Origin of the sequence: Bradyrhizobium sp. Rc3b (genome assembly GCF_900114915.1) — a bacterium.
GTDB lineage: Bacteria > Pseudomonadota > Alphaproteobacteria > Rhizobiales > Xanthobacteraceae > Bradyrhizobium.
Window position 1 is genome coordinate 1 of record NZ_FOUS01000020.1, and the last position, 53,948, is coordinate 53,948.

Here is a 53,948-nt window from a genome sequence, read left to right on the forward strand (position 1 = left end):
ACGGTCGTTCGCTGGCACCGAGGGCTTCGAGGCGTCGCGACGTCAGCGCAAGAAGGTCGAGATGCAGTTTGCACACTTGAAGCGCATCCTGAGGCTTGGTCGACTTCGGCTTCGTGGCCCACGGGGCGCCCAGGACGAGTTTGTTCTGGCCGCCATCGCTCAAAATCTGAGGCGCCTCGCGTCGTTCGTTGCGCGACCACCACCCTCTCATACTTTGCGCATTGCGTAGCGTAGGAGTTGCGTGAGAGCATTAGGGTCGGCGGATCAAAGCCGGTCGGCCATACCGAATGGCCGAAAGGCATCCGTCGGTTACAGCCGACTTTTGCAACAAAATCGGCCCTCAGCGGACCAATCGCAGCATGGCGCGCCACGGCAGCTTTTGACCCGAAGGCGACATCGACCAGACGTATAATCGATCCCCTCAGCTCGCGCGTGTGTCCTTATGCTATTGTATCCACTTCGAGATGAGGGAGGGAAGGATGGACATTCGATCGAAATTAACGTTGCTGTGCGAAGCGTTCAACGCGCACGACCTGGATTCCATCATGGACTTCTTTGCTAACGATTGTGTCTTGGAGATGCCGAGGGGAGCCGAGCCATGGGGCTCGCGCTTTGAGGGGAAACGCAAAGTACGAGACGGGCTCGCGACGCGCTTTGAAGGCCTGCCGGACGTTCACTACGGCGACGTCGAACACTTTGTGGATGCGATGGCAAACACGGGCATTTCAAAATGGACACTAACGGGCACTACACGCGAAGGAAAAGCGATCGAGGTCCGAGGATGTGACTTTTACACGTTTCGCGCGGGCGAGGTGATCCGCAAGGACTCCTATTGGAAGATTGTTGAGGGCCCTTCGTCAGCCTAGCGATGCAAGAGTCCAAGTATGACCCATACAGACGAAATTCGGCATTCGTTCATCGGTCAGTTCGCGGGGGTAAACCGAACCTGATCACGCAAGGGCAAGATCGACGCGAATGACCCACCCCGGACATCGGGGACTGCGCCGCCTCTACTCAAGAGGCTCGCCGTTCAACGAAATCCGCCCCCAACGTGAATGTCAGTTCCATGCGGGACTCGTCGCCGAGATCTGCCTTTTTCCAAGTTGCGGGCGCATATTGTAGCGATAGCGCACCGCGAGATGGCTCAATGAAACGCCGCGATTTTATCACGCTTCTCGGCGCTGCGATGGTAGCCTTGCCCCTCGCAGCCCAAGCGCAGCAACCTGTGGTGCCGCGGGTCGGCTACGTCTGGAGCGGCGTTCGCGGGACGGACGTGTACTACCAGACCGGATTCCGTCAGGGACTTGCGGACCTGGGATATGTAGTGGGGCGCAACCTGCTGCTCGAAGAACGCTATGCCGAGGGCAAGCCGGAGCGCGTTCCTGTGCTGATCGCTGAACTACTCTCGCTCAACGTTGATGTACTCGTGACTCCAGGCACACCCGCTTCGCAGGCCGCGCAACGTGCAACATCCACGGTGCCGATCGTCTGCATGAGCGGAGATCCCGTCAGAGCCGGTCTTGTGGCAAGCCTCGCCCGGCCAGGCGGCAACATCACCGGGCTGTCGCAGCTCTCCGGCGATTACGGCGTCAAGTGGCTGGAGCTGCTGAAGGAGGCGGCACCGAAAGTGCATCGTGTCGCCGTGTTGTGGAATCCTGACAATCCGACGACTGCCAACCAAGTCGAACTCATGCAAAGAGCGGCACCCGGGCTCGGTCTCGAGTTGACTGCCCTCTCGGTGCGGCTCGCGGAAATCGATAACAGCTTCGCCGCTCTGGGAGAGAACGGCCTCGACGGCCTCGTCGTCACCGACGATCCATCGCTGATACCCCTCGTTCCCCGGCTGATCGCGCTCACCGCAGAGCGGCGAATGCCGGCGATCTATCCATTCCGCGACTCGACTCAGAGAGGAGGACTGATGTCGTACTCGGCCAACCTTTTCAAACTATGGCAACGCGCCGCAGGCTATGTTGATCGCATTCTGAAAGGGGCACGTCCGGCGGAGCTTCCCGTCCAGCAGACGACGGACGTGACCCTGAATATCAACCTCAAGACCGCTAAGGCGCTCGGTCTCGACATTCCAATCACGCTGCTCGCCGGTGCCGACGAGGTGATCGAATAGATAATTGCGGCGGTGCATGAGTCCGTTCCTGGCCCTTGGCTGACTTCAGCCCTGAGAGCGGCGATGTCCGCTTCCCAGATATGACCTGCCCAAGGTCATGCTGACTGCCGAGGGCAGCTTTTGACCCGGACCGGAAGCTGACCGAGTTCGTGGATGAACCATTTGAATTGTGTCCCCGACCAAGGGTCGGAAGGGGGGTCGGGAAAATAGCGATAGACTATCCCCGGCCGCTCCCGACGCCCCAGAAGCGATCGGGCGAGTGAAGAACGCTTTGAGCCCAAAATGATGAGCAATCGAGCCAGGCAGAAGCGCTCAGCCTTCAATGTAAGGCAATTCGGAGTTGATGGTCGAAAGACGCTCTTCTTGCTGCTTCTCCTTTTCGCGATCCCCGCGGACGATTGCTCCGCGCAGACACCGCCGCCGCGAGTCGACGAACATGCGTTCGAGCGCGTGTCGCCGACGGTCGTGAAGAGATTGGCGACCCGCTTTTCGCTGGGCGCATTCGCCGGCCGCTTCGAGGAGACGCCGCTCGGCGCGGTCCGCGAAGCCGTGGGCGAAGGGACCATCCAACACCAGGGCCACGCTGGAGATAGCATCTATTGGCTGTGTTATAGACGCGCGCAGCATCGATTGTGGGTCGTGTCCAGCGGAGAGATGGGCGGCCCGGACCATCTCGTCACAGAGATCGTTGAAGAGCTCACCGAGAAAGACGCCGAAACCTCGACCGATTGCGCCATCATTCCGGAAAAGTTCGCGCCCCTCGTCTTCGACGGCAAGCTGCATTTAGGTATGTCGCGTTCGGAGGTAGTCACGGCGCTGGGACCGCCGTCGAAGTCGAAAGCTGCTCAGATGGTGTATTCTCACGAAGGAAAGCTCGCAGACGGTTTCGATGAGACCGCATGGCTCATTCTCCGATTTCGTGAGGAAAAGCTCGTGTCCATGCGCGGCGGCAAGACCACGACGAATTGAAGTGGCTGCTAGCAGCGTTCATGCTTCACAGCGTGATGCGAGCGAGCCAGGCCCGCTCGCGCAGGATCCCCATCACATAACCCAGCTTCACCACCACCTTTCGGCGAAAGCAAGCCAAGGGCACTTGGTCATCCACTTTGGCTACGATGCCCTCGAAGCTGTGCCCGAACTGACCCAAGGTGATGAGCAGCCGGGGCCAATAGTTCGACGTTTGCGGATGCGACTGAATCCGCCTGTCGCCTCATGTCGCCTTTGAAGGGTAGATCGGACCTGCCTAGAGCGGTCCAAAACGACGTGATTGGCCCGTGGGCGACCTCAGCCCAGAGCGCGGCGATGTCCGCTTCCCAGAGATGACCTGACCAAGGTCATGCTGACTGCCGAGCGCAGCTTTTGACCCGTTGCGGACTCGGGGAGTTAAGGAGCGGATTTGATCGGCAGCGTTGAAAGGAGCCGATGAACTACCGGCCATGGAAGCCGACAGGAACCCATTCAATCCGTATTTTGTTGAACAGATAGATCTCGACGCTTTTTGTAAGTCGCTGGAATCCGACAAAATGAGCTCCGTAGACGTCGTTGTTCCCTGCTTCCGGTACGGGCACTTCCTGCGAGAGTGCGTCGAGAGCGTTTTGACGCAATCCGGTCCCGAATTGCGCGTGCTCATCATCGATGATGCGTCGCCCGACAATACTGCGGAAGTTGCGAAAGAGTTGGTTGGCTCCGATCTCCGCGTCAATTACCGCAGGCACACCTCGAATCAAGGTCTCATCGCTACCGCCAACGAAGGCATCGCCTGGGTGAAGGCCAACTACATGCTTTTGTTGTCTGCGGACGATTACCTGCTGCCCGGTGCCCTCAACAGATCGGCGGATCTGATGGACGATCATCCTTCTGTCGCTTTCACCTTCGGAGGCGCGGTTGTCGTGGATCAACGGGGGGAGCGTTCGCGCCATAGAACAGGAGTGGGATCCAGAACCCACGTTTTGTCCGGACTTGATTTCATTGCGCTTAGCGGCGCAAGAAATATCGTGCTGTCACCCACCGTAGTGGTCCGCACGAGCCTGCAGAAAAGAGTAGGCGGGTATTTGGCTGACTTGCCCTACGCCTCTGACATGGAGATGTGGTTACGGCTCGCCGCACATGGCGACGTGGGGGTCATTGCTGCTGATCAAGCTGTGTATCGATCGCACTCGGCCAATATGTCAAGCGAGCCTTCGCGGGAGCAAGACCTGCTCCAACGCAAGGCGGCGATAGATCACTTCCTGAATAGTTGCGCCGCCAGGTTGACGAACGCTGATGATCTTCGTGCCTGGTTGATCCACATGTCTGCTCTTGAAGCGATCGGCTGCGCAAGCGCCGCCTTCAATGAAGGAGCGATGGAAAGCTCAGTACGCCTTTCTAAGCTTGCGGTGAGTATCGATCCGAGCGTTCAACGAACGCGGCGGTGGTGGTTTCTCGCCTGCAAGAAGGCTCTTGGGTTGCGAGGATGGCTGCTGGTGCGGCCTTCAGTTGAGTGGTTTAGGTCAATCTTCCAGATTCAGCGCCGCTGAGGCTGCTATAGCGACTGGGCCGTCATATTCGCTTTTGACCCCAAAGCTGACCTGTCGAGACATCCGCCGATTTGCCCGCTTGTGACCCGAAGCGGGCATGCGCCATCTCGCCGCATTTGCGACGCGGCAGTTGCATTCGCAGCAAGTGCGACGACCATTGACACCTGATACTCTGCACCTTTCCCCCAGCTGCGATGAGGATCGAATGAAGCGGCGGGAGTTCATGGCGACTGCTGCGGCGCTGGTCGTTTCGCCACGGCGGTTGCGGGCGCAAGGAATGCCTCGCCGAATCGGTTTCTTCGGTTTCTTAGATCCGATAGCTCGCGAAGCGTGGCGCGCCGGCTTACGCGAAAGGGGTTGGATCGAGGGCAAGAACCTGCTCATCGAATATCGTAATTATGCAGACCCCTCGGATCGCTTGCAAACCTTTGCTGCGGAGTTGGTAGCCCTAGCTCCCGATCTGATAGTCGCCGCCGGGCCGCAAGCAGCCTCCGCCCTGAAATCGGCCACCATTCCGATTGTCTTCGTGGTCGTTGCCGATCCCGTTGGACTTGGCCTGGTTCAAAGCCTCTCGCGCCCAGGCGGCAACATGACCGGTCTTACCTCGTGGGTTCCGGGAGATTGGTTTGGAAAACAAATCGAAATCCTCCGCGAACTGATACCCCATGCCGCAAAAATTGCGCTCTTAGTCAATCGCGACAACCCAATGCACAGGCTGCTGTTAGCTGAGGAGGTACCAAGCACAGCCCGGAAGCGCGGGGTCGCTCTGTCTATAGTCGAGGCGACTAAGACCGAGGAACTCGACACCGCCTTTGCTTCAGCAGCTGCCCAGCGCGCCGATGCAATGATTGTTTTTGGCGACATTCTGACCATTCGCCAAGCCCCACGAGTTGTCGGGCTCGCGGCGGAGTACCATTTGCCCGCGATTTACTTCTTCCGACAATTCGCCGATGGCGGATTGGTCGTCTATGGCCCCGATATAGCCGATCTATTCCGCCGTGCAGGCGGCTACGTCGATAAGATCCTCAAGGGCACCAAGCCTGCCGATCTGCCGGTAGAGCAGCCGACCAAGTTCGAGCTAGTCATCAACATGAAAACGGCCAAAGCGCTCGACCTCACTGTGCCGCCCTCGTTACTCGTTCGTGCCGATGAGGTGATCGAATAGAGATGGTATTTGCTGCGATGCATGAGTCCGATTTTGGCCCTTGGCTGACTTCAGCCCTGAGAGCGGCGATGTCAGCTTCCCAGAGATGACCTGACCAAGGTCATGCTGACTGCCGAGGGCAGCTTTTGACCCATATCGGACTTACTGCCGTTCTCAATTTGTATATCCGATGGACTAGGCTTACCCGGTAGGGGAACCGATCTTACCTTTTCCAGTTTGGAGTGGTCGGAAACTTTTCGAGGAGCCGCGCCATGGGAGATCGCCGCAAAAGAGTGAAGCAAACCCGCTCCCTTGAAGAACGAATGGCCGAACAGGCCATTACGCTCAAGAGCGGGCCCAGCCACTTGCCCGCTGGTGCGGAACGTGAGGGCTTGCTTAAGCGAGCCAGGATTGCTGAGACCGGCGCGCATCTAAGCGATTGGTTGACCTCGCCGGGCTTGCAGCCACCCAAGTAAGGGTTTCGGGAAAACCGTCCAATTTGATACTTAGCGGCATTGACAGAGCACGCGGTGTTTCGATGCTCCAAATGATTTTGATAATGTTCGGGGTCGGGACCGTGCTGGTCGGCAGCATAGTCCTCATATTCGAGTGGCGCGCGCTGGTAGGTTATTGGCGCTAACCCGCAAATCTCCCAATGGACGTGAAGTAAGACCGGACAGAGGCCGCCGAGCTAAGCTTGACCTGTGCGCGCGAGGGCGGCAGAGCGCGCAGGCAGAACGCTTTCATACATTTCCTTTCCAGATCAGCCATCGGTAGACGCCGAACACGTTGATAAGTGTCACCACGACGTTTTGCACCATCAGCGCATATTCCGCCGTTAGATAGCCGACGACGATCCAGATCACCGATGCACCGCTCAGTACGACGAAGGCCCAGCCGGTAATGAGTGGCCGCGCCCGGGCAGCTAGGATCAGCCCGGCGCCGATCGTGCCGACTGTCGCCACCCAACGCAGGATTTCATCCATGACGCGTGTGCTCCCCGAAAGCCGACGTCGGAGCGTCGCTCCGCGATTTGCCTATACGGACGCAGTCACAGGCAGGCCGCCGGAGTGGAACTTTCCGTCTCGTGCGCCGACCACCATGCGACCCCCGCCCGAGCGACTTGGTCCCACAGTGGCGGCGGAAGGTCAGGGTACCACTGTGGTGATCCCGTGCGGTATCAACTCCGCTGCGCCGAGTTTCCATCAACCGGCGTGCTGGCACATTGCCCCGGGCTGCCGAACTGAAATCTGAGCCAAGGACTTATCTGCGCAACGAGATGATCGAATGAGCGCGGCTTCCGCTGTTGGCCCTTAGCTGACCAATCTCGGCATGTTGCGTGATGGCAGCTTCTGACCCTAAACGGGCATTAGTTTGCGCTAGCCACCCGCCTGCAAGTCTTTGGTTGCGCTTCGGCTGAACATCCAGTGTAGTTTGCACACCAAGGCCCTAAGGATAGGCCTGCGGGCCGAAACGCCCAAAGGAGCAGCGATGACGAAGATCAACAGAAGATCAGCGCTATCACTGGGTTTTGCAACCGCTGCGGTGCTCGCGGCGGGAACATCAGCCTCCGCACAAACTAAGCCACCACAAGGCGTAAGCATCCAACCTTGGGGTAAACGCGAGTCGATGATCCCGGGCTACAAAACAGTCTCAATGCGCGATGTCGTTTATCAGCCAGGTGCGAAGACTTCCAACCCGTCCATGCCCAATGACATGGTTTGCCACGTGCCCGAGGGCGAACTCCGGGTGAAACAAACCGACGGCATGGAATTTGTTGCGAAGAAGGGTGATGTTTGGACTTGCAAGAAAGGCATCGGCGAAGATCTCGAGAATGTCGGTTCAACTGTCGCGATCATGCGCATTATCGACCTGCTACCGGCATGATCATCCGCGCTTCCAGGGTCGGGGATTGATATTCGCCGATACGGAGGATTGCGGAAATTTGGGCTGCCCGAAAGATCGTCGCAGCCAGCGCTCGCGGGGCTGCGACGACCGACCAGTGGCGACTTCCGCTTTGACCCTCAGCGGACCAATCGCAACATGGTGCGCCACGGCAGCTTTTGACCCTCAGCAGACTTCGTGCGCATCGCGCCCAGTTAGGGAACCAATATCGCAATCGATAAACTTCGATCTGCTCGGCAAGCCCTTCTCTAGCCTAGCCAGTACAAACTAGGGAGCAAAGGATTGTGGCCATGTACTTCCTCACTGCTTGCCTGATGGTGGTCGTCTTGAGTGCCGCAGTGGCGTACCGTCGAGCTGGATCTCTACCACGAAACCTTCAGGGACGGCTCGACCGTCAGCAGCGGCGTGCGGCGATGTGGCCCGCTATGTGCGCAGGAATTTGCGCACTGCGGCTGCTTGGACTTCACTATGTTCGAGGCTGGCAAGAATCCGGTCCCCTCGAAACGGACTATCTCCTCATGCTTCTCCTGCTTATCACCTCTTTCTTTGGTGGTTGGTTTCTTGGCATCATTGGCTGGATTGATTGACCGCCGACAAGCTGCCATGACCTTGGCATCGTCCTGTTGATGTCCGGTTTTGGCCCGTGGCTGACCTCGGTCGCCGCCTGTCGGATGTCAGCAAGCGCCCCCAGGGCGGACCATTCAGTTTCCGTCTGGTACCCCGCGGAATTCCGACCACGCCTGTCAGGATCTCCATCTCCTGCTACACACGGCGTCACGACTTATTCTGTTTTGCCTCCACATATCGTGCGAAGCTGTCGAGGATCGCCTGCCAACCGCCTTGCTGCTGCTCGACCGAGTGCGTCGGTTCGCTGTCGAAGACGACGCGGACGACAACGGCTTTTGGGCCGGGCACGAACTCGACTTCGGCCTTTCGATCGCCGAACGCGTATTCGATCCGCTTGTGTTCAACGATCTTCGTGTAGGTGCCGGCGAAGTCGAAACCCATGCTGCCGTCCTTGGCTTCCATGCGCGACGAGAAGGCGCCGCCGTCACGCAGGTCGACCGTAGCCCTGGTCGTATGCCAGTCGTCGGAGGCGGCGTTCCACTTCACGATGTCGGAAGGTGTCGTATAGGCACGCCAGACCTGATCGACGGGGGCGGCTACGTTGGTCTCGACGGTAATTCTCATGGGCATTGCTCCAGGTTCGTTTTGACGGCTTGAGGTGATGACATCACTTCACGTGCACGGGTCCATACACGGCCCTTCCGAGCAGTGTCCACCGGAGGACGATCGAGACTGGTCCCTGCCGACATGGTCGCGCCGTTAATGCGTAAAAAAGAAAGGGGTGTCACCAGAACGCCTTTGGGCCATCCGCGACCGATGCCTGAAACGGTAATTGCTCTCGACGGTCGAGGAACGGCCTCCGGCGCAGCTTGTTGGTCCGCCAAGCACCAGGAGGCGTGACCATGGAACGCATCAGCAAGGGCCAGATCCTCCTGCTCGCCGTTTTGGCCATGATCCTGATCTTGACCGGTGTCTGGGCCGTTTCGGTATGGAATGCCAGCAGCGGGGTCGAGATCGGCAGGCACGGCTGGATCGCGCTAGGCCTTGGCACATTTTTCTCCTTGCTGATCGGATGCGGACTGATGGCGCTGATGTTCTTCAGCAGCCGCAGCGGTCACGATGACAGCGCCGATCCCTTCCGGCACAAGCAAGACAAATCGGCCGAGTGATGTTCGAGGCCGCTTCTGGCCGCACGCGGCGCTGGCGGCCTCGGATTGAGCCGAGAGATGATGGACCGAGACGCCGGCAAGCTCTCGCCGATGGACGATGCGCGCGCACCGTCGCCTTGAAATCGCGGCGCGGATGGCCTAGGTCTTTGCCGTGCAGCACGGTGTTGTCCAACGACTTCGTCAACTCGCCAGAACGGCCATGTTCGTGGCGATATGGGCCTTTGTGATTCAGGTGACCCTGATCTCGGTTTCGCAGGTGCAGGCGGCCGTTGGCGCGATGCCTGCACCTTCGGTCACGTTAAGTGGTTCCCTGCATTTTCACGATCAGCTGGCGGGCCATGTGCATTCCCATGGCGGTGACGACGCCGAAGGCCACGTTCATGATGGGCCCGATCACGACGACGAGGGCGCTCCAGGCGTGGTTTGGGACATGTTTGGCACCTCCATCGCCTCACCGCAACTCATCGACCTGCTCGGTTCCTTTGAAGTGCTCGGCGCTGTCGAACTGCCGGTTGCGCGGGTCATTATCGGGGTAAGTCCCGAGGCACTCATCCGGCCACCAAGTACCTTCAGCATCGCGTGATCCCGGCGGCCTTCGGCCGCCGCCTTTTGCATGTCTGAAGGATCTTTCCATGTTCATGAATCAGCGCTGCCCGAAAGGGCGGCCAACAACTCTTTGGCTGTCCGGTCTTGGCTGGTTGGCAAGCCTGTTCTTTGGTCTATCAGGCGCCTTTGCCCATGAGGGGCACGATCACGGCGATGCTGACAAACCGGCGGCTGTCTCATCAGCCTATCCGAGGGTTGCCGCGCGCTCCGAGCTTTATGAGATCGTCGGCATCGTGAAAGACGGCAAGCTTTCCGTTTTCATTGACGATGCAGTTACGAACGAACCGGTTTCGGATGCTGGGTTGCAAGTCACGATCGGCGATTCCGCCCCAATCGAGGCTCCGAGCAACGGAGAGGGTGTCTACACGGCGACGATCCCGAATGGCACACCGCCTGGATCGGTTGAAGTCATCTTCTCGGTTAGCGCCAGGAAGGGGAATGATCTGCTGGTCGACTCCTTCATACCGACGCGTGCCGGCGATGCCCGACTCCCGGAACAGAAGCATGAGCGTGGCTGGCTTTTCTCAAGCCGAACTGCCATCGCTGCCTCCGCGCTAGCTGCCTTGGGTCTCGGCCTTCTCTTCGCCTATCGGAGGCGACGTGGCCGCAGCATGGCCGCCTCCATTTCCGCTGCGATGGCAGGGGCGCTCGTCATTCTGGCTGCCATCATGTTCGGCGAGGGCCGGACGAACCCAACGCCACCGAATCCGCCGGATGCTCCCGCACTGAGCGATGCGCCGCGGCGCCTGCAAGACGGCACCGTCTTCGCGGCCAAGCCGACGCAGCGGTTACTCGATGTACGGACCGCCGCAGCCGAGCCGCAGACGATTCATCCCGCAGTTACGTTGATCGGCCGCGTCATGGCCGACCCCAACCGGAGCAGCATCGTGCAGAGCGTCTACGGGGGCCGCGTCGTACCGAGCAATGGAGGCATACCTCGCATTGGACAGACCGTTCGCAAGGGCGATCTGCTCATCCAGATCGAGCCGCATCTGCCGGTCGCAGACCGCACCACGATCCTCGAGAAGGTGGGTGAGATCGAACAGTTGACGGCGGTCACGGAAAACAAGCTGCGACGGCTGAGGCCGTTGGCCGAACGCGGCGCGGTACCGCAAGGGCAGGTCAACGACCTCGAAAGTGAATTGGAGGGTCTGCGGGCGCGCCGCGAAACGGTCCGAAATTCCCGCACCGGCTTCGAGGAGCTGCGGGCATCAACCGACGGCATCATCACGTCCGCGAAAGTCGTGCCGGGCCAGGTCATTCAGCCGCAAGACATCCTGTTTCAGATCGCGGACCCAAGCAGCCTTTGGGTCGAGGCATTGGCCTATGACGATATCGGCTTGAAGCAGCCGGAAACCGCAACGGCGATGGCCCCAAATGGGCAGCAGATTGTGCTGACCTTCATCGGAACCAGCCGGGCTTTGCGCCAGCATGCATCCGTCGTTCAGTTTGCGATGCCAGAGCCGCCAACGGGCCTCAATATCGGTCAGCCGCTCAATGTGATGGTCCAGACCGGCGCACCCGTAACGGGCCTGCTCTTTCCGCGCAATGCCGTCGTTCGGAGCGGTAACGGCGAGAATATCGTCTGGCTGCACTCCGGACCCGAGCGCTTCGAGCCGAAGCCCGTTCGCGTGCTGCCGGTCGACGCGGCCCACGTGATTGTGGCGGTCGGTATCAACGAGGGCGAGCGCATCGTCGTTCGCGGCACCGACCTCATCAACCAGATCCGGTAGACCGCTCATGTTCAAGCTCATCGTGCAAGCAAGTCTGCGCAATCGCCTTTTCGTGCTGGCAGTAGCCGCCGTGCTGGTCGGCTACGGCCTGTTTGTCCTGCCTAGCATTTCTGTTGACGTCCTGCCGGATATCAACCGCCCGACCGTCAACATCCTGACCGAGGCAGAGGGACTGGCGCCCCAGGAGGTCGAACAGCTGGTGACGTTCCCGATCGAGACGTCGATGAACGGCATGCCCGGCGTGATCCGGGTGCGCTCGGTCTCGGGTGTTGGTCTGTCGGTTGTTTACGTCGAATTCGACTGGGGTATCGACGTTTACCGCGCCCGGCAATTCGTCTCGGAGCGGCTGGCGCTGATCCGCGAACAATTGCCCTCTTCGGTCAATCCCCAGATGGGGCCGGTGACGTCGATCATGGGCGAGATCATGCTCATCGCGCTGACGAGCGATGGCACAGCTTCGCCCATGGAAGTGCGCGAGATCGCCGACTTCGTCGTCAGGCCGCAGCTCCTTGCCATTCCCGGTGTCGCCCAGGTGATACCCATCGGCGGCGAGGTCCGGCAATACCGGGTGACGCCGAACGTTGCGACGATGCAGGCGCTCGGCGTCACTCACGACCAGATCGAGCAGGCGGTCGCAAAGTTCGGCACCAACAGCGGCGGCGGCTTTGTTGACCAGCATGGCCGCGAATATTTGATCCGCAATGTCGGACTCACCAGGAAAATCGAGGACCTCGGCAACACCGTCGTTGCCACCCGCGACCGGCAACCGATCCTGCTGAAGCAGGTCTCCGCCGTTGATTTCGCCGCGCGCACCAAGCGGGGCGACGCCGGCTACAATGGCAAGCCCGCCGTCATCGTCAGCGTCATGAAGCAGCCAGCCGCGGATACCGTGGCATTGACGCGCAACATTGAAGCCGTGCTCAGGGACCTGCAACGCACCATGCGCAGTGGGATTAACGTCACCAACGTGCAATTCCGCCAGGCCACCTTCATCGAGACATCGATAAGCAACGTTGAGCGCGTTCTGGTCGAGGCCGCCATCGTGGTCGCCATGGTCCTGTTCGTCTTCCTGATGAACGGACGCGCCGCGTTGGTTTCGCTGACGGCCATTCCAATATCGATCCTCGTGACGGTCCTGGTGTTCCGCGCCTTGGGCCTCACGATCAACACGATGACGCTGGGTGGACTTGCCATCGCCATCGGCGAACTGGTCGACGATGCCGTGGTGGATGTTGAAAACATCCTGCGGCGCTTGCGGGAGAACGCCGCGTCGAGCACGCCGCGTCATGTTCTGGACGTGATCTCCGGGGCGAGCCAGGAGGTTCGTTCCAGCATCGTCTATGCAACGATGATCATCGTTCTCGTCTTTGTGCCGCTATTCGCCCTGCCGGGCATCGAAGGACGGCTGTTCACGCCGCTTGGTGTGGCCTATGTGGTCTCGATCCTCGCTTCGCTGCTGACGTCGATCACGGTGACGCCGGTTCTGTCCTACTATCTGCTTTCGGGGCGGACCGATTCAGGCGACGGCGAAAGCCTTGTTGTCACCAGGCTGAAGCAGGCCAATCGGCTGGTGCTCGGATGGGCTTTCGAGCGGCCGGGTCTCGTGCTGAGCTCAGTCGCGGCGGCGGTCGTCGTGGCAGGCTACGCCGCGAGCCAGATGCCCCGCAGTTTTCTTCCCCCCTTCAATGAAGGGACGCTGGTGCTGTCGCTGCAATACAATCCGGGAATCTCGCTCGCGGAGTCGAACCGTCTTGGACTCCTGGCGGAGCAGTTGCTCGCAAAGGTGCCCGAGGTGAAATCGGTCGGGCGCCGCACCGGCCGCGCGGAGCTCGATGAGCACGCCGAAGGCGTGCACTACAGCGAGATCGATGTCGATCTCGTTTCGTCCGGCCGGCAGAAGGTGGACATTTATGCGAGCATCCGAGAGGCCCTGTCCGCGCTGCCGGCGGCGGTCACCATCGGACAGCCGATCAGCCACCGCCTGGATCATCTCCAGTCGGGTATTCGTGCCCAGATCGTGCTCAAGATCTTTGGACAGGACATCGAGATGTTGCGCCGCCTGTCCGAAACCGTGCGGCAACGTCTATCGACGATCCCCGGTCTGGTCGATCTCCAGGTCGAAAAGCAGGTGCTCATTCCGCAGGTGCGGGTTCAGGTCGACCATGCTCGCGCCGCACTTCATGGCCTAACGCCGGCCGCGATCACCCAGGCACTCGACACGCTTTCCAATGGCCGGAAGGTCTCCCAGATCGTCGATGGTAACCGCCGCTTCGACGTCGTCATGCGCCTGTCGGAGCAAGACCGTTCGACAACGGGGCTGCAAAACCTGCTCATTCCGACGGGCCTGGAATTCGTTCCGCTGAGCGCTTTGGCTGAAGTCGTCGAGACAGATGGACCGAACCAGATTCAGCGGGAGGGGACCCAGCGCAGGATCGTCGTCTATGGCAACGGGGACGGGCGCCGCGACATCGCCGAAATCGCTGCCGACATCCAGAAGGCGGTTCGGGAACTCGATTTTCCGCAAGGCTACACCACCAACCTCGAAGGTGCCTTTCAAGCCCAGCAGCAGGCCTCGTGGCGCATCGGCATTCTGTCGCTGGCATCCCTGACCCTGATCTTCATCGTCCTCTACAGTCGTTACCGATCAACCGCGCTGTCGCTGATCATCATGGGCGGCATACCGCTCGCCCTGATCGGCAGCGTTGCGGCGCTGAAGATCTTCGGCCAACCCTTGTCGGTTGCGTCGATGATCGGCTTCATCACGCTTGCCGGCATTTCGGCGCGTAATGGGATCCTGAAGATCTCGCACTACATCAATCTCGCCATTCATGAGGGGGAGCGTTTCGGGACCGGGCTTGTCGTTCGTGGCAGCATGGAGCGCCTCAGCCCCGTTCTGATGACGGCGCTCTGCGCAGGACTTGCCCTGACGCCGCTTTTGATCGGCGCGGATCAACCGGGCAGGGAAATCCTGCACCCCGTGGCCGTGACGATCTTCGGCGGCCTGCTCAGCGCCACGATCCTCGACACCATCGTGACCCCAATTTTGTTTCTGATGTTCGGCCAGCCGCCGTTGGACCGCCTGGCGGCCGGACATGCCGCAACCTTCACCCCCGCGGAAGCCGAACTCCGCACAAGCCCCGAGGAGCTACCGATGAGAAAATATGCGTTCCTTGCCCTGATCGCTGTGATCGCCGCTGCCCCGAGTTCTGCCACGGCGCAGGCTAAAGGCAGCAACGGCGGTCCCGTCGTCAAGTCGCAAGGACATCCGATCGAGTTTGTCCGCAAGGGCACGGAAATTGTCTTTTATGTGGGCGACGACGATGGTTCTCCGTTGTCGACCAAGGACATGCGGGGGCGCGCAACGATTCAGGACGGCGGCAAGACCGTCGCCGTTCCGCTCGCGCCGGCCAATCCCAACCTGATGGCGGGAAAGCTGCAGGCCGAGCTGTCGCCAAAGGCCATTGTGGTGTTTTCCGCGAGTTTGCACGGTCATTCGCTGACGGCGAGATACACCGTGGAATAGTTGGCGCGCAATAGGTGGCCATGATGCAGGCCGATGGCCTGCAAGCGCCTGGATTTCTGGTGAATCGATGGAGACGCGGCGGTCTTGCCAGCCCGGCAGTCAGCGAAGCCCGCCGTTCGTCCGCAGGGATCGTACGAAATCGATCACTGCCAGAATCATGACGCTGACAACAATGATGATGAGCGGGATGGCCTTGATCCAAACCACCAGGATTCCAAGAAATGTCACCACGAGCGCGAGGCCGATGAGTCCGGTGATCGCATTGGTCATCGCACGTTCCTTTTCTCCGCACCGGGAGCCGATTTCGCCCCGGCGCTCGCGACTTTGCGCCGAGTGCCACGACCGGTGCGTCCGATGGTCCTGACAAGCCAGTGCGCCGTGCGCAGGAGGCGGGCATCGTTGTCGCGGCGGCCGACGAGCTGAACGCCGAGCGGAAGGCCGGTTTCGGAGCTCATCAACGGCAGGCTGATGGCGGGCACGCCGAGATAGGTCCAAAGCGTGCAGAAAATCGGGTTGCCCGTCGTCTCAATTCCGGGCGCCGGGCCCGGCGCTGCGGGCGTCAGGATCGCGTCATATTCGTCAAAGATATGGTCCAGCGCCTGATTGAGCGGCGCAATCCCGGACAGTGCGTTGCGATAATCCAGCGCGAGATGCGTGCGGCCGCGCTCGATCGCCTGACGCAGCGGTGTGCTCAGCCTGTCGGCGCCCCGCTGGTAGTCGCGCCGCAGATTGTGCGCCATATCGACTTCCATGATGATGCGGTGCATATCGACGGCCATGTCGAAGCTGGGCCCAAGCTCGACTTCGCTCGACGCGTCACCCAAAACCTCGACGAGCTCGGCAAAGGCATCATGCGTCACCGGCTCGGCCTGATCCCAGACCGGAGAGCGTACGAAGGCAAATCGCGGCGGTAACGGCGGCTCGCTCGCCGCGACCGTGGAGAATGGCGGACACGCAACAGACCGGGTGTCCGGATCCTCCTGGTCGAAGCCGGCGAGGGCCTCGGCGAGCAGGGCCACGTCCTCGACGCTGCGCCCAAACACGCCGACATGATCGAGCGTGCGCGACAATTCAAGCGCGCCGGTGCGCGGAATGATGCCGTGCGTGGGCTTGAAACCGACCACGCCGCAGAAGGCGGCGGGACGGATTACCGAGCCGTTGGTCTGCGAGCCGATGGCACCTGGCACCATCAGCGCCGCAACGGCCGCGGCGGAGCCCGAGGACGATCCGCCGGGCGTGTGAGCCGTGTCGTGCGGATTTCGAGTCTTGCCGGGATTGTAGTACGCGTACTCGGTGGTCACCGTCTTGCCGAGGATCACAGCGCCAGCCGCCCGCAGACGCGCCACGGCCGCCGCATCGCGGCGCGGCGTGCGTCCGGCCCACAAATCTGAGCCGAATTCCGTCGGCATGTCGCCGGTGTCGAAGATATCCTTGATGCCGACGGGCACGCCATGCAGCGGGCCTAAAGCCTTGCCGTGCTTGCGATGATCGTCGGCGGCCTCTGCCTGCCGCATCGCGTGGTCGGGATCGAGGAATGCCCACGCATGGATATCGCGATCGACCTCATCGATGCGCCTGAGGCAGTCGCCGACAAGCTCGGTCGAACTGAGGCGGCCATCGCGGATGCCGGTCGCAGCTTCCGTGAGACCGAGCGCGTTGAGACTCATGCGTCGACTTTCTGCGGTTTACCGGGTCCGCTCATCGGGATCCATAGAGATAGGTGGGCAGCCACAATGCGATCTCCGGGAAGATGTAGACCAACGCCATGGTGAGGAAGACGAGGCCGACAAAGGGAAGCGCGCCGGAGAAGATGTCGGTTAGCTTCACCTGAGGCGGCGCCACGCCCTTCAGATAGAAGGCGGCCATCGCGACCGGCGGCGTGTTGAACGCCGTCTGCGTGTTCAGTGCCACCAGGATGCCGAAGAAGATCGGATCGATGCCGTATTGGGGAAGCAGCGGCAGGAAAATCGGCACGAAGATGATGATGATCTCGGTCCATTCCAGTGGCCAACCGAGCAGAAAGATGATCAGCTGGGTCAGCAGCAGGAACTGGATCGGCGAAAGGTCCATCGAGGTGAAGAACTGCTCCACCACCGACTGTCCGCCAAGGACGGCAAACACCGCGGAAAACGTCCACGACCCGATGAACAGGTAGCAAACCATCGCGGTGGCGCGCACGGTCAGATACACGGATTCGCGCAGCATCTCGTAGTTGAGCGAACGATAGGCGGCCGCCAGAACCATGCTCATGAGGGCACCCACCGCGGCCGCCTCGGATGGCGTTGCCAAGCCAAACAGAATTGCGCCGAGCACCGAAACGATAAGCAACGCAAGTGGCAGGAATGACGTGGCAAGTGCCCAGACGACCTTGGACGTCGGCACGTCGGTCTGTTCGCGCGGCAGCTTCGGCGCGAGCGCGGGATTGATGATCGCGCGGGTCATCGCATAGAGGACGTAGAAGCCAGCGAGCAAGAATCCCGGAAAGAACGCGGCCGCATAAAGCTTGACCGCTGAAACGCCGGCGGTCGCCGCATAGACAATCAGGAGAATGCTCGGCGGAATCAGGATGCCGAGGCAGCCACCGGCGCAGACCACGCCTGCCGACAGCTTGGTGTCGTAGCCCGCTCGCAACATCGCGGGCAGGGCCAGCAGGCCCATCAGCGTGACAACGGCGCCGACAATGCCGGTGGCGGTCGCGAACATCGCGCAGGTGATCAGCGTGGCCACCGCAAGCGCGCCCGGCACGTTCTTCATCGACAATTGCAGCGAGTAGAACAGGCGGTCGAGAATGTTGGCGCGTTCGATCAAATAGCCCATGAACAGGAAGAGCGGAACCGCGACTAGAACGTCGCTGGACGTGACCTCGAACGTCTTCTGCACCAGCAGCGTGAAGATGCGATTCTGGAAGAAGTCCTGACCGGGGGTGTAGTAGGCATAGTAGCCGAACGAGACACCCATCGCCATCAGCGTGAAGGCTATCGGGAATCCGAGCATGATGATGAAGATGAAGAGGCCCAACATCAGCATGCCGAGTTGAGGATCGGTCATGCGCCTGGTCCCTTCTCGCGCTGCGGCTCAACCGCCTGCTGCTGATGCTCGCGGATGACGAGGCTCTCGGTTTCTTCCACGTCGTGCAGGCGTTGCGGCCATCGGCCGGTGCGGATGCAAAGCACACAGCGAATGATTTCGGCGATCCCTTGCAGGAACAGAAGGAAGCCGGTGAGCGGGATCAGCGCCTTCAGCGGAAACACCGGCACGCCGGCCGGACTGAAGATGCTGACCTCGCGGAACCGCACCGACATCTGGGCGTAATTCCAGCCCGCATACATCAGCGCCCCGATCGCCGGCAGGAAGAACAGGATATACAGGACGAGGTCTATCGTTGCCTGGGTGCGCGGCGACCAGAGGCGGTAGACCACGTCGGCGCGGACATGGCCGTTGCGCGAGAGCGTATATGCGCCGGCCATCAGAAACATCGCGCCATAGGTGATGTAGCTGATGTCGAAAGCCCAAGTGGTCGGCGCACGCAGCACGTAGCGCACGAACACCTCGTAGCTTACCCCCAGCGTAAGGACGAGAATCAGCCATGCAAACGCCTTGCCGACCCACGTGCTCAGCTCGTCGATGAAGAACAGAAATTTCGTCATGCGAGCCGAACTCGCTGCGAGCAATACATCCGGACGTCCCCCTAATTCGTGGGCGGCGCTTCGATCGCGCCGCCCCTCTATACGGCCTCACGCCAAGCGCCGCGACAGCCCTCAGACCTTGAGCACGCCAGGAAAGTGATGCTCGAAGGCGCCGCGGTAGTCCGTCGCGTTATTCGTGTTGTAGTAGACCACGCGGCGCACCCATTCCTTCTGCGAGTCCATGACTTTCTTCATGAATGGATCGGAGCCGAGCTGGGCGATCAGACCGTCCCATGCCTTGATCTGCGCGTCGAACACCGACTTCGGCGTCCGCGCGACGTTGACCTTGTCCTTGTTAATCAGCTCCTGCAGGTCCTTCGAATAATAATCCATGGCTTTCCATTCGTTGGCGGAGGACACAGCTTCGGCGGCGTATTGCAGGATTGCCTGCTGTTCCTTCGGCAGCGCGTTGAATTTCGTCCGGTTGAACATGATCTCGAAATATTCCGTCGCCTGATGATGGCTGCCCATCATGTAGTTCTTGGCGACATCCTGCGCGCCGAAGCGCCGGTCCGAGGTCGGATTGTTGAATTCGAACCCGTCGATCACGCCGCGCTCCATCGCGGGCACGATCTCGCCACCGGGTAGCTGCGCGACGGATGCACCCATCGCCTGGAAGAGATCGGCGGCCAGGCCCACCGTGCGATACTTCAAGCCCTTGAGGTCATCCGCGCTGGTGATGGGCTTCTTGAACCAACCGAGCGGCTGGGTCGGCATCGGCATGGCGAAGAAGCTCTTGATGTTGACGTTCATGATCTTGGTCTGGAGCTCCTCAAACAGCTCCTTGCCGCCGCCGTTGTGGATCCAGCCGAGGCCTTCGTTGGCGTTGAAGCCGAACACGGGGCCTGTACCGAACAGCGAGGCGGCCTTGTGCTTGCCGTACCAGTAGACAGTGACCGTGTGTGCGGCGTCGATCTGGCCGCCATGAACGCCATCGAATACCTGGAACGGATGCACGACCGAGCCGCCGACCAGATAGTCGATGCGCAGTCGACCTCCGGCCATCTCGTTGACGCGCTTCACATAGTCTTCGGCCATTTCGTTGAAGACATCGGCCTTGCCCCACGAGCCCTGCATCTTCAGGGTCGCCGTTTGCGCGCGGCTGACTTGCGGCATGGCGATGGTGGCAGCGCCGGCGGCGCCGGCCGTCAGCAAGAATTTGCGACGAGTGGTTCTGGTCTTTTCAGACTTTACAGTCATGGACGTCCTCCCTGGCGGCTTCGTTGTTCGAACGCGTTTCGGTGCGCGTCGATGACCGCTGGAGGTAGGCCGCATTCCAGCGACTTTGATCGAAGTTTGGACGTATTGCCGGCATCCGACAAGCTACCCGATGTCGCATTCCTTAGTCTTAGGCGATCCCATTCGAGCGTTCAGTAGTGAGATACTCACGGGCCTGTCGCGGCGCAGCAAAGATGAAGGCGAACGTCTGCATCGCGGCGTTCGCATGTTGAGTCTCGACAGGAATGTTGTGGCCGAGCCGGCTGACCGTCACGAGACCATGCCAACTCCAGTCGCCGGATGTGTGGAAGTCATCTAGACCACGGCATAGGCCAATGACCTTCCAAAGATCGGAGGGGGCGGAAACGCTCGGCGCAAGCTCCCGCATGATGTGGAGCACAAGCCGCGAGTGACAGCGGGGCTGGCCGCCGGCAGCCCGCTCCGGGGCTGTCGGTCGCGGTTTAGTTGCCCTGAGCGGTCGGGCCCATGACAGGAGGCGGCATCGGCCTGTCCGATTCCGTACCCCGCCGGGCTTCCCCTCAGCGCCGGCATGCCCTATGACGCTGCAACGCAAAAATCCCCCCAAAAGATAGTCATGATCCGCCTCGACAACGTCAGCAAGCAAGCCGGCCACCAGATCCTTTTCATTGAAGCCTCCGCGGCCCTCAACAAGGGGGAGAAGATCGGCCTGGTCGGGCCGAACGGCGCCGGCAAGACCACGCTGTTCCGGATGATCGCCGGTGAGGAACTGCCCGACGAGGGGCAGGTTTCGACCGATCGCGGTATCACCATCGGCTATTTCAACCAGGACGTCGGCGAGATGTCGGGCCGCAGTGCCGTGGCCGAGGTGATGGACGGGGCCGGCCCCGTCAGCGAGGTCGCGGCCGAGCTGCGCGAGCTCGAGGCCGCCATGGCCGATCCTGACAAAGCCGACCAGATGGACGAGATCATCACCCGCTACGGCGAGGTGCAGCACCGTTTCGAGGAGCTCGACGGCTACGCGCTCGACGGCCGCGCACGCGAAGCGCTGTCCGGCCTCGGCTTCAGCCAGGAGATGATGGACGGCGACGTCGGAAAACTCTCCGGCGGCTGGAAGATGCGCGTAGCGCTGGCGCGTATTCTTTTGATGCGCCCGGACGTGATGCTGCTCGACGAGCCGAGCAACCATCTCGACCTCGAAAGCCTGATCTGGCTGGAAAAATTCCTGCACGACTACGAAGGCACGCTGCTGATGACTTCGCATGACCGCGAGTTCATCAACCGCGTGATCTCAAAAGTGATCGAGATCGATAGCGGCTCGCTCACCACCTATACCGGCGACTACGAATTCTACGAGCAGCAGCGGGCGCAGAACGAGAAGCAGCAGCAGGCGCAGTTCGAGCGCCAGCAGGCGATGCTCGCCAAGGAGATCAAGTTCATCGAGCGCTTCAAGGCGCGCGCCTCGCATGCGGCCCAGGTGCAGAGCCGGGTGAAGAAGCTCGACAAGATCGAGCGGGTCGAGCCGCCGCGCCGCCGCCAGAGCGTGGCATTCGATTTTCCGCCGGCACCGCGTTCGGGCGAGGACGTCGTGGCGCTCAAGAACGTGCACAAGGGCTACGGAGCCAAGCGCATCTATGACGGGCTCGATTTCATGATCCGGCGCAGGGAGCGCTGGTGCGTGATGGGCGTCAACGGCGCTGGCAAGTCGACGCTGCTCAAGCTCGTTGCGGGTGCGAGCGAGCCGGACCAAGGCACGGTGGCGGTCGGCGGCAGCGTCAAGATGGGCTATTTCGCCCAGCACGCGATGGACCTGCTTGACGGCGAGCAGACGGTGTTTCAGTCGCTCGAATACGCGTTTCCGACCGCCGGGCAGGGAAGCCTGCGCGCGCTCGCCGGCTGCTTCGGCTTCTCCGGCGACGACGTCGAGAAGCGCTGCCGCGTGCTGTCAGGCGGCGAGAAGGCGCGGCTGGTGATGGCCAAGATGCTGTTCGACCCGCCGAACTTCCTGGTGCTGGACGAGCCGACCAACCATCTCGACCTCGCCACCAAGGAAATGCTGATCACGGCGCTTTCGGATTTCGAGGGCACCATGCTGTTCGTCTCGCATGACCGGCATTTTCTGGCGACATTGTCGAACCGGGTGCTGGAGCTGACACCGGAAGGCATCCACCAGTTCGGCGGCGGCTACACGGAATATGTTGCGCGCACCGGGCAGGAGGCGCCGGGGTTGCGGTCGTAATTGGGGGGCGGGTAGCCCGGATGGAGCGCAGCGCAATCCGGGATTCGTGCCACATGGGCAGTCGTGCGATGCGGATGGTCGCCCCGGATTACGCTTCGCTCCATCCAGGCTACGAAGTGCAGGTCGTTGGACCCGTAGCCCGGATGAAGCGCAGCGCAATCCGGGATTCGTGCCACATGGGCAGTCGTGCGATGCGGATGGTCGCCCCGGATTACGCTTCGCTCCATCCAGGCTACGAAGTGCAGGTCGTTGGACCCGTAGCCCGGATGAAGCGCAGCGCAATCCGGGATTCGTGCCACATGGGCAGTCGTGCGATGCGGATGGTCGCCCCGGATTACGCTTCGCTCCATCCAGGCTACGAAGTGCAGGTCGTTGGGCCCGTAGCCCGGATGAAGCGCAGCGCAATCCGGGATCAGTCTCCACGTTCGCCGAAATTGCCTGTGATCTCGCCAACGCCTCCCCAATCGGGAGCGAGCATACCAGCCCGAACGTAGCGATGGAGCGATGAGTACGGCCAATCGACCGGTGACGCGACGAGCCCGTGCTTGACCGGATTATAATGAATGTAATCGGCGCATCGTTCGAAATCCGCATCGTCGCGGACGGTGTGCTCCCAGAAACGCTTTTGCCACAAAGCGAATTCGCCACGGTCGTTGCGGGAGATCGGGGCGCCGGACGACGCCAGCCGGTGAGTGAATAGGCTCTTGATCCGCCGCCATCTCCCGGAGAAGTCAGCGTCTCGTCCGGGAGCGTCATGATGACGTGCAGGTGATCGGGCAGGATCACGATCGCGTCGATCTCGAATGGTCGTTCGGCCCGTGTGACGCGGAATGCGCCGCGCAGTTGGTCGACATGATCGATCAGCGCGGACGATGTTCGATCGTCCAGCGTCACGGTGAAGAAGAAGGTGCCGCCGGGAAGAAGATTGCGCCGATAGCGAACCATGCAGACCGTCCCGGATTACGCTTCGCTTCATCCGGGCTACAACCAGATCGAGAGATTTGCAATCAATTCGCTCGCTTGAACGCCCCGGCCGCCCTCGCTACGCTTTTGAAAAAAAGGGAGTGAAACGGCGATGAAGCAACTCCGGATCGGCGAGATCACCATCGACGCCGTGATCGAGCGGGAGGGGCCGTGGCGGCGGCCGCGGGATTTCTTCCCGGCCTATGACGAGGGCGTGTTCGGGCGTCATCTGCCGACGATGGAGCCGGAGGTGTTCGACGCCGCGCGCGGCATGATGGTCATCACCTACCAGACCTTTGTCGTGCGCACGCCCCGCTACACCATTTTGGTCGATACCTGCACCGGCGAGGACAAGGGCCATCCGCCGCCGTTCGATTTTCCGGGCAAGGAGCGCTGGCGCAACGAGCTGTTCGCGCTCGGCATCGGTTTTGAGCAGATCGACTACGTGTTCTGCACGCATCTGCATATCGATCACACCGGCTGGAACACGAGTTTGCGCGACGGCCGCTGGGTGCCGACATTTCCGAATGCGAAATACGTCTTTCAAGGGTGAATACGCGGCCTGGGAAGCGGAGAACGCCAAGGGCAGCAATCCGCCCGGGACCGTGTTTCGCGACAATTGCCTGCCGATCGTCGAAGCGGGGCAGGCGCTCTTGGTCGACGATGATTACGCGCTGGATGATACCGTCACCCTGACGCCGACGCCGGGGCACTCGCCCTGTCATTGCTGCGTGAACATTGTCTCGAAGGGCCAGCGCGCGGTGGTCGCGGGCGACCTCATGCATCACCAGATCCAGTGCCGCGAGCCGGACTGGTCGGCGAAGCCGGATTGGGACCCGAAGCAGTCGACGCTCTCGCGGCGAAAATTCTTCGCCTCCGTGGCGGACACCGACACGCTGATTTTACCGGTTCATTTCCCGGCGCCGACGGCGGGGCTGATCAAGCCGCTGGGCGACGCGTTTGATTATAAGTTCAAGCGGGAGTGAACCTCTTCACCTCGCCCCGCTTGCGGGGAGAGGTCGAATTTGCGCGAAGCGCAAATTCGGGTGAGGGGGACTCTCCTCGGGCTCAGCTGTCACCGCCCCGCGGAGACTCCCCCTCACCCCAACCCTCTCCGCGCAAGCGGGGCGAGGGGTAGATCGAGCGCGCCTTACGCGCTGACCTCGCACTTCTTCATAAAGCTGTTCTTGGCAGCGCCGGCGAGCGGCTTGCCGTCGGCGCTCACGGCCTTGGGCGCGCAGGCGTCGGCCTTGCACTTCTTCAGGAACGAGGTCTTGGCGGCGCCGGCGAGCGGCTTGCCGTCCTTGCCGACCGCCTTGCTCTCGCAGGTTTCTTGCGCGAAGGCCGAGCCTGCTGCAAAGGTGGCAACGATTGCAGCCAGGATAATCCGCTTCATCATAGGTGTCTCCGTAAACCAGAAATGGCGGAGAGATTGGAGCCGGGAATCGTGGCGCAATCAAGCTGGATGAGGGCCTGCCGTCCGGTCCGGCTGGCGATTTTTTCGAGTGGGAGTTGGCAACAGGCTCGCTTCCTGTTGCACTGCTCGCTGACCGCGGCGGGCAATGCTGCTAGGCTTGGCCAGCTCAGCTGGATGGAGCATCGTGATGGACGCCGTGATCCCGAAACACTGGGAAGCCGCCGATCAGCATTCGCACCTGGTTCGGCCGCAAGACATGGATTGGCAGACGACGCGCTTTCCGGGGTGCGAGGCCAAGACACTGCTGTTCGATCGCCGCACCGGCCTGATGACCGCCTTGATGCGGTTTGCGCCGGGATCGGTGCTGCCCGACCACGAGCATGTCGGCATCGAGCAGAGCTGGGTGATCGAAGGCGCACTCGTCGACAAGGAGGGGCCGGCCAAGGGCATCGCCTGCAAGGCCGGCGAATTCATCTGGCGCGAGGCAGGCAGCCGGCATGCCGCCTGGTGTCCGGACGGGGCCCTGATCCTCGCGATCTTCCAGGTGCCGAACAAGTTCTTCGAAGCCGACGGCCGCGTGGTCGACGCCGCCGGCCAGGATTGGGACGAGACTTGGGGGCACACCGGCGCAGAGGGAACGCGGAGCGCGCGATAGGCCGCTCTGCACAGTCTAAACCTTGCCGTCGATGCTTCTGATGAGCATGGCGACCTGAACGGCGATCAAGCGCCGCATCTCCTTGCCGCTCCTGGCTGTTTCCCGCAGTCCGCGCATGCCGAACACGAGGCAGCGCGCCAAAACTTCGGGCTCGTCCGCTCCCCTTGCGGACCGCACCTGATCCCCGATGAGCTCGACGACCAGGGACTGGAAATTGTCATAGACCTGTCGGACTGCGGGGAAGCGGAGGTCGAAGAGATCGGCCGAATCCGGATGCGCCTCGACCAGGTCGAAGCCATGACATCCCCAGGATTTGCAAGCGTGGAGCAGCTTGGCGTGAAGCCCGTCGAGGCGGGCGATCGCGGCCCTGATCTCGCGATGCTTCTGCTCGTCCATTCCCTGGATGACTGCCGCGAACACCGCGTCCTTGTCGGGGAAGAGCAGGTAGAGCGCGGGCCGCGAAATCCCCGCCTCAGAGGCGATGTCGCCCATCGTCGTTCGGGCATAGCCGTAGCGCGAAAAGACCGTGGTCGCAGCCGCGACGGCAAGCTGTTCTTTCGAGGCGCGGGATTGAACCATGATCTCCCCATCAATCGTCCGCATCTTGACAAAATGTCGATAATTGTCAATTTGTCATGATCAGGAAAAGCAAGAGGGTGTTGCGAGATGAACGACGAAGCGCGACTGGGGACGTGGAACGCCTATCAGGCCGCATGGGGGCCCGTTGAGGAGAGCGAACGGCGTCGGCTGCTCGAACAGAGCGTGGCCGCCGATTGCGTGTACACGGATCCGGGCTCGCAGGTGGCGGGGCGGGAAGCCTTGATGGCCCGCATCGGGCAGACGCAGCAAAAAATTCCGGGCGCCTACTTCAGGAACGACAGCTTCCTCGAACACCACGGGCAGGCGCTTTTCCGCTGGACCATGTACGACGGCGCCGGCCGCGTCTTCGTCAAGGGCGAGAGCTTCGGCCGCTTTGGCGAAGATGGTCGCCTGGTTCAGGCGACCGGCTTCTTCGAGGTGGCGGCGGCCACCGGCTGACCGTCCGCTGCCGCTAGAGATCGGGTCCGCCGTGTCTCGGCTCTGCGTCAGGTCCCGCGCGCCAGCAGGGCCTTGAAGTCGGCTCGCGCGCGCTGCGCCTCGGCACGCGCCACGTCCGAGGCGTCGCCCATGCCGAAATAGCCGTGGATCAGGCCGGGGCCCTCATGGTGCTTGACCCGCACGCCGGCGGCCTCCAGCGTCCGCGCATAGGCAGCGCCCTCGTCGCGCAGGGGATCGAACCAGGCGGTGGTCACGACCGCGGGTGCAAGGCCCGCAAGTGAGGCGGCCCGCAGCGGCGAGACGCGCCAATCAAGGGCGTGATCGGGCTCGGCGAGATAATGGCCGCAAAACCATTCCATCGTGGCACGCGTCAGAAAGTAGCCCTCGGCATTCTCGGCGCGTGAGGGATAGCGCGCGTTCTCGCGCACGTCGGCGTAAGCGCCGAGGACGTCGGTCACGGGGTAGACCAGCAATTGCGCGGCGAGCTTGATGCCAGCATCGCGGCAGGCGATCGCAGTGGTCGCGGCGAGATTGCCGCCGGCGCTGTCGCCGGCAACGCCGAGGCGTTTTGCGTCGCCGCCAAATTCCGCGACGCGGTCGAAGATATCACTCACGGCGGCGAAGGCGTCCTCGAACGCGCCCGGAAAGCGCGTCTCCGGCGGGCGGCGATAGTCGACGGAGATGACGACAGCGCCGGTCTCGATCGCAAGATTACGCGCCTGCCGGTCATGGGTCTCGAGGTCGCCCGCGACCCAGCCGCCACCGTGAAAGAACACCACGGTTGGCGCGGGCGTGCTACCGATCCGATAGACGCGTGCCGGAAGCGTGCCGGCGCCACCTTTCACCTTGATGTCCTCGACGCCGTCGACGGGCGGCGGCGGGATGGCGGCGCGCGAGGCAGCCAGTGCGCGCAAGGAATCGCGGGCGCTCTGTGGCGTCATGACCGTGGGATCGCGCATCGGCATGAGCGGAATGATCTGGGCGATGACGGGATCGAGTGGCGCGGCCATGGTTGCGGTCCTCCAGGGTTCTTGGTCTTGCTTGCCGCTTAGCATAGATTTTGCGCGCCGCATCGGCAACCGGCCGTGTCGTCAGGCCGGTGGATGAAGGGCCGGGAGGCTTTAGAGGGTGGAATTCGAAACGCTGGTCTAGTCATCCCGCAGCGTGCGTGGCTTCAAGAACGAGCCGGGTCGATCTCGGTGCGCCCTGCTACGGCATCGTGCTCGCGGCGCGGGACCGCGGTCTCGGCTCTGTCATCAACGGGCAGGGCATCATGCGCTCCGACATCGTGCGCGAGGTCGCGAGAAATTCCGGAGGACGAGATGATCATGACCTGCGTCGCGATGGGCTATCCCGACGACGACTTGCCGCGAACGCCGTTCGCTCGGACCGCGAGCATAACGAAGAGTTCGTGCGCTACGTGGGTTTTGCCGATTAGCATCATGAAGAGGAGATTATTCTCTCGCAAAATTTTTTTGGTGCGGAGTCGTTCGCGGCCTCTTGCAATCTCGAAGATGCGGGAGGAACAATATGCAGACTGAGAGGTTTGTTGCTGGCGCGAGGGAATTGACATGCGGCGGCTGGCTAGCCTGGTTCGATGGTTCTTCGGCCCGCGGCTGCGGCGCCCCATCGATGCTGATCCAAGTCTTCCTTTCACACCCGAAGAGTTCGGCCGGCTGATACGCAGCGGCAGGCATGAGGACATGAAGCTGCTGGCCGACGGCCTGGCCTGCCGGTCCATCCCGCACCGCGCCAGCCATCGCGCGACCCATTAGGGTGCGTTCGAGACGGGTCTGTCGCGCTCACCGCGTGAGCGCGACCTGCTTGAATGAGTGGACCAGAGCCTTCTCCAGCTTCCCATTCATCCCGCACAAGACGTTGTAGGCCTCCGCGCGCGGCATGGTCGGCTTGTAGTGCCGGCGCTCGATCAGCGCCGCGAAGATGTCCGAGATGGTCAAAATCCGCACGATGTCGCCAATGCTCTCGGCGCAGAGCGCATCGGGATAGCCGCTGCCGTCGAGGTACTCGTGATGATGACGAACGGCATCGAGAATTTCCGGTGAAATCTTGTCGTGCCCTTTCAGAAACGCGTGGCCCGCGGCTGGATGGGTCTCGATCTGGGCACGTTCTTCCGCATCGAGGCGGCCCGGCTTGTCGAGAATGGCCAGCGGAATCTGCGCCTTGCCGATGTCGTGGAACATGGCTGCCGAGTACAGACGCTCCAGATCGGCTCTTCCGACACCGAGGCTCAGGCCGAAGTCGATGGCGAGGCCGGTCACGAGCAGGCAGTGCTGATAGGTTCCCTCGTGGTGGCGCCGTACCGTCGAGAGCCATTCCGAAAGACCTCGCTCGGTTATGCGATCGGCGATCTGGCGGCCGGCCTCCTTGGTGCCGTCTATGTCAAGAGGTTGGCCCAGGGTCACAGCCGTGAACATCGATGCGACAGCGGTCGCCGCCGCCTCGACGGCGTTGTCCGGTTGCAGTGTGTCGCCTGACGCAGCGGACGATCCGTCGGCCGGATCGGTTAGTGCCGCCAGCAGTTTGGTCCGGCCGACAGTGCTGGGAAGGACCAGCGTCGCCCCGAGCGCGTAGGCTTGCGAGATACCGACGTGAGAGCTGTGCTCGAGGAGAAATATCCGCTTCTTCGCCTTGGCGAGCTTGCCAGCCCGTCTCTTGAGGGCGGCGATATTGTCGACGTCGCGCAGGTCCGCGCGGATGACGATGGCGGCGGGCACCTGCGACAGCTTGGCTTCGGCGTCCAGCCGTTCGCCGGCGACGGCGAAACGGTCCTCAAGGATCGTGCAGACGCCGGCCAGCCTGTCGGACGTATCCGCCAGCACATGCACGAAGGAGCGGGCCGCTTCCTTCTCGCGGATGCCGTCCGCGTTGACGGGGCTGAGGATGGTTCGCGCGTTCTGCACGGCTCGACCTGGACTATCGTGGATTGCAATAATTGGGATGAATTGTAGGCCTATTTGCTTCGGGCGACGGTCTGCGTAGCAGCCGAGGGTGCGCTCGCCGGCTTCTTTTTGCCGTCAGCGGTGACGAAGTGAATGCCGGCCGTGGTGCCATCGATCCAGACCAACTCGCAGCGCCGATAGGCGAGCCCGGTCGACGACAGCAGCATGAAGAATTCCTTGGCCTGCAGCACGTCCAGCGTGCCCTCGACCTCGACCTTTGCGCCTGTCTGCGACACGTCGAGCAGAACGCAGCTGCGCCGCCATGTGCCGTCAGAGCCCATCAGATTGACGGCCTGCCTGTGGTCCATCCGCACGCGCGCCGCCTTGCGGCCGTCGAACTTCATCGGCTACCCCCCCGTTTTTGCGCCGCGATCTCGCCGACTGCTCTCCTTGACGCTTGCGGCGATTTCCCCCCAACGCACCGTCCACTGACTGGTCGACAGCAGCAGCGTCTCGAAAACGTGTTGTGCGCGTTCGCGCTCGGTAAAGGAAAGCCTGGTGCCGCTGCGGTTGCTCAGGATGGCAAGCGTGGTCTGCCAGTTTAGCCGCGACGCCCGGCAGGCCATCACCAGGCCTTCGCAATCGCCGTCGGTCATGACGTGCTCGACGATCTCGATGGGGGTCCCCGAAAGCACCGACAAGGCGGTGAACAAATTGGCGGTCTCGCCGCGGATCGCGAAGCGGTTCACCGCAGAATCGTTGAGCTTGCCGATGCGGTTGAGCGCGATGATCTCCGGCCGTGCGCTTGCATAGGCGGCCGCGCTAGGCAGCTTGGGCACGATCGGCGCTGCCGCTCGAGGACACGAGACGGTGGAAGCCTTTGGCTCCGCGCGAGCGTCGGGGGCCGGCGAGGCCGGCAGCAATTTCCGCAGGACCGGATCTGGCGTGCCTGGTCTGAGCGCCAGGGCCTTCGTGAGTTCGTCATCGCTTGCGCACGTTTCAACGAGCGCGACGTAGGCGGCATCGGAGAACCGCGCCCCTGCGTTGCTGATCAGCGCAAGGTGAACGGCGCGGCCGCCGCGCTTGATGAGCGTCTCGGTCAATCGGGGTTCGATGCGCGCTCGGACAGCGATCGCGAGTTGCTGCGGTTCGCCGCTCGAGATCGCGATTGTTTCGAGATCGGACGTGGAGAGCGCCTGCGATTTGAGCAGAACGGGGCAGGCCACGCCGGGATCGTCGTGTAAGGCAAGACGTTGCAGGGTCTTCGGCGGAGCCACTTTGAGCTCGGCAAGCGCCGCGCCGAGTTGAATCAATGCGCTGGCCTCGACCCGCTCCGTCAATCGAAGCAGGACGCCGTCGACCACACTGGCCAGCAATTCCTGAGGCCGGTCGCGGCTGCCGGTGAGCAGCTGCAAAATGCCTTCGAGGATGCGAGCGCAGCGGTCCAGCGGGCAAGTTGCGACCGCATCCTCCAACTCGACCAAAATATCAGCAGGCGAATTTGCCATCATGGCAGGAGCCTGAAATAAAATAGCTATCGATTTAACGAGCTCTATTGGGCCTCAAAGATGTTAATTTTTAATTTTGAGAATTAAATCCCAGGGTTTTATACACCGCGGCATTTCGGGAAATGCTATCGAAAATCGGCAAGGCTCGACGTCCCGGCTTGTCCTTTCAGTTGGACCCTTCCCAATTGATCAGGACACGTTAGGATTGATTCTTCAGGTCCGACGAGAAACCACAAAGGGGAAGCGGATCGGCACCGTTGCCGGATGCGCATCGATTGCGACACCGGGTTTCGTATTTTCATGAACAGCATTGATGACGTGCCCAGGCTGGCACTCAAGACATTTCGTTTTTCAGACGTCGACGAATTTCGAAGCGCCATACGCGGGCTGAATTTCGAGTTCACGCCTTTCGTACGGAAGATTTCGTCTGAGCAGACAATTCTGTCGTTGCCCGGGTGCGACGTGAATTTGACGTGCGCGTTTCCCCGGGTCGTTGATGCACAGCTCGTCGGGAATTGCACGGCGATCGGCTTCACGATGGACGACCTCAACGTCCCCATTCGCTTCAATGGCTCGCAACGTGCGCGCCCGGCCGTGGTCATTGGCAGCGGCGGCGCGGCCTACACCGTCATCGAGGAGGTGCAGCGGCAAATCGCCTCAGTGGTTTTCAGCCCGGAGGTGAGGGACCGCGGCTGGCCCACAGCTTCCCAGACCTTCAAGATTTTCGAAACGAGTGCCGCTGGCCTGGACCGGCTGCGCAGTGTGGTGCGTGAGGTGCTGGCCGCGGCCTCAGAGCCCGTCGAGGCGTCAGATCTCCCGGTCAAGGCAAGGGCAATGAAGGAATCCCTGCTCGCGGCCGTCGACCACGTGTTGGGAGATGTCGTTTCGGTCCGCTGGACGCTGCGCCCCAATGACGAGCGGAACTTCAGGATGTTCCGGGATATCAGTGCGCTACTGTCCGATGACCTCTCGCAGCCGATCTACAGCGAGGAGATTGCCCGCAAGCTCGGACTGTCCGTCCGCACCATGCACGACGTCATCCGCCGCTATCGCGGCATGAGCCTGCACCGTTACTTGCGCCTGCGCCGGCTGTGGCTGGAGCGCCGACGGCTGCTCGCCGGCGCCGACAGCGTCAAGGCGGTGGCGCTTGCGTTCGGCTTCTGGCATCTCAGCGATTTCTCCCGAAGTTACCGCGACCAGTTTGGCGAGACGCCGTCGCAAACGCTGGAGCGCGGACGCGGGCGATAGTTGACGGATCGAGTAGGGCCGGACGCCGGTTTTGTGCTACCATCCGGCCATGAGCAATCGCATCCTCGTCCTCTACGGTTCCTACCGTTCCGACCGCATGGGCATCCGCCTTGCGAATTTCGTCATCAACCGGCTGCGCGCGCGGGGCGACGATGTCACCTTGATCGACGCCAAGGCGATCGGCCTGCCGATGCTCGATCGCATGTACAAGGAGTATCCGAAGGGGTCGGCACCCGAAGCGTTGGAGATTCTGGCCGGACAGATCCGCGACGCCGACGGATTCGTCTTCGTCACCGGCGAGTACAATTGGGGCATCCAGCCCGGCCTGAAGAATCTCACCGACCACTTCCTCGAAGAGTGGTTCTGGCGTCCGGCCGCGATCGTGAGCTATTCCGCCGGCCGCTTCTCGGGCGCGCGCGCCGCGACCGCCTGGCACGGCACGCTGTCGGAGATGGGCATGGTGGTGGTGTCGAGCACCATCGGGGTCGGCCCGATCGCACAGACATTGTCGGCCGACGGCGAGCCGATCGGTGATGGCGGCAAGGCCCTGGAGCGCGCGTTCCCGCGCTTTGCCGACGATCTCGCCTGGTGGATCGAGGCGGCGAAGGCGCAGCGGGCGCGCAAGGCGCCGCCTTATTGAACTTGTCTACGCCGCCCTGACTTCGCCGAGGAAGCGGTCGAACTGGCCGGCGAGATCGCGCGACTGGGTCGAGAGCTGCTCGGCGGCGCCGAGCACTTCCCTTGCGGCCGCGCCGGTGTCGTCGGCAGCGCGCTGCACGCCTGCGATGTTGGTGTTCACCTCCTGGGTGCCGCGGGCGGCCTCCTGGACGCTGCGGGCGATCTCCTTGGTCGCCGAGCCCTGTTGCTCGATCGCCGCGGCGATCGCGGTGCCGATCTGGTCGATCTCGCCGATGACGTCGGCCACGTTGCGGATCGCGGCCACGGTCTCGTTGCTCGCGGTCTGGATCGCCGTGATCTGCTCAGAGATTTCGGTGGTGGCCTTGGCGGTCTGGCCCGCCAGCGATTTCACCTCGGAGGCGACCACGGCAAAGCCGCGGCCGGCCTCACCGGCGCGGGCGGCCTCGATGGTCGCGTTCAGCGCGAGCAGATTGGTCTGCTCGGCAATGCTCTGGATCAGCGTGACGACGTCACCGATCTTCTGCGCGCCCTCGGCGAGGGTGCGTGCGGTGTCGCCGGTGCGGCGGGCGTTCTCGACGGCGCGGGCCGCGATCTCGGTGGATTGCGCGACCTGACGACCAATCTCTGAGATCGAGGAGGTCAGCTCCTCGGTGGCGCTGGCGACGGTCTGCACGTTGGTCGAGGTCTGCTCGGAGGCTGTGGCGACGACCGCGGCCTGGCTGTTGGTCTGGGCCGCCGTCGAAGTCATCGACTGGGCCGTGCTTTCCATGGTCGAGGAGGCCCGGGACAGGCCGCCGACGAGCTCGGTGACCTTGGCCTCGAACGCGCGGGTGAGTTCGTCGAGCGCCTGGGCGCGGCGCATCTTGCCGTCGTTCTCGGCCTGCTTCTCGGCCGCGAGCCGGTCGGCCCGGATCATGTTGTCCTTGAAGACCTGGACGGCGGCAGCCATCGCCCCGATCTCGTCGGAGCGCTCGGCGCCCGGGATGCTGTCCGCAACCTCGCCCTCGGCAAGCCGCGACATCCGGCTCGTCAGGCCGACGATCGGCGCGCAGACGCGGCGGCGAACCATCACGATGAGGCCGACGCTCGCGACGAGCACGGCGGCAAGGCCTGCAAGCGCGATGGTGAAGCTGGTGCGCGCGGCCGAGGAGGCGCCGGCGAGGATCTGCTCGGCATTGTCATAGAACGCGTCGCGGACCTCGATGATGGTGCCGAGGCCGCGCTGCGTGGCGGCGTAATAGGTGTCCATATCGTGTTCGTACTTGCCGCTGACGGCGCCGTCCTTGACGAGCTTGAGCTCGCGGCCGAATTCCTCGACATAGATCGAATTGAACTTTTCCAGCGCGGTGGCGACGTTCGCCGGCGTTGCCGGATTGCCGCGCAATTCCAGAAGGGCCATCACGAGTTGGTCGTTGCGGCCCTGCGAGCGGCCGATGTCAGCCTTCTCGGCATCGGTCGCCGGCTTCTTGCCGCCGACGAGGTTCTTGTGCAGGCTCGAGTTGAAGCCGCCGACGTCGCGCAGCGTCATGGCGGTATTGGCGTAGCTGGCCTGCCGGTAGGCGTCGCCGTTCAGGATCGCCATGCGGCGGACCTGCTCGTTCAGCAGCGCGGTCACGCCGCTGTTGAGCACGGCATTGTCTGCGACGATCTTCTTGGCTGCGTCCTTGCGGGCCTCCGCCGGCCCGGTGAGCGCCTTGTCGATGGCCTCGCGCAAGGCGGTGAATTTCGCATTGATTCCATCGATGTTGCTGCCGACGCTGTTGCCGTCGTCGAACGAGCCGGGCAGCTCCTTGCGCAGCGCGTTCATCCTGTCGCGGGCGCCGTCGGTCTGCTTGCGCAGCTTGTTCTGTTCGGCGAGCAGTGCAGGGTCGATCGTGGCGGGGCCGTAGAGGATGTTGGTGGAGAAGCCGCGCTCGGGGTTGAGATAGCGCGGGATATCGCTGGCGGCGCGGACGATCGCCAGGCGGCCTTGCGCCTCGCCGATCCGCTCCATCGTTTGGTACTTGGTCACGGCGACGTAGACGGCGAGGCCGCCACCCACGGTCGAGAGCGAGACGATGGCGGTGGTCAGCAGCGTTCCGATTTTCATGATCTGTCCGGCAATTGGCGCGGGGAGAAAGATATTCTCCGGAAAATAGACAGACCGTATTAATCGCGGGTTTACGCTGGTGGATGCCGCGGGTGCGCGCCTGGCTTAGCGACCGAGGGTGGCAAGGATTTCCAGCGTCGCGGCGTCGCGTTCGCCTGCGAAATAGCGGGCGAGCGCCTCGCCGAACACGGGCTCATCGGAGACCGCGCCGAACAGCGTCATCGACGAGCGGAATTTGGAATCGTCCGGCGCGCCGAGGATCGCGTTGATGCTCCGGCCCTGAACCGCGAGCACCAGCCCGGTGCATTCGATCAGGCGCGCCCCGAGCACGGGATGGGCGAGATAGGCCTTGGCCTCCGCGGGGGAGCCGATGGCGTAGCGCTGCGACATGGCGCTGAAGCCGAGGCCGGCGATCTGAGGGAAGACGAACCACATCCAGTGAGTCTGCTTCCGGCCCCGGGCCAGCTCCGCCTGGACGGCGCGAAAAACCGGGTTCTGGGCCGTTACGAAGCGCTCTAGATCGAAAGGATCGGTCATTGGATACCTTAGGAGGGCTTGCCGGCCGCGATTATGCCTAACTTTTGGCTCCCAATGTGGTAGCTGGTATAGAGTCTCCGGGCGGGGGTTGGGCCCCCCGGGGGTCGATTTGGGGATCTGATGGTTTCCGACGCAGCACATGCCGAGAGGCTGTTGTCGCGCCGCCGTGTCGGGCGAGCCGAGAGAATTCTGCTGTCTCTGGCCGCAGTCGCGATGGCGCTTGGCGCCGCCGCCTGGGTCACTGACATCGGGAATTCGAATTTTGGCAATTCGACCCCGCTAATCACTGCTGCGCTGCCGCCGGCCAATGCCCCTTCTTTCGAGGATCGTTTCGCGTCGGCGTCCGGCAACCCGCCCGCCCGCGAGCTCGGCCTGCGGACGATGGAGCGTTCCGCCCTGAGTGCGGTCCAGCTCAAGCTCCGCGACGCCAAGGCAATGCTCGCCCAGAAGCTCCAGGGCGACGATTGGCGCACGACCCTGACCGATGATGACCGGCACGTGGTCGACGAGACGAGGCCCTCGCAGCGTGCCGACGCCATCCCGATGCCGCGCTCGCGCCCGACCCAGGCGGACCTCTCCGCCCAGATCGCCTCCAGCCAGGCCTATGCGGAGACCAACCCCAGGGTCGACAACCGCAACTTCTTCGAAAAATTCACCGACAAGATCAGGCTCGCCTCGCTGACGCCCAGCGACGGCCTGTTCGCCAAGGCGCCGGATCTGGCCGCCCTCGGCTACGATTCGCGGACGGCGGTCTATGACATCAAGGCCAAGGCACTTTACCTGCCGAGCGGCGTCGCGCTGGAAGCCCATTCCGGCATGGGCGCGCTGATGGACGACCCCAATCATGTCGACCAGCGCATGGTCGGCGCGACCCCGCCCGCAACCTACGACCTGAAGCCGCGCGAGAAGCTGTTCCACGGTGTCCGCGCGCTGCGCCTGACTCCCACCGATGGCACCAGCGCGCTCGGCCGCGTCGGCCTTCTCACCCACAATTACATGCTCGGGCCGCGCGGCGATTCCAACGGCTGCGTCTCGATCAAGGACTATGATCGCTTCCTCAAGGCTTACGACAATGGCGAGTTCAACCGCCTGGTCGTGGTGCCGAGCCTGAGCGGATCTGCGACTGCCTCGCAGCGCGCCAGCACCGACTCCTGATATTCGCCTGCTTTCGGCGGGGCTGCCGTTTCCCCTTCGTTAAGCCGTCATCGTCCAGAAGCAGCCCATGAGTGATCCATCAAGTTCCGAGACCCCGCTGCGTACGACGTTCAAGATCAAGCTGAACGGCGACACGTTGGCGATCGCGACCGTCGGTCAGGCCTATCAATTCCTGACCAACTTCAAGTCGGTCGAATGGATGGAATTCCGCTCCCTGCACGAGGACGCCGTCGAGGCTCTGGAAGGCGCAGCCGGTAACGCGATGCTGGCGGTGCAGGCAACCAACGCCGTGCGCGCGCTGTTCGTCAGCGCCAAGCTGCTCTGAAGCCGTCTCAGCTCACAATCTCGCAGCCCGGATAGAGCGCAGCGAAATCCGGGCGTCGCTTGTGGCACGATTCCCGGATTGCGGCGCTCCATCGGACTACGGGTCTTCTCCTCGCGCATCTTGAACTCCGCTACGGGAACGGGCAAACGGTCGGCGAAGATCGCCGCCGCAAGCCATATGTTTGAAATTTAGTTCAGGGAGAGACCCCATCATGAAACGCCGTACATTCCTCAAGGGCGGCGCGGTCGCCGGCGCGACGACGCTGGTTGCCGCACCTGCGATCGCGCAGAGCGCGCCCGAGATCAAATGGCGCCTGACGTCGAGCTTCCCGAAGTCGCTCGACACCATCTACGGCACGGCGCAGACCTTCGCGAAATACGTCGCTGAGGCCACCGACAACAAATTCCAGATCCAGACCTTCGGCGCCGGCGAGATCGTTCCGGGCCTGCAGGCGCTCGATGCCGTCAGCACCGCATCGGTGGAGATGGCGCAGACCCCGCTCTATTTCTACATCGGCAAGGAGCCGGCGCTGGCCTACGCCACCGGTGCGCCGTTCGGCATGAATCACCGCCATCAGGAATCGTGGTGGCACTTCGGCGGCGGCGCCGATCTCACCAATGAAGCGCTCAAGCCGTTCAAGGCGCACGCCATCCTCTGCGGCAATTCCGGCACCCAGATGGGCGGCTGGTTCCGCAAGGAGATCAAGACCGTCGACGACCTCAAGGGCCTCAAATTCCGCATCGCGGGCATGGGCGGCCACGTGCTTGCCAAGCTCGGCGTCGTGCCGCAGCAGATCGCGGGCGGCGACATCTATCCGGCGCTGGAGAAGGGCACGATCGACGCGGTCGAGTTCGTCGGTCCCTATGACGACGAGAAGCTCGGCTTCCAGAAGGTCGCCAAGTACTATTACTTCCCGGGCTGGTGGGAAGGCGGCGCGATGCTGCACATGATCGTCAACGACGAGAAATGGGCGTCGCTGCCCAAGCAGTACCAGGCGATCGTCAACCAGGCCGGCGCGGCGGCTGGCGCATGGATGCTCGAGAAATACGACAGCGTGAATCCGGCGGCGCTGAAGCGGCTGATCGCGAACGGCGCGGAGCTGAGGGCGTTCCCGCAACCGGTGCTGGAGGCCTGCTACAACGCCACCCAGGAGCATCTGAACGAGCTCGCCGCCAAGAGCGACCTGTTCAAGCGGACCAAGGAAAGCCACGACGCGTATATGAAGGAGCTGCTGTTCTATACGCAGATCGCGGAGAACTTCTACGACAACTATCTGCTCAGCAAGATGCGCAACAAGAGCTGATTGTGAGGAGGGCGCGGTGCCGCGATCGCGCCGCGCTCTCGTAGGGTGGGCAAAGGCGCCCTTGCGCCGTGCCTACGACTGCCCCGCGTTTCGTAGAATTGGTGGGCACGCTTCGCTTTGCCCACCCTACGGGACCTGAGCAAGCGGTCCTACGCCGCCCCAAGCCCCAGCTTCGCGTAGATCCGCCTTGCATAGGCGCCGAACGCATCGGTCGTCTTCAGCGGCAAGTCGCGCGGGAAGGGCAGGTCGATCGGGAAATAGTCGGCCATCTTCGCAGGTCCCGCCGTCAGCACCGCGCAATGCGAGGACAGGAACACGGCTTCCTGGATCGAATGCGTGACGAAGATGATGGTCTTGCCGCTCTCCCGCCAGATCCGCAGCATCTCCAGATTCATCTGCTCACGCGTCAGCGCGTCCAGCGCGCCGAACGGCTCATCCATCAGGATCAGCTTTGGATCGTGAATGAAGGCGCGTGCGATCGCGGTGCGTTGCTGCATGCCGCCGGAGAGCTGCTGCGGATATTTCTGCTCAAAGCCGGCAAGGCCCACGAGGTTGAGAAGATCGCGCGCCCGCTCGCGCGCGGCCTTCATCGGCAGGCCGACGATCTCGGCCGGCAGCAGCACATTGTCCAGGATCGTCCGCCATTTCAGCAGCAAGGCCTGCTGGAACACCATGCCGATGTCGCGGGTCGGATCGAACGGGCTGTTGGCGTTGCCGATCTTCACCGTGCCGCCGTCGGCGCCGTGCAGGCCGGCCAGGATCTTCATCACGGTGGTCTTGCCGCAGCCGGACGGGCCGACCAGCGAGACCAGCTCACCTTCCTGCACGTCCATGGTGACGTCGGACACCGCCAGGAATTCGGCGCCGCCGCTGCGATAGACCTTGCGGACGCCCTGCAGGCTGATGAAGGGGGCAGGGCTCATGCCAGCCACTTGTCCCGATTGGCGGCAACGAAGGCATCGTCGCTGAGGTCGGCGTGCGCGCGATAGACGCGGTCGATCTCCTCTTTCTGGCCGGGGCTGAGGCCCTCGTTCGGATCGAGGCACCACAGGCCTTTCATCAGGCCCTGGCGCCGCAGCACTTCGTGGCAGCCGGCGATGCAGCCGTGGAAATTGTTGGCGACGTCGAAGAAGGCGCTGTTGCAGTCGGTGACGCGGGCATCGAGTGCCAGCAGGTCGGCCGGCACGCTGTCCTTGTGCCGCGCCGCCTTGCAGCGCTCGAACTGCTTGATTGCACTGGCCGTCCACACCGACCAATGGCCGAGCAGACCGCCCTTGAAGTAGGTGCGCGTGGTGACGCCGTTGTCGCGCAGATCGAACGGCAGCATCAGATCGAGCAGGATGTGGTCGTCATTGCCGGTGTAGAGCGCGACGCGGTCGAGCGCGCCGGCGGCCGCGACGCCGCGCAGGACGTCGAGGGTACGATAGCGGTTGAACGGCGCGATCTTGATCGCGATGACATTGTCGATCGAGGCGAAGCGCTGCCAGAACCGGGCGGAGAGGATGACGCCGCCGACGGCCGGCTGAAGATAGAAGCCGACCAGCGGGATCTCGGCGGCGACTGCCGTGCAGTGCGCGATGATCTCGTCCTCGGAGGCGCTCTTCATCGCGGCGAGGCTGAGCAGGCCGGCATGATAGCCGATGTCGCGCGCGGTGCGGGCTTCGGTGACCGCCTGGTTTGTCGGACCCGCGAGGCCTGCGACCATCGCCAGCGGTCGCCTGGTCCAGTTGGCCGCGGTCTCGGCGGCGAGCTCGAGCACCGGACGGTAGAGACCGACGTCGCGGATCGCGAACTGCGTCGTGTGCACGCCGACGGCAAGGCCGCCAGAGCCGGCGTCGATGTAATAGCGCGTCAGCGCACGCTGATGCGTCTTGTCGAGCTGGCGCTCGGCGGTGAGCGCGAGCGGATGCGCCGGTATCACGGTGCCCTCAGTGATCAGGTTGCGGATGTCGCTGTTGATCTGGCTGTGATGCATGATGTCCTATCCGAATTCAGGGCCGGCGACGGCGAATGGCATTTCCTCGCCCGTGACGGTGGCGGGACCGAACCGCATGCGCTGGAACGGGCGCTCGATGGTCCAGCTGGAGGCGGTCAAGCCTTCCAGGAACGCGGCTTGCGACGCGACGGCGTCGAGTAGGAGCGGGCTGGTCTCGGAACGCACGATCGCGTCAACGAGCGCCAGAGCTGCCGCGGCATTGTCGGCCAACAACGGGCCGATATGGCGGGCGGTCCGGCCGTCGCGAACCAGTGCGATGGCGCCGTTCGCACCGACGATGCGCGAGCCAGAACGCTGTGCGAAGGCGGAGAGGAGGGCGGTCCGGTCGAACCCGGTGGCCCGCAGGTCCCGCGCACGAAGCGCATCGAGTGTCCCGGATGACAATGGCGGCGCTTCGGCCCGCGCTGGCTTCAACAGCTTCAGGCGGCGCAATTGCAGGGTCGGCGTGAACCCCAGTGGTCCGTAGACGACGGCGCCGTCCGGCGTGGCATCGAGCCAGCTGGTCAGGCCGTTCTGACGCGCCGTCTCCAGGCAGGCGTCGACCAGACGGGTGGCAAGGCCACGGCGGCGATGCGTGCCTGATACCAGCACCATGCTGATCCAGGCGTTGTTGCCGGAATAGGGCAACAGTGCCGCGGTTGCGACCAGCCGCATGCCGTCGCGAATGCCGAACACGACGCCGTCGCGCAGGAAGATGCGCCAGTCCTCGTCGGTCTGGTTCCAGTGCGCTTCCGTCGACAACGCCAGCCCCGCGATCGCGTCGTCGACGCCGAGCTGGACGATGTGCGGGGCGTCAGTAACGGCCATCGCGCACCTCGTATTTGGTGGGCTTGCCGAGGCTCGGCATGGCGCGCGAGACCCAATCGGCGGTCCAGGCGATCAACTGCTCGGTGTCGACGACCGGAAGGCCGAACAGGTCAACCGCCCTTGATGTGTCGGTCAGCCAAGCTGTCGGCTCTTCCTTGCCTGTCAGCACCGGCGCGCGGCCGAACCTTGTGCCGAATCTTTGCGCGAGATCGCGCACCGCCAGAATCTCGTGGCCGCTGACATTGATCGGCGAGGTCGGCGCGGTGCAGTGCGCAAGGCAGCGCAGCGCCTGCGCGGAGGCATCGCCCTGCCAGATGAAATTAACATGACCGAGGCTGACGTCGATCGGCGTGCCCGTGAGCACCTTCGTCGCGATGTCGTGCAGCACGCCATAGCGCATGTCGATCGCGTAGTTGAGACGGAACAGCCGGCCCGGCGTTGCGAATTTGTGCGAGAAATACTCGAACATCCGCTCGCGGCCGACACAGGATTGCGCGTATTCGCCGGGCGGGTTCGGCGCCATGTCCTCGGTCGAGCCTTTGCCGTCGACAGGGACGAAAGGATAGATACAGCCGGTCGAGAACGCCACAATGCGCGAGGACGGGAATGCCTGGGCTACCAGGGCGGGCACGTGTGCGTTCATCGCCCAGGTCAGCGACAGATCGCCCTCGGCGCCGAACTTGCGGCCGGCCATGAAGATGATGTTGGGCGCCTTCGGCAGCGCCGCAATTGCCTTCTCGTCCATCAGGTCGCAATTGATGGTTTCGACGCCGCGCGCGTGCAGCCAGTCCTTCACGCCGGCGTCGCTGAAGCGGGCCACGCCGATGATCCGGCGATCGGGCGCGGCGGCCTTGGCGAGCCCGGCCAGCGTCGGGCCCATCTTGCCGCCGACGCCGAGGATCATGATGTCGCCCTCGACCTTGGCGAGGTCGTCGATCAGCGCTTGCGTCGGACGGCACAGCAGCTCGTCGAGGGCTGCGATATCGGGGATGGTCTTCGGCAGCGTCTGGCGGGTGAGCAGCATGGATTTGTCCTTGGTTCTGCCGTTGTCAGGTTTGCCTTGCGTCACCGACCACGAACATGCGTTCGAGGATCAGGACGAGGCCGTAGAGAGCGACCCCGAGCAGCGTCAGCAGCACGACGGCCATCACCATCGCGGGTGTGTCGAGCGCCGACTGCACCTGGATCATGAGGTAGCCGAGCCCGCGCTCGGAGGCGATGAACTCGCCGACGATGGCGCCGGCAACCGCCAGGATGGCGCCGACCTTCATGCCGGAGAACACGTAAGGCAGCGATCCCGGCAGCTGGATCTTGCGGAACAGCGTCCAGCGCGAGCCGCGCAGGGATTTGACGAGATCGAGCAGGTCCGGCTCGACCTCGCGCAGGCCCCGCGCGGTGGTGAGCAGGATCGGAAAGAAGCAGATGCTGAAGGCGATCAGGATGTTCGGGATGATGCCGTAGGAGAACCAGACGATGAAGAGCGGGCCGAGCGCGACCTTCGGGATCATGTTCAGCGTCACGAACAGCGGCAGCAGCACGAGGCTGAGCAGCGGCGCCCAGCTGAAGATCACGGCCAGCGCGACGCCGACGAAGGCGCCGAGCGCGAAGCCGCCGAGGATCTCGACCGCTGTCACCAGCGTATTGGCGCCCCAGGCGTAGCTCGCGGTTCCCAGCGTCTGCACCGTCGCCAGCGGGGAGGGCAGGATGAATTTCGGCAAGTGAAAGGCATCGACCGCGACCTGCCAGAGCACGAGCACGCCGAGGTGCACGATCAGGATGATCGCAAAGCTGCGCGAGGCGCGTGCGCTGTCTCCTGCCACCGATTGCTCCCTGTTGGCGCGGCGGCGATGCCGCAGGTCGCAAGCCTAGCCGCCTTCCGGGGAAGTTTCAACCAGTTGGTTGATTAGGGCCGGAGCGACTGCAGTACCAAATCGGCGACATGGCGGCGGCGGGCGCGCCGTGCGGTGCGGCTCGACAGGTCCTTGCCGAAGATCGCCGACAGTGTCGGCGTGTTGGAGAAGAAGAAATAGCTGAGGCCCGCAATGGAGATATAGAGCTGGACGGGGTCGACGCCCTTGCGGAACACGCCCGCGCGCACCCCCTCGTTGAGAATGTGGGAGACGCTCTTCACCAGCGGGGAGTGCATCGCTTCCAGCCGCGTCGAGCCGCGGACGTGGCGGGCGCCGCCGCGGTTCTCGTCGTTTAAAAGCACGATGAAATCAGGGTGTGCGGCCAGATGGTCGAACGAAGCCTCGATCAGCTTGCGGATCGCCTTCTCCGGCGGCAGGCCTTCGAGATTGAGCCTGCGCTCCTGCTCGCGGATGTCCTCATAGACCCATTCGAGTACGGCGAGGTAGAGCGCGTCCTTGTCGCCGAAATAGTGGTAGACGAGCTGCTTGTTGACGCCGGCGCGCTCGGCGATCTCGTCGACGCGGGCGCCCGCAAAGCCGTGCCGGGCAAATTCCAGGCGCGCCGCGGTCAGCAGCTTGTTGCGGGTGGCGACGGGGTCGCGGCGCTGCGGCACGGTGTCGCCAGATCGTTTTGCGGGCATTTCCAACCAAACAGTTGACAAGTTGAGGGCGGGCTTGTTGCATTGGTATCCTCACAAGGGGAGAGCGACAAGCCGGGTCGCGGCAACGAGGAGAGATGCGATGAAGCGTTTGCAGGCGGCGGGCTCGGCCCTGGTCTTGACCCTGATGCTCGGTGCAGCCGCGGCGCCCGCGCATGCGGGCGAAGCGGTCAATCTGATCCTGAACTGGACGCCGACGGCCGATCACGCGCCGTATTATTATGCCAAGGCGCAAGGCTGGTACGAGAAAGCGGGCATCGACCTCACGATCGAAACCGGCAAGGGCTCCGGCGTCTCTGCCGCCAAGGTCGGCTCCGGCGGCTCGCCCTTCGGCGTCGCCGATCTCGCCACCATGCTGGTGGCCAAGAGCAAGGGCGCCGACACCGTCGCGGTGATGAGCGTCTATGCTAATACCGGGCAAACCTTCTACTGGCTGAAGAGCTACGGCGTGAACGGCGTCAAGGACTTTGCCGGCCACAAGATCGGCAATCCGCCCGGCGATGCCTCGCGCGTGATGTGGCCGGCGTTTGCCAAGGCCGCCGGGCTTGCGCCCGATGCCGTCGGCTTCGTCAATGTCGGGCCGACCGCGAAGATCGCGGCATTGAAGAGCCACACCGTCGACATCATCAGCGACTTCTACAATGAGCACGATCTGAAGGTAATCGAGTTCGGCCAGGACCTTGGCTACGTCAACTGGAAGGACATCGGGCTCAACCCTTACGGCAATTCGCTGATCGTCAACGGCCCCTACTTGCAGAAGAATCCGAAGGTCGTCGAAGAGTTCGTGCGCGTCACGCAGAAGGCCTTTGCGGCCTGCGTTGCCGACGTCGCGCCGTGCCTGAAAGCGCTGCTCGACCAGGTCTCCGGTCTCGACCGCGCGAACCAGGAGCGCCAGTGGGAGCGCATCAAGTTCCTGATGACGGACGAGTTCACCACCACCAAGGGTCTCGGCTGGATCGACGGCGAGCGGATGAAGAAGGACTACGAGCTGGTCCAGACCTATCTCGGCATGGAGAAGCCGTTTGATGTGACGACGGCGTTCACGACCAAGATGCTGGATCCGAACATCAAGATGGATGCGAGCAAGGTGAAGAAGTAGGGGGGGCATCTTGGCCCCCACACAGCGGTGTCATGCCCCGGCTTGACCGGGGCATCCAGTACGCCGCGGCCTTTCGACGAACCCATAGGGTCTCTGAGTACTGGATCGCCCGCCTTCGCGGGCGATGACAGTTTGGGACGGGTAACCCACGGAGAAATTAACCGGCCGTTAACCATATCCGCCGCATCGTTAACCATTCAATAACAGGGAACGAGTCGGCCGATATGGAGGCTGCAGTCAAACCTCAACGCCAAATGGTGCGCCTGCGCGGGCGCTCTTATGTGGCCTTCGTGTTTACGCCGACGGTTCCGGTGCAGGACTGGCTGCACGAGATCGATGCCACCATTGCGCGCTCGCCGGGCTTCTTTGCCGGCCGTCCCGTGGTGATCGACCTGTCCTCGGTCGACCTCAGCCAGTCCGGGATCGGCCATCTGCTCACCAGCCTTCAGGACCGCAACATCCGCGTGCTCGGCATCGAGGGCGTGGAGGAGGCGAGGCTGACCCCGATGATGCCGCCGCTGCTCTCGGGCGGGCGCAGCTGCGTGATCGAGCCGAACGCGCCGAAGAAGGCCGAGACGAAGTCCGAGGCCAAGCCGACATCGCTGCTGCTGGAGAACCCAATTCGATCGGGCCAGACCGTGATCTTTCCCGAAGGCGACGTCACCATCCTCGGCTCGGTCGGCTCGGGTGCCGAAGTCGTCGCCGGCGGTTCCATCCACGTCTATGGCGCGCTACGCGGCCGCGCCATGGCGGGCGTGAACGGTCGCACGAGCGCGCGCATCTATTGCCAGAAGATCGAAGCCGAACTGCTTGCAATCGATGGGTTTTATCAGACCGCCGACGATATCGACGAGGCCCTGCGCGGCAAGCCGGCCCAGGCCTGGCTGCAGGGCAACACCATGCGAATTACCGCGCTGAACTGACCAGAAGGAGATTTCAGAAATGGCAAAGGTACTGGTCGTGACATCAGGCAAGGGGGGCGTCGGCAAGACCACGACGACCGCCGCGCTGGGGGCCGCGTTGGCGCAACGCGGCGACAAGGTCGTCGTCGTCGACTTCGACGTCGGCCTGCGCAACCTCGACCTCGTGATGGGCGCCGAACGCCGCGTCGTGTTCGACCTCATCAACGTGGTGCAGGGCGTTGCAAAGCTGCCGCAGGCGCTGATCAAGGACAAGCGGCTGGAAAACCTCTGGCTGCTCCCAGCCTCGCAAACCCGCGATAAGGATGCGCTGACGGAAGAGGGCGTCGGCAAGGTCATCGACGATCTGCGCAGCCGTTTCGACTGGGTGATCTGCGACAGCCCCGCCGGCATCGAGCGCGGCGCCTCCATGGCGATGCGCTTTGCCGACGAGGCCGTGATCGTCACCAATCCGGAAGTCTCTTCGGTGCGCGATTCCGACCGCATCATCGGCATGCTCGATTCCAAGACGGTGCGGGCCGAGAAGGGCGAGCGCGTCGAGAAGCACATTCTCATCACCCGCTACGACCCCTCGCGGGCCGCGCGCGGCGAGATGCTGACCATCGACGACATCCTGGAAATCCTCGCAACGCCCTTGCTCGGCATCATCCCCGAGAGCCAGGACGTTTTGAAGGCCTCCAATGTCGGCACACCGGTGACGCTGTCGAACGCGGACGGCGCACCGGCGCGGGCCTATATCGACGCGGCGCGCCGGCTGTGCGGCGACACCGTGCCGATGCAGGTTCCGACTGAGCGCAAGCGTTTTATGGATCGTCTGCTGCGACGGAGGGCTGCATGAGCATGGGTCTGCTTCGGCTTCTCCGCGGCAAAAAGGCCTCTGCACCCGTCGCTCGCGAGCGGCTGCAGATCCTGCTTGCCCATGAACGCGGAATGCGTGGCCAACCCGATCTGCTCGGGGTGCTGCGTGAGGAAATTCTCGCCGTCGTGTCCAAGCATGTCACGCTTGACCCGACCAAGGTCATCGTCCGGCTCGAGCGTGGCGACGACGTATCGACCCTGGAGGTCGATATCGAGGTGCCCAACGACTTCGATCGCAAGAAAGCGGCGGTCGCATAGGGGACGCGGCCGACGAACTCCAGCTTTGGGGTGGGTGAGAAGGCGGTCCGCTGGGCATAGCGGGCCGCCTTTGTTTTGGGACCATAGGGACGGTGCGGAACGAGGTCCCGCCCTCAATCGTTGTGAACGACCGCGGGAGCGATGCGGCCTGCGGTCTGGTCAGACGGGAGAGCGCCCATGATGTCCGAGGTCCAGGTCCACACCGTCGCGCGGCAGATGCTCGAACGGCATGGTTTTGCTGCGATTGCGAAGGCCGCTGAGCAGGCCCAGGCCTGCGAGGGCCGCGGCGAGGCCGATGAGGCCAAGGAATGGCGTCACATCGCCGACGCCATGAAGATCATTCGCGGGCCGGCCCACAGCTGATCGCTGGGCCATAAACGCTTCAGCGTTCCTCGCGATCCGGCCCCCGTGACGGGGATCGATGCTGCGTCTGCGGCTGACCGCGCTCGCCCGCCTCTTTGCAGGGGAGCTGTTCCCACGATCCGTCCGGCGCCTGCTGATAGGCGCTGCACGAGGACGACGAGGTCGATTTGTCCTCGCCCTTTTGGGCGTCGGAATTCTTTGCCTGTGCCGGGGCGGCCACCGTTGCGCTCATCGCGAGCAAGCCGGCGACCATGAGATGCGTCATCCGCATTGGGCTTCTCCTGTGCGAAAAAGCCCGCATGCTGGCGAGGAATGTGACGATTATTGGCCGAAACGAGGGTTCCGCCGCGGTGTGCTTAACGCCGCGACAGCCGGCTTGCTAGCCGCCCTTGGCCCGGATCAGGCCGGCGAGGTTGGTCTTCTGGGCCTCGCACCAGTTGGGCATGCCGAGGCGGCGCTGGTTGAGATCGGTCGCCTGGGTCGCCACCGCGACCTCGGCCATCAGATCGTCGTCCTGCTTCTCGCCCATCTTGCCGCCGGTATGCATCCAGGCAATTGCCTTGCGCACCTTCTCCGTGGTGCCGTCGGGCAGCTTCATCTGCTGCGCCTTCTGCACGAGATCCTGGTAGACGACGTCCGTGCCCGGGCATTCGACCTTGGTGGCAAAGGCCTGCAGCACCAGGGTCACATAGGTCGAGCGTAGATGGTCCTCGGCCTGGGCCGGAGCGGCGATCAGCAACAGGCCAGCCATCAGGAAACCGTAGCGCATCCTTGGTATCTCCTCCATTTTTTTGGGAGGCTAGCGTCCGCCGGGCTGCTCCGCAATGGTATCGGGGCGAATTTGTCGCGCCCCGGCGCGGTGCGCTATCGTGGCCCGCATCCCGGCCTCGGAGAGCGACATGAGCCTGTTCAGCACGCCATTCGATCCTAACAGTGACACAGCGCTCGTCACCGGCGCGGGCAACGGCATCGGGCGCGCCATCGCGCAGGCCCTGGTCGGCGAGGGCGTCCGGACCGTGTTCGCCGACATCAGCGCGGAGCGGGTGAACGCCGCGATCGGCGCGAGCAAGAGGCCCGAGCTGGCGGTGCCCTGGGTCGGCGATCTCGCCGAATTGGATGCGTGCGACGCGCTGCTTGCCGCCGCGGACGCAGCGTTGGGCGGGATCACGCATTTCGTCCACAGCGCTTCGCCGCCGCGGCGGGAGGCCGATCATGCGCTCGCGGTCGATCGCAGGATCTGGCAGCAGATGCATGCCGTCAATCTCGATGCCGGCTTTCACCTGGCGCGCGAACTCGCAAAGCGGCTGATCGCGGCGAAGCGGCCGGGCTCGTTCCTGTTCCTCACCTCGCTGCATGCGGGCACGCCGCGCAACCTGCCGCATTATTCGACGGCGAAGGCGGCGATGGCGATGCTGGTGAAGGAGTTGGCCAAGACGTTCGGCCGCCACGACATCCGCGTCAATGCGCTGGTGCCCGGCGCGATCGCCGCCGGCGGGTTCGTTGCGGACCCCGCGCTGGCGCGGCACATTCCGCTCGGGCGTCTCGGCGAGGCCAATGACCTTGCGCCGATGGCGCTCACCGTATTGTCGAACAAGCTCTCCGCTTACGTCACCGGCGCAGCCTTCGTCGTCGACGGCGGACTGTCGCTGACGAACTGGTTCGAACCGCCCGCGCTTGACGAGTAGTTAGCGGCGCCAGGCCGGCACGGGATCGAGCGGCGTGCGGTAAAGCTCTTTGTCGTCGCGATCAGTGACGCGCACCGCGCAACCCTTCTGCTGCAGCTCCGGCTTCACCTGCGACAGCTCGGTGGCGAGCTGGTCGGCACGCTCGGAGGCAACCTCGATGTCTTCGAGGATGATTCCGCCCTGGTTCCTGAACTCTCCACCAACCACAAGATCGAAAGAGTAGTACGGCATCCGAATTCCCCGGTGTGACGAGATGAGCTTCAGTGGAAGTCTCAACACATGTCGGATGGTACCACTGAGTCGACATCTACCGATGAACGGACCGCGCAATCTCTGTGCTTATGGCGCAGAAATGATGTGCAACGTGTGACGGCCTTAACATTTAATTAAATATGTTGGCGTGATCATAAGGCATGGAATTGCAGCGGAACCGGGCTCCGGGAACCGGCAGCTGCAAGAGAAGGCCGCCGGCATAGATCCCGACGGCCTTTTCTCTTGAGCGAGAAAAATCGCTTTCCGTAATTGTCCGGACTCAACGCATCACATCGACTCGGACAGCGTACGCGAGTGGTCGCAGCGCGCTGCTTGCGCGGTCTCAGTCTAGCGCAACGGCATCGGCGGACGCACGACCGGTCCGTCGTCATCGGCAACTGCTTGGGTCGTGGTAACAGGTGCGGCCGGCGGCGGCATCGCGGCAGCCTGCGAAGGCGGCGGCGGAGCTGCGAGCGGCGCGGGCGAATAGGCCGGCATGTAGGTGTGCGACACGACCGGCTTCGGTTTGCGAACCGGCGGCGGTGACGGAGCTCGCGGTGGGACCGCAGCAGCACGTGCGCGCGGATCAACGGGCTTGACCTCAGCTACCGGCTTCGGCGCAGGCGGTTTTGCCATCTCGCGCGCCATCTGCTCCTGTCCGGCCTTCAACTCGGCGATGTTGGCCTTGAGCGTTTCGATCTGCTGCGCCATCGCGGCGAGGTCGCGCGTCATCGCTTGCACCGACTGTGCTGCATCGGGCTGCGTCGCTGCGGGCGTGGCGGCCGCGACCTGGACTGCGGGTGGCGTCGCAGATTGATCGGCCGTTTGATCGGTTGCCGGTTGCGCTACGGGCGGGGCGGCCTGTTCCGCGGGCGGCGCGGCCTGTGCGGCAGCGACCGGCGCGGTCTGCGATGTCGACGGCAGCAGCGACGTCAATGCCGGTGTCCATTCGGCGAGCATCTGTTTGGCGGTGTCGCCGTGCTTCTCCCACGCGATGGTGGCGGCTGCACTGCCGCCTGCAAACAGAAACGTGACGAAAGCGCCGCGCAGCCACTTGCCTGCGGCGGATCGCTTCCGCGGACCGAGACCATCGCTCGCCGCGACACGGACGGCCGTGTCGACAGAGGGCGGAGGCGCCGCCTGCGGCTCCGAGACGGGACTGAATTTGGGCTCAATGGAGATTTTGCGATCGAGCAAGGGTTTGGGCTCCGGCGCGAATTTCGGCTCCGGACGCGTCGCGATGTCAGGCGCGAGCGCGGGCGCAACGCTGACGGGGCGCGAGGCCAGCACAATGTCGGGCGAAATCTGAATCGCGTCGTGCGGATCGTTGTCCTTGACCGTGTCCTTCACGATCTCATCGACGATTTGCTTGGGGTTCAGCGTCGCGAGCATCGCAGCTCCTTTGAAGCCCGGTGTTCGAAGGCCGGGCGCTTGAAATACTGGTCGTCCGCATTGGCGCGAGCCGATCTATTGGGGCGAGCCCATCCCAACCGGATGGGCCTCGCATGATGACGCACGAGTCCAGCCGGGTTTGACCAAAGCAAGGCGAGGGGATGGAGATGATGCGACTGTCTTCCGCCGTTTGTGGTGATGGAACCCCTTTTGTTGAACACGCGCACGTGTTCCGCGCTGCCTTGTTTTCAGCACGATTTTGGCAGCATCTGGGGATGCTGGGGGCGCTGCTATCCGCTATCGGGGGCCGGCGGTGCCAAGATCTTTAATCGCTTTGTTCGTCGTTGCCTTGCTGCCGCTGGGCGGCTGCATGCAGGCCACGCTTTCGCCGTCGACCGACGCGAGCATGACGCCGCGCGACCGGCAGTTGCTTGCGCACACGCCTTACGCGCAAGCGAATGTGCCCGAGCAATATCTCCGTCACGTCGTCGACTACCAGCGCAAGGAGCAACCAGGTACCATTCTGGTCGATACCGACGCACGCTACCTTTATTACGTGCTGCCTGGGGGCAAGGCGATCCGCTACGGGGTCGCGGTCGGCGAGGAAGCCATGGCGTTCTCCGGCGTCGCGCGGGTCGGCCGTCTGGCGGAATGGCCGGACTGGGTTCCGACAGCAGATATCCAGGCGCGGCTCGGGCCGTATCCGGCGCGCGTTCCCGGCGGTCCCGCCAATCCCTTGGGCGCGCGGGGCATCTATCTCTATTCCGGCAACAAGGACACGCTCTACCGCATCCACGGCACCAACCAGCCGGAATATATCGGACAGGCGATCTCGTCCGGCTGCATCCGGATGCGCAACGAGGACGTGATCGATCTCTACGACCGGGTGAAGCTCAATTCGATGGTCGTGGTGCTGCCGCCCGGGCAGAACGCGCAGGCGGAGACGGGCGCGCGCTGGCGCGGGTGAAGGCTCGCAGGCGTGCACGTCCGGCGCGCTGCTTGCGGACAATTTTAGCCATTGTCTTGCGCGGTCTCTAACGTCTCGCGCCTAGCGTGCAGCGAGCAAGGGGTTGCTCGCATGTATCTCGTGAAGAATTCGCCGCGCGCGTTGTTCGCAGCGCTGATTCCGCTGGCCATCGTCGAAGCCGTGCTGCTGGTCTACGCCCTCGCGGGCGGACAGGTGAAAGATCCGGTGGGGGTGCCCGCGCCGGATCAGATCCTGGTGCTGTATGCTGGCCGCATGGCGATGAACGCCACCTTGCTGTTCGCCGGACATATTGTGCTGCGGCAATGGACGGTCTCCAGCCGGCTCGCCTACGGCCTGATGGGCGGCGTCATGGCGGCGGTGAGCTACGGCATTGCGATCCGCAACCACATCCAGCTGACGGCGCCCGGCGACGGCACAGTGATGACGATCGGACTGTTGCCGACCATTGCGGGAATGATCGGTGGCTTCCTCTACGGCCAGTTCGCCGGGCTGAGCCCTGTTGCGCGCGCAGCCGTGGATGCTTCCGCTGCCGACGCGTCAGGAAAGCGGCTGCCGCTGGCGTTCAACGGGCCGGTCCGCGTCCGCACGTCCTTCGCGGGCATCATCATCGCCGCGCTGATACCGACGGTGCTCGCAACTCTGCTGCCCTACACGTTGGTGCCGCTGCTGATGAACGGTTTCGGCGACAAGAGCACCGCACATATCTTCGCGGCGGTGATCCCGGCGCAGACCTTCATGGTCATGATGGTAATCTCTGTCATTCCTTCGAGCATCTTCATGCTCTGCGTTCACCACGCCGCGCGAGCGATGAGCCGCCGCAACGCATGGGAGTACGCGGCGATTGGCGGCGTTGCGGCGTTCGCCTGTATGCTGTTGCTTGCGTTCGCGGTGCCACTGCTTGCCTTTCTCGTGGTGCCGGCAGCATTCTGCGGGGCTGTCATGGGCGCGATCTACCGCCGCTTCGCCGGCCTCGAGCCGATGCCGCTACCGGAAGCCGTGATCGCGACCGATCCGAACACGCTGGTCGATGCCGATCATCCGTCGCGCCACCAACATGGCGTCATCCTCAGCAACTGATCGCCTGGGACAGTGACATGAAAGAGCTTGCGGCGCTTGGCGCGGGATTGGCAATCGCGGCCGTGGCGGTGCTCTGGTTCGCGACCGGGCCCGTGGTGGTGGATGCCGAGATCAAGCCGCTTCAGCCGAACGCAGATATGCCGGCCTTCAGGCCCGTTCCGAACGAACTGGCCGGCCCGACCGGTCGCGACAACCGGTGACGATCTCGCTCTAGTTCTCAGGCCGGGCAACGCGCCATTGCAGCGTCGTCGCATTGCCGTTGGCTTCACCCGGCGTCTTGTCGGCGGGGGAGGTGTAGAGCGGGCGATAGCGGTACGCCCACATCCTGCTGCCGTCGTCGCGGCTGATCACGGTGAAGTCGCCGACCGCCTTGGCGTCGGCCGTCGCGGCGAGCGGCACCCAGCTCTCGGTGCACTTGCCGTTGCAGTTCGACGTCTTTCCCGTGGTGTCGCGCTCGTAAGTGTAGAGCGTCATGCCCTTGAGATCGACGAGCTTGGGTCCCTGCTTGGTCAAAACAACCTTCGCCGGCGCGACCGTCGCTTCAGGCTTGGGCGGAGGAGGGTCGCCGCCGCCATGGCCGTTTGCGAGCGCATGGCCGGACGTGAGTGCGATGGCCGCGGCCGCGATGAGAAACCTGAACATCCGAAACCCCCGAAGCGCAAAGTTAATCGCGCGTTAAGCGCAGAATGTTGCGGACCGTAGCAGCCGAAGGTTAGTTCAAGGTTTCGCAGCCCTGCGACAATTGCGGGCAAACATACCGTATCATACCGGAGTTTCGCGCAGCGGTGCGCGGCTCAGATCGTTGCCGGCGGCAATCGCCTTGCGCAGCAGCCGCATCAGATCCTCGCCCTCTTTTGCGCTGAGACCACGCAGCAGGATGCGCTGGGCCGATTCCACGGCCGGGGTGATCTTGCGCAGCGTGCGCCGGCCTTCGTCGGTGATCTCGAGCTCGCGGGCGCGGCGATCGCGGCTGGAAGCGCGGCGCTCGGCCAGTCCCTTCTGCACGAGGCGGTCGATCACGCCGGTGATGGTGGTGCGGTCATAGGCGATCAAGCCTGCCAGCGTCACCTGGTCGAGCCCCGGATTGGCCTTGATAGTCGCGAGCGCGGCGTATTGCACCGGCGTGAGATCAAAGCCGGCATCCTCGACCTCGGCCAGGAACACCGCGACGGCGATCTGCTGGAACCGGCGTGCCAGATGCCCAGGCATGTCGTTGTTGTCTTTCACCGAATTCTCCTCAAAGGCGCGGCGGTGCGCGATCGTTGACAAGTATACTGATAGTCAGCATACTGAGCAATATCAAAACAGGTTGACGGGAGAGGCTCATGCAATTCCATCTGAATGGATTTCAGCCGGGCGACCCTGACATTGCCGACCCCGCCGAGCGCGTTCAGGCCCCGGGCGCGGCGGGCGCCGTGCCTGATGAGGTCGATGTCCTCATCGTCGGCTGTGGTCCTGCGGGCCTCACGCTCGCTGCCCAGCTCGCGCAATTCCCCGACA

Annotated in this window: 58 protein-coding genes and 3 pseudogenes (1 of these 61 running past the window's edge); 33 read left to right on the top strand and 28 right to left on the bottom strand. The window is 63.1% G+C overall.

Features of this window, described 5'->3' with window-relative positions:
- The 6 genes from BM190_RS34275 to BM190_RS34300 form a co-directional block, all read left to right on the top strand.
- Positions 1-229: transposase (locus BM190_RS34275; protein ID WP_143109065.1), on the top strand; the 229-nt coding region annotated here is incomplete at its 5' end.
- Positions 230-479: 250 nt separating this feature from the next.
- The gene (locus BM190_RS34280; protein WP_092262065.1) at positions 480-866 is read left to right on the top strand and encodes a nuclear transport factor 2 family protein; all 387 of its coding nucleotides are present in this window, start codon (positions 480-482) and stop codon (positions 864-866) included.
- A gap of 281 nt (positions 867-1,147) precedes the next feature.
- On the top strand, positions 1,148-2,122 hold the full coding sequence (locus tag BM190_RS34285) for an ABC transporter substrate-binding protein (RefSeq protein ID WP_177237469.1): 975 nt from the start codon (positions 1,148-1,150) through the stop codon (positions 2,120-2,122).
- 363 nt (positions 2,123-2,485) lie between these two features.
- Positions 2,486-3,091: a hypothetical protein gene (locus BM190_RS34290; RefSeq protein WP_092261972.1), complete on the top strand. Its 606-nt coding sequence runs from the start codon at positions 2,486-2,488 to the stop codon at positions 3,089-3,091.
- A 467-nt stretch (positions 3,092-3,558) separates the two neighbouring features.
- On the top strand, positions 3,559-4,638 hold the full coding sequence (locus BM190_RS34295) for a glycosyltransferase (protein ID WP_092261973.1): 1,080 nt from the start codon (positions 3,559-3,561) through the stop codon (positions 4,636-4,638).
- Positions 4,639-4,735: 97 nt separating this feature from the next.
- On the top strand, positions 4,736-5,803 hold the full coding sequence (locus BM190_RS34300; protein WP_244550821.1) for an ABC transporter substrate-binding protein: 1,068 nt from the start codon (positions 4,736-4,738) through the stop codon (positions 5,801-5,803).
- A 722-nt stretch (positions 5,804-6,525) separates the two neighbouring features.
- Here the strand turns inward: BM190_RS34300 and BM190_RS34310 are convergent.
- A complete protein-coding gene (locus tag BM190_RS34310; protein WP_051056887.1) occupies positions 6,526-6,768 on the bottom strand; it encodes a hypothetical protein in 243 nt (80 codons plus the stop codon).
- 505 nt (positions 6,769-7,273) lie between these two features.
- On the opposite strand from BM190_RS34310, the gene BM190_RS34315 reads away from it, so the two are divergent.
- Together BM190_RS34315 and BM190_RS34320 are read left to right on the top strand one after the other, a co-directional pair.
- A complete protein-coding gene (locus BM190_RS34315; protein WP_177237470.1) occupies positions 7,274-7,669 on the top strand; it encodes a cupin domain-containing protein in 396 nt (131 codons plus the stop codon).
- A gap of 308 nt (positions 7,670-7,977) precedes the next feature.
- A complete protein-coding gene (locus tag BM190_RS34320) occupies positions 7,978-8,274 on the top strand; it encodes a hypothetical protein (RefSeq protein WP_092261977.1) in 297 nt (98 codons plus the stop codon).
- Between the two features lie 187 nt (positions 8,275-8,461).
- Here BM190_RS34320 and BM190_RS34325 read toward each other — a convergent pair whose 3' ends face one another.
- The gene (locus BM190_RS34325) at positions 8,462-8,878 is read right to left on the bottom strand and encodes an SRPBCC family protein (protein WP_092261978.1); all 417 of its coding nucleotides are present in this window, start codon (positions 8,876-8,878) and stop codon (positions 8,462-8,464) included.
- A 278-nt stretch (positions 8,879-9,156) separates the two neighbouring features.
- Between BM190_RS34325 and BM190_RS34330 the strand changes: the two genes are divergently transcribed.
- From BM190_RS34330 to BM190_RS34345, 4 genes and pseudogenes are all read left to right on the top strand, one after another.
- Positions 9,157-9,423 carry a hypothetical protein gene (locus BM190_RS34330; protein ID WP_018317469.1) on the top strand — a complete coding sequence of 89 codons (267 nt, stop codon included), beginning with the start codon at positions 9,157-9,159 and terminating at the stop codon, positions 9,421-9,423.
- Positions 9,424-9,622: 199 nt separating this feature from the next.
- Entirely contained in the window at positions 9,623-10,006 is a 384-nt protein-coding gene (locus BM190_RS34335; protein ID WP_092261979.1) for a hypothetical protein, read from the top strand.
- Positions 10,007-10,055: 49 nt separating this feature from the next.
- Positions 10,056-11,762, top strand: coding sequence for an efflux RND transporter periplasmic adaptor subunit (locus BM190_RS34340; protein ID WP_244550822.1), 1,707 nt, complete (start codon positions 10,056-10,058; stop codon positions 11,760-11,762).
- A 7-nt stretch (positions 11,763-11,769) separates the two neighbouring features.
- A pseudogene (locus BM190_RS34345) lies at positions 11,770-14,865 on the top strand (efflux RND transporter permease subunit); the annotation flags it as partial.
- Between the two features lie 519 nt (positions 14,866-15,384).
- On the opposite strand, the gene BM190_RS40810 reads toward BM190_RS34345, so the two are convergent.
- From BM190_RS40810 to BM190_RS34365, 5 genes are all read right to left on the bottom strand, one after another.
- A complete protein-coding gene (locus BM190_RS40810; protein WP_018322909.1) occupies positions 15,385-15,555 on the bottom strand; it encodes a hypothetical protein in 171 nt (56 codons plus the stop codon).
- The gene (locus BM190_RS34350) at positions 15,552-16,952 is read right to left on the bottom strand and encodes an amidase (protein ID WP_092261980.1); all 1,401 of its coding nucleotides are present in this window, start codon (positions 16,950-16,952) and stop codon (positions 15,552-15,554) included. The genes BM190_RS40810 and BM190_RS34350 overlap by 4 nt, the downstream gene beginning before the upstream one ends.
- A 31-nt stretch (positions 16,953-16,983) precedes the next feature.
- Complete coding sequence (locus BM190_RS34355; protein ID WP_092261981.1) at positions 16,984-18,333, bottom strand: TRAP transporter large permease; 1,350 nt, start codon at positions 18,331-18,333, stop codon at positions 16,984-16,986.
- On the bottom strand, positions 18,330-18,932 hold the full coding sequence (locus tag BM190_RS34360) for a TRAP transporter small permease subunit (RefSeq protein WP_092261982.1): 603 nt from the start codon (positions 18,930-18,932) through the stop codon (positions 18,330-18,332). The genes BM190_RS34355 and BM190_RS34360 overlap by 4 nt, the downstream gene beginning before the upstream one ends.
- A gap of 111 nt (positions 18,933-19,043) precedes the next feature.
- The gene (locus tag BM190_RS34365) at positions 19,044-20,171 is read right to left on the bottom strand and encodes a TRAP transporter substrate-binding protein (RefSeq protein ID WP_018322913.1); all 1,128 of its coding nucleotides are present in this window, start codon (positions 20,169-20,171) and stop codon (positions 19,044-19,046) included.
- 613 nt (positions 20,172-20,784) lie between these two features.
- Between BM190_RS34365 and BM190_RS34375 the strand changes: the two genes are divergently transcribed.
- Positions 20,785-22,407, top strand: a complete 1,623-nt coding sequence (locus BM190_RS34375) for an ABC-F family ATP-binding cassette domain-containing protein (RefSeq protein WP_028144936.1) — start codon at positions 20,785-20,787, stop codon at positions 22,405-22,407.
- A 412-nt stretch (positions 22,408-22,819) separates the two neighbouring features.
- On the opposite strand, the pseudogene BM190_RS41355 reads toward BM190_RS34375, so the two are convergent.
- A pseudogene (locus BM190_RS41355) lies at positions 22,820-23,295 on the bottom strand (REP-associated tyrosine transposase).
- Positions 23,296-23,482: 187 nt separating this feature from the next.
- Between BM190_RS41355 and BM190_RS41790 the strand changes: the two are divergent.
- Positions 23,483-24,356 (top strand): annotated as a pseudogene (locus tag BM190_RS41790) (MBL fold metallo-hydrolase).
- Positions 24,357-24,520: 164 nt separating this feature from the next.
- Here the strand turns inward: BM190_RS41790 and BM190_RS34390 are convergent.
- Positions 24,521-24,769, bottom strand: coding sequence for a hypothetical protein (locus tag BM190_RS34390; RefSeq protein WP_092261984.1), 249 nt, complete (start codon positions 24,767-24,769; stop codon positions 24,521-24,523).
- Positions 24,770-24,974: 205 nt separating this feature from the next.
- Between BM190_RS34390 and BM190_RS34395 the strand changes: the two genes are divergently transcribed.
- Positions 24,975-25,442, top strand: a complete 468-nt coding sequence (locus tag BM190_RS34395) for a cupin domain-containing protein (RefSeq protein ID WP_092261985.1) — start codon at positions 24,975-24,977, stop codon at positions 25,440-25,442.
- 15 nt (positions 25,443-25,457) lie between these two features.
- Here BM190_RS34395 and BM190_RS34400 read toward each other — a convergent pair whose 3' ends face one another.
- Positions 25,458-26,021, bottom strand: coding sequence for a TetR/AcrR family transcriptional regulator (locus tag BM190_RS34400; protein WP_092262067.1), 564 nt, complete (start codon positions 26,019-26,021; stop codon positions 25,458-25,460).
- An 87-nt stretch (positions 26,022-26,108) separates the two neighbouring features.
- On the opposite strand from BM190_RS34400, the gene BM190_RS34405 reads away from it, so the two are divergent.
- Complete coding sequence (locus tag BM190_RS34405; protein WP_092261986.1) at positions 26,109-26,480, top strand: nuclear transport factor 2 family protein; 372 nt, start codon at positions 26,109-26,111, stop codon at positions 26,478-26,480.
- Positions 26,481-26,527: 47 nt separating this feature from the next.
- Here the strand turns inward: BM190_RS34405 and BM190_RS34410 are convergent, their stop codons facing one another.
- The gene (locus BM190_RS34410; RefSeq protein ID WP_092261987.1) at positions 26,528-27,490 is read right to left on the bottom strand and encodes an alpha/beta hydrolase; all 963 of its coding nucleotides are present in this window, start codon (positions 27,488-27,490) and stop codon (positions 26,528-26,530) included.
- A 158-nt stretch (positions 27,491-27,648) separates the two neighbouring features.
- Between BM190_RS34410 and BM190_RS34415 the strand changes: the two genes are divergently transcribed.
- Both BM190_RS34415 and BM190_RS34420 read left to right on the top strand, forming a co-directional pair.
- The gene (locus tag BM190_RS34415; RefSeq protein WP_244550825.1) at positions 27,649-27,918 is read left to right on the top strand and encodes a nitroreductase family protein; all 270 of its coding nucleotides are present in this window, start codon (positions 27,649-27,651) and stop codon (positions 27,916-27,918) included.
- A 133-nt stretch (positions 27,919-28,051) separates the two neighbouring features.
- A complete protein-coding gene (locus tag BM190_RS34420; protein WP_018322924.1) occupies positions 28,052-28,255 on the top strand; it encodes a hypothetical protein in 204 nt (67 codons plus the stop codon).
- 27 nt (positions 28,256-28,282) lie between these two features.
- Here BM190_RS34420 and BM190_RS34425 read toward each other — a convergent pair whose 3' ends face one another.
- Genes BM190_RS34425 through BM190_RS34435 form a run of 3 tightly spaced genes read right to left on the bottom strand, consistent with a single transcriptional unit; the run spans position 28,283 to position 30,891 of the window.
- Positions 28,283-29,401 carry an HD-GYP domain-containing protein gene (locus tag BM190_RS34425; protein ID WP_092261988.1) on the bottom strand — a complete coding sequence of 373 codons (1,119 nt, stop codon included), beginning with the start codon at positions 29,399-29,401 and terminating at the stop codon, positions 28,283-28,285.
- A gap of 50 nt (positions 29,402-29,451) precedes the next feature.
- Positions 29,452-29,784, bottom strand: coding sequence for a PilZ domain-containing protein (locus tag BM190_RS34430; protein ID WP_028144927.1), 333 nt, complete (start codon positions 29,782-29,784; stop codon positions 29,452-29,454).
- Between the two features lie 3 nt (positions 29,785-29,787).
- On the bottom strand, positions 29,788-30,891 hold the full coding sequence (locus tag BM190_RS34435) for a DUF2336 domain-containing protein (RefSeq protein ID WP_092261989.1): 1,104 nt from the start codon (positions 30,889-30,891) through the stop codon (positions 29,788-29,790).
- A 297-nt stretch (positions 30,892-31,188) separates the two neighbouring features.
- On the opposite strand from BM190_RS34435, the gene BM190_RS34440 reads away from it, so the two are divergent.
- Positions 31,189-32,136 (top strand): AraC family transcriptional regulator, encoded by a 948-nt coding sequence (locus tag BM190_RS34440; protein WP_092262068.1) that lies wholly within the window; start codon positions 31,189-31,191, stop codon positions 32,134-32,136.
- 49 nt (positions 32,137-32,185) lie between these two features.
- Complete coding sequence (locus BM190_RS34445; protein WP_092261990.1) at positions 32,186-32,776, top strand: NADPH-dependent FMN reductase; 591 nt, start codon at positions 32,186-32,188, stop codon at positions 32,774-32,776.
- Positions 32,777-32,782: 6 nt separating this feature from the next.
- Here BM190_RS34445 and BM190_RS34450 read toward each other — a convergent pair whose 3' ends face one another.
- Entirely contained in the window at positions 32,783-34,864 is a 2,082-nt protein-coding gene (locus BM190_RS34450) for a methyl-accepting chemotaxis protein (RefSeq protein ID WP_092261991.1), read from the bottom strand.
- Between the two features lie 105 nt (positions 34,865-34,969).
- Positions 34,970-35,401 (bottom strand): DUF1810 domain-containing protein, encoded by a 432-nt coding sequence (locus BM190_RS34455; protein ID WP_018322931.1) that lies wholly within the window; start codon positions 35,399-35,401, stop codon positions 34,970-34,972.
- Between the two features lie 189 nt (positions 35,402-35,590).
- On the opposite strand from BM190_RS34455, the gene BM190_RS34460 reads away from it, so the two are divergent.
- The 3 genes from BM190_RS34460 to BM190_RS34470 all read left to right on the top strand — a co-directional run bounded on the left by BM190_RS34460 (position 35,591) and on the right by BM190_RS34470 (position 38,184).
- Positions 35,591-36,556, top strand: coding sequence for a DUF2778 domain-containing protein (locus tag BM190_RS34460; protein ID WP_092262069.1), 966 nt, complete (start codon positions 35,591-35,593; stop codon positions 36,554-36,556).
- 67 nt (positions 36,557-36,623) lie between these two features.
- The gene (locus BM190_RS34465; RefSeq protein ID WP_018322933.1) at positions 36,624-36,881 is read left to right on the top strand and encodes a hypothetical protein; all 258 of its coding nucleotides are present in this window, start codon (positions 36,624-36,626) and stop codon (positions 36,879-36,881) included.
- 211 nt (positions 36,882-37,092) lie between these two features.
- Complete coding sequence (locus BM190_RS34470; protein WP_092261992.1) at positions 37,093-38,184, top strand: TRAP transporter substrate-binding protein; 1,092 nt, start codon at positions 37,093-37,095, stop codon at positions 38,182-38,184.
- 149 nt (positions 38,185-38,333) lie between these two features.
- Here BM190_RS34470 and BM190_RS34475 read toward each other — a convergent pair whose 3' ends face one another.
- From BM190_RS34475 to BM190_RS34500, 6 genes are all read right to left on the bottom strand, one after another.
- Positions 38,334-39,107 (bottom strand): ABC transporter ATP-binding protein, encoded by a 774-nt coding sequence (locus BM190_RS34475; protein WP_177237472.1) that lies wholly within the window; start codon positions 39,105-39,107, stop codon positions 38,334-38,336.
- Positions 39,104-40,159 (bottom strand): dihydrodipicolinate synthase family protein, encoded by a 1,056-nt coding sequence (locus BM190_RS34480; protein WP_092261994.1) that lies wholly within the window; start codon positions 40,157-40,159, stop codon positions 39,104-39,106. Before BM190_RS34480 ends, BM190_RS34475 begins: the two co-directional genes overlap by 4 nt.
- Positions 40,160-40,165: 6 nt before the next feature.
- Positions 40,166-40,987 (bottom strand): GNAT family N-acetyltransferase, encoded by an 822-nt coding sequence (locus tag BM190_RS34485; protein ID WP_092261995.1) that lies wholly within the window; start codon positions 40,985-40,987, stop codon positions 40,166-40,168.
- Complete coding sequence (locus BM190_RS34490; protein WP_092262070.1) at positions 40,974-42,011, bottom strand: NAD-dependent epimerase/dehydratase family protein; 1,038 nt, start codon at positions 42,009-42,011, stop codon at positions 40,974-40,976. Before BM190_RS34490 ends, BM190_RS34485 begins: the two co-directional genes overlap by 14 nt.
- A gap of 25 nt (positions 42,012-42,036) precedes the next feature.
- Positions 42,037-42,807 carry an ABC transporter permease gene (locus tag BM190_RS34495; RefSeq protein ID WP_092261996.1) on the bottom strand — a complete coding sequence of 257 codons (771 nt, stop codon included), beginning with the start codon at positions 42,805-42,807 and terminating at the stop codon, positions 42,037-42,039.
- An 83-nt stretch (positions 42,808-42,890) separates the two neighbouring features.
- A complete protein-coding gene (locus BM190_RS34500) occupies positions 42,891-43,538 on the bottom strand; it encodes a TetR/AcrR family transcriptional regulator (RefSeq protein WP_092261997.1) in 648 nt (215 codons plus the stop codon).
- A gap of 100 nt (positions 43,539-43,638) precedes the next feature.
- Here BM190_RS34500 and BM190_RS34505 point away from each other — a divergent pair, with 100 nt between their 5' ends.
- The 5 genes from BM190_RS34505 to BM190_RS34525 all read left to right on the top strand — a co-directional run bounded on the left by BM190_RS34505 (position 43,639) and on the right by BM190_RS34525 (position 47,054).
- Positions 43,639-44,655 (top strand): ABC transporter substrate-binding protein, encoded by a 1,017-nt coding sequence (locus BM190_RS34505; RefSeq protein ID WP_092261998.1) that lies wholly within the window; start codon positions 43,639-43,641, stop codon positions 44,653-44,655.
- Positions 44,656-44,879: 224 nt separating this feature from the next.
- Positions 44,880-45,578 (top strand): septum site-determining protein MinC, encoded by a 699-nt coding sequence (gene minC, locus BM190_RS34510; RefSeq protein WP_018322942.1) that lies wholly within the window; start codon positions 44,880-44,882, stop codon positions 45,576-45,578.
- 19 nt (positions 45,579-45,597) lie between these two features.
- Positions 45,598-46,413 carry a septum site-determining protein MinD gene (gene minD / locus BM190_RS34515; RefSeq protein ID WP_018322943.1) on the top strand — a complete coding sequence of 272 codons (816 nt, stop codon included), beginning with the start codon at positions 45,598-45,600 and terminating at the stop codon, positions 46,411-46,413.
- Complete coding sequence (gene minE, locus BM190_RS34520; RefSeq protein ID WP_018322944.1) at positions 46,410-46,691, top strand: cell division topological specificity factor MinE; 282 nt, start codon at positions 46,410-46,412, stop codon at positions 46,689-46,691. Before minD ends, minE begins: the two co-directional genes overlap by 4 nt.
- A 177-nt stretch (positions 46,692-46,868) precedes the next feature.
- Complete coding sequence (locus BM190_RS34525; RefSeq protein WP_091956924.1) at positions 46,869-47,054, top strand: hypothetical protein; 186 nt, start codon at positions 46,869-46,871, stop codon at positions 47,052-47,054.
- Between the two features lie 19 nt (positions 47,055-47,073).
- Here BM190_RS34525 and BM190_RS34530 read toward each other — a convergent pair whose 3' ends face one another.
- On the bottom strand, positions 47,074-47,325 hold the full coding sequence (locus BM190_RS34530) for a hypothetical protein (protein ID WP_092261999.1): 252 nt from the start codon (positions 47,323-47,325) through the stop codon (positions 47,074-47,076).
- Between the two features lie 108 nt (positions 47,326-47,433).
- Positions 47,434-47,823, bottom strand: a complete 390-nt coding sequence (locus BM190_RS34535; RefSeq protein WP_092262000.1) for a hypothetical protein — start codon at positions 47,821-47,823, stop codon at positions 47,434-47,436.
- 130 nt (positions 47,824-47,953) lie between these two features.
- On the opposite strand from BM190_RS34535, the gene BM190_RS34540 reads away from it, so the two are divergent.
- Positions 47,954-48,739 carry an SDR family NAD(P)-dependent oxidoreductase gene (locus BM190_RS34540; protein WP_092262071.1) on the top strand — a complete coding sequence of 262 codons (786 nt, stop codon included), beginning with the start codon at positions 47,954-47,956 and terminating at the stop codon, positions 48,737-48,739.
- Here the strand turns inward: BM190_RS34540 and BM190_RS34545 are convergent, their stop codons facing one another.
- Positions 48,740-48,970, bottom strand: a complete 231-nt coding sequence (locus BM190_RS34545) for a DUF6894 family protein (RefSeq protein WP_092262001.1) — start codon at positions 48,968-48,970, stop codon at positions 48,740-48,742.
- A 369-nt stretch (positions 48,971-49,339) separates the two neighbouring features.
- Entirely contained in the window at positions 49,340-50,383 is a 1,044-nt protein-coding gene (locus BM190_RS34550) for a hypothetical protein (protein WP_092262002.1), read from the bottom strand.
- Between the two features lie 370 nt (positions 50,384-50,753).
- Between BM190_RS34550 and BM190_RS34555 the strand changes: the two genes are divergently transcribed.
- The 3 genes from BM190_RS34555 (at position 50,754) to BM190_RS34565 (ending at position 52,648) form a co-directional block, all read left to right on the top strand.
- Positions 50,754-51,350, top strand: coding sequence for a L,D-transpeptidase (locus BM190_RS34555; protein WP_177237477.1), 597 nt, complete (start codon positions 50,754-50,756; stop codon positions 51,348-51,350).
- 111 nt (positions 51,351-51,461) lie between these two features.
- Positions 51,462-52,448: a hypothetical protein gene (locus BM190_RS34560; RefSeq protein ID WP_092262004.1), complete on the top strand. Its 987-nt coding sequence runs from the start codon at positions 51,462-51,464 to the stop codon at positions 52,446-52,448.
- 17 nt (positions 52,449-52,465) lie between these two features.
- Positions 52,466-52,648, top strand: a complete 183-nt coding sequence (locus BM190_RS34565; protein ID WP_092262005.1) for a hypothetical protein — start codon at positions 52,466-52,468, stop codon at positions 52,646-52,648.
- Positions 52,649-52,658: 10 nt separating this feature from the next.
- On the opposite strand, the gene BM190_RS34570 is transcribed toward BM190_RS34565, so the two are convergent.
- A complete protein-coding gene (locus tag BM190_RS34570) occupies positions 52,659-53,090 on the bottom strand; it encodes a COG4315 family predicted lipoprotein (protein WP_018322953.1) in 432 nt (143 codons plus the stop codon).
- 120 nt (positions 53,091-53,210) lie between these two features.
- A complete protein-coding gene (locus BM190_RS34575) occupies positions 53,211-53,675 on the bottom strand; it encodes a MarR family winged helix-turn-helix transcriptional regulator (protein WP_026202849.1) in 465 nt (154 codons plus the stop codon).
- Between the two features lie 98 nt (positions 53,676-53,773).
- Here BM190_RS34575 and BM190_RS34580 point away from each other — a divergent pair, with 98 nt between their 5' ends.
- Positions 53,774-53,948 carry the start of an FAD-binding monooxygenase gene (locus tag BM190_RS34580; protein ID WP_092262006.1) on the top strand. Its footprint extends 1,748 nt past the window's final position, so the window shows 175 of its 1,923 coding nt (coding positions 1-175); its start codon is at positions 53,774-53,776; the stop codon falls past the right edge of the window.

What these genes read in the sequence shown, in the direction of transcription:
- minE (WP_018322944.1), top strand. Translation starts at nt 46,410, where the DNA reads ATGAGCATGGGTCTGCTTCGGCTTCTCCGCGGCAAAAAGGCCTCTGCA.
- BM190_RS34465 (WP_018322933.1), top strand. Translation starts at nt 36,624, where the DNA reads ATGAGTGATCCATCAAGTTCCGAGACCCCGCTGCGTACGACGTTCAAG.
- BM190_RS34335 (WP_092261979.1), top strand. Translation starts at nt 9,623, where the DNA reads ATGTTCGTGGCGATATGGGCCTTTGTGATTCAGGTGACCCTGATCTCG.
- BM190_RS34490 (WP_092262070.1), bottom strand. Translation starts at nt 42,011, where the DNA reads ATGCTGCTCACCCGCCAGACGCTGCCGAAGACCATCCCCGATATCGCA.
- BM190_RS34480 (WP_092261994.1), bottom strand. Translation starts at nt 40,159, where the DNA reads ATGCATCACAGCCAGATCAACAGCGACATCCGCAACCTGATCACTGAG.
- BM190_RS34565 (WP_092262005.1), top strand. Translation starts at nt 52,466, where the DNA reads ATGAAAGAGCTTGCGGCGCTTGGCGCGGGATTGGCAATCGCGGCCGTG.
- BM190_RS34470 (WP_092261992.1), top strand. Translation starts at nt 37,093, where the DNA reads ATGAAACGCCGTACATTCCTCAAGGGCGGCGCGGTCGCCGGCGCGACG.
- BM190_RS34310 (WP_051056887.1), bottom strand. Translation starts at nt 6,768, where the DNA reads ATGGATGAAATCCTGCGTTGGGTGGCGACAGTCGGCACGATCGGCGCC.
- BM190_RS34440 (WP_092262068.1), top strand. Translation starts at nt 31,189, where the DNA reads ATGAACAGCATTGATGACGTGCCCAGGCTGGCACTCAAGACATTTCGT.
- BM190_RS34280 (WP_092262065.1), top strand. Translation starts at nt 480, where the DNA reads ATGGACATTCGATCGAAATTAACGTTGCTGTGCGAAGCGTTCAACGCG.
- BM190_RS34445 (WP_092261990.1), top strand. Translation starts at nt 32,186, where the DNA reads ATGAGCAATCGCATCCTCGTCCTCTACGGTTCCTACCGTTCCGACCGC.
- BM190_RS34355 (WP_092261981.1), bottom strand. Translation starts at nt 18,333, where the DNA reads ATGACCGATCCTCAACTCGGCATGCTGATGTTGGGCCTCTTCATCTTC.
- BM190_RS34435 (WP_092261989.1), bottom strand. Translation starts at nt 30,891, where the DNA reads ATGATGGCAAATTCGCCTGCTGATATTTTGGTCGAGTTGGAGGATGCG.
- BM190_RS34555 (WP_177237477.1), top strand. Translation starts at nt 50,754, where the DNA reads ATGCAGGCCACGCTTTCGCCGTCGACCGACGCGAGCATGACGCCGCGC.
- BM190_RS34540 (WP_092262071.1), top strand. Translation starts at nt 47,954, where the DNA reads ATGAGCCTGTTCAGCACGCCATTCGATCCTAACAGTGACACAGCGCTC.
- BM190_RS34475 (WP_177237472.1), bottom strand. Translation starts at nt 39,107, where the DNA reads ATGAGCCCTGCCCCCTTCATCAGCCTGCAGGGCGTCCGCAAGGTCTAT.
- BM190_RS34545 (WP_092262001.1), bottom strand. Translation starts at nt 48,970, where the DNA reads ATGCCGTACTACTCTTTCGATCTTGTGGTTGGTGGAGAGTTCAGGAAC.
- BM190_RS34505 (WP_092261998.1), top strand. Translation starts at nt 43,639, where the DNA reads ATGAAGCGTTTGCAGGCGGCGGGCTCGGCCCTGGTCTTGACCCTGATG.
- BM190_RS34320 (WP_092261977.1), top strand. Translation starts at nt 7,978, where the DNA reads ATGTACTTCCTCACTGCTTGCCTGATGGTGGTCGTCTTGAGTGCCGCA.
- BM190_RS34550 (WP_092262002.1), bottom strand. Translation starts at nt 50,383, where the DNA reads ATGCTCGCGACGCTGAACCCCAAGCAAATCGTCGATGAGATCGTGAAG.
- BM190_RS34340 (WP_244550822.1), top strand. Translation starts at nt 10,056, where the DNA reads ATGTTCATGAATCAGCGCTGCCCGAAAGGGCGGCCAACAACTCTTTGG.
- BM190_RS34560 (WP_092262004.1), top strand. Translation starts at nt 51,462, where the DNA reads ATGTATCTCGTGAAGAATTCGCCGCGCGCGTTGTTCGCAGCGCTGATT.
- BM190_RS34350 (WP_092261980.1), bottom strand. Translation starts at nt 16,952, where the DNA reads ATGAGTCTCAACGCGCTCGGTCTCACGGAAGCTGCGACCGGCATCCGC.
- minD (WP_018322943.1), top strand. Translation starts at nt 45,598, where the DNA reads ATGGCAAAGGTACTGGTCGTGACATCAGGCAAGGGGGGCGTCGGCAAG.
- minC (WP_018322942.1), top strand. Translation starts at nt 44,880, where the DNA reads ATGGAGGCTGCAGTCAAACCTCAACGCCAAATGGTGCGCCTGCGCGGG.
- BM190_RS34525 (WP_091956924.1), top strand. Translation starts at nt 46,869, where the DNA reads ATGATGTCCGAGGTCCAGGTCCACACCGTCGCGCGGCAGATGCTCGAA.
- BM190_RS34455 (WP_018322931.1), bottom strand. Translation starts at nt 35,401, where the DNA reads ATGACCGATCCTTTCGATCTAGAGCGCTTCGTAACGGCCCAGAACCCG.
- BM190_RS34325 (WP_092261978.1), bottom strand. Translation starts at nt 8,878, where the DNA reads ATGAGAATTACCGTCGAGACCAACGTAGCCGCCCCCGTCGATCAGGTC.
- BM190_RS34395 (WP_092261985.1), top strand. Translation starts at nt 24,975, where the DNA reads ATGGACGCCGTGATCCCGAAACACTGGGAAGCCGCCGATCAGCATTCG.
- BM190_RS34450 (WP_092261991.1), bottom strand. Translation starts at nt 34,864, where the DNA reads ATGAAAATCGGAACGCTGCTGACCACCGCCATCGTCTCGCTCTCGACC.
- BM190_RS34295 (WP_092261973.1), top strand. Translation starts at nt 3,559, where the DNA reads ATGGAAGCCGACAGGAACCCATTCAATCCGTATTTTGTTGAACAGATA.
- BM190_RS34430 (WP_028144927.1), bottom strand. Translation starts at nt 29,784, where the DNA reads ATGAAGTTCGACGGCCGCAAGGCGGCGCGCGTGCGGATGGACCACAGG.
- BM190_RS34285 (WP_177237469.1), top strand. Translation starts at nt 1,148, where the DNA reads ATGAAACGCCGCGATTTTATCACGCTTCTCGGCGCTGCGATGGTAGCC.
- BM190_RS34365 (WP_018322913.1), bottom strand. Translation starts at nt 20,171, where the DNA reads ATGACTGTAAAGTCTGAAAAGACCAGAACCACTCGTCGCAAATTCTTG.
- BM190_RS34390 (WP_092261984.1), bottom strand. Translation starts at nt 24,769, where the DNA reads ATGATGAAGCGGATTATCCTGGCTGCAATCGTTGCCACCTTTGCAGCA.
- BM190_RS34410 (WP_092261987.1), bottom strand. Translation starts at nt 27,490, where the DNA reads ATGGCCGCGCCACTCGATCCCGTCATCGCCCAGATCATTCCGCTCATG.
- BM190_RS34570 (WP_018322953.1), bottom strand. Translation starts at nt 53,090, where the DNA reads ATGTTCAGGTTTCTCATCGCGGCCGCGGCCATCGCACTCACGTCCGGC.
- BM190_RS34535 (WP_092262000.1), bottom strand. Translation starts at nt 47,823, where the DNA reads ATGCGCTACGGTTTCCTGATGGCTGGCCTGTTGCTGATCGCCGCTCCG.
- BM190_RS34330 (WP_018317469.1), top strand. Translation starts at nt 9,157, where the DNA reads ATGGAACGCATCAGCAAGGGCCAGATCCTCCTGCTCGCCGTTTTGGCC.
- BM190_RS34375 (WP_028144936.1), top strand. Translation starts at nt 20,785, where the DNA reads ATGATCCGCCTCGACAACGTCAGCAAGCAAGCCGGCCACCAGATCCTT.
- BM190_RS34360 (WP_092261982.1), bottom strand. Translation starts at nt 18,932, where the DNA reads ATGACGAAATTTCTGTTCTTCATCGACGAGCTGAGCACGTGGGTCGGC.
- BM190_RS34400 (WP_092262067.1), bottom strand. Translation starts at nt 26,021, where the DNA reads ATGGTTCAATCCCGCGCCTCGAAAGAACAGCTTGCCGTCGCGGCTGCG.
- BM190_RS34315 (WP_177237470.1), top strand. Translation starts at nt 7,274, where the DNA reads ATGACGAAGATCAACAGAAGATCAGCGCTATCACTGGGTTTTGCAACC.
- BM190_RS34530 (WP_092261999.1), bottom strand. Translation starts at nt 47,325, where the DNA reads ATGCGGATGACGCATCTCATGGTCGCCGGCTTGCTCGCGATGAGCGCA.
- BM190_RS40810 (WP_018322909.1), bottom strand. Translation starts at nt 15,555, where the DNA reads ATGACCAATGCGATCACCGGACTCATCGGCCTCGCGCTCGTGGTGACA.
- BM190_RS34405 (WP_092261986.1), top strand. Translation starts at nt 26,109, where the DNA reads ATGAACGACGAAGCGCGACTGGGGACGTGGAACGCCTATCAGGCCGCA.
- BM190_RS34485 (WP_092261995.1), bottom strand. Translation starts at nt 40,987, where the DNA reads ATGGCCGTTACTGACGCCCCGCACATCGTCCAGCTCGGCGTCGACGAC.
- BM190_RS34300 (WP_244550821.1), top strand. Translation starts at nt 4,736, where the DNA reads ATGCGCCATCTCGCCGCATTTGCGACGCGGCAGTTGCATTCGCAGCAA.
- BM190_RS34420 (WP_018322924.1), top strand. Translation starts at nt 28,052, where the DNA reads ATGCGGCGGCTGGCTAGCCTGGTTCGATGGTTCTTCGGCCCGCGGCTG.
- BM190_RS34500 (WP_092261997.1), bottom strand. Translation starts at nt 43,538, where the DNA reads ATGCCCGCAAAACGATCTGGCGACACCGTGCCGCAGCGCCGCGACCCC.